The sequence below is a fragment of the Streptomyces sp. NPDC111802 genome (assembly GCF_055634335.1).
In genome coordinates, this window is sequence record NZ_JBVKCZ010000026.1 from 1 (window position 1) to 56,948 (window position 56,948).

General features: G+C 67.9%; 54 protein-coding genes, 1 tRNA gene and 2 pseudogenes (1 of these 57 running past the window's edge). 48 read left to right on the top strand and 9 right to left on the bottom strand.

Annotation, left to right across the window (positions count from 1 at the left end; genetic code table 11):
* The 7 genes and pseudogenes from ACZ7NC_RS26805 to ACZ7NC_RS26835 form a co-directional block, all read left to right on the top strand.
* Positions 1-151 (top strand): annotated as a pseudogene (locus tag ACZ7NC_RS26805) (IS30 family transposase); the annotation flags it as partial.
* 1,595 nt (positions 152-1,746) lie between these two features.
* The gene (locus ACZ7NC_RS26810) at positions 1,747-2,427 is read left to right on the top strand and encodes an esterase/lipase family protein (RefSeq protein ID WP_471491927.1); all 681 of its coding nucleotides are present in this window, start codon (positions 1,747-1,749) and stop codon (positions 2,425-2,427) included.
* Between the two features lie 1,310 nt (positions 2,428-3,737).
* Positions 3,738-3,956: pseudogene (locus ACZ7NC_RS26815) on the top strand (tyrosine-type recombinase/integrase); the annotation flags it as partial.
* Between the two features lie 366 nt (positions 3,957-4,322).
* Positions 4,323-4,718, top strand: a complete 396-nt coding sequence (locus ACZ7NC_RS26820) for a hypothetical protein (RefSeq protein WP_471491929.1) — start codon at positions 4,323-4,325, stop codon at positions 4,716-4,718.
* Positions 4,719-5,838: 1,120 nt separating this feature from the next.
* Positions 5,839-7,029, top strand: a complete 1,191-nt coding sequence (locus ACZ7NC_RS26825; protein WP_471491931.1) for a restriction endonuclease — start codon at positions 5,839-5,841, stop codon at positions 7,027-7,029.
* Between the two features lie 589 nt (positions 7,030-7,618).
* Positions 7,619-8,080 (top strand): GntR family transcriptional regulator, encoded by a 462-nt coding sequence (locus tag ACZ7NC_RS26830; RefSeq protein WP_471491933.1) that lies wholly within the window; start codon positions 7,619-7,621, stop codon positions 8,078-8,080.
* Between the two features lies 1 nt (position 8,081).
* Positions 8,082-8,648: an HD domain-containing protein gene (locus tag ACZ7NC_RS26835; RefSeq protein WP_471491935.1), complete on the top strand. Its 567-nt coding sequence runs from the start codon at positions 8,082-8,084 to the stop codon at positions 8,646-8,648.
* Here the strand turns inward: ACZ7NC_RS26835 and ACZ7NC_RS26840 are convergent.
* The gene (locus tag ACZ7NC_RS26840) at positions 8,636-9,109 is read right to left on the bottom strand and encodes an NUDIX domain-containing protein (RefSeq protein ID WP_471491937.1); all 474 of its coding nucleotides are present in this window, start codon (positions 9,107-9,109) and stop codon (positions 8,636-8,638) included. The genes ACZ7NC_RS26835 and ACZ7NC_RS26840 overlap by 13 nt on opposite strands.
* A gap of 2 nt (positions 9,110-9,111) precedes the next feature.
* Complete coding sequence (locus ACZ7NC_RS26845; RefSeq protein WP_471491939.1) at positions 9,112-9,870, bottom strand: helix-turn-helix domain-containing protein; 759 nt, start codon at positions 9,868-9,870, stop codon at positions 9,112-9,114.
* 628 nt (positions 9,871-10,498) lie between these two features.
* Here ACZ7NC_RS26845 and ACZ7NC_RS26850 point away from each other — a divergent pair.
* From ACZ7NC_RS26850 to ACZ7NC_RS26915, 14 genes are all read left to right on the top strand, one after another.
* Positions 10,499-10,786 carry a hypothetical protein gene (locus ACZ7NC_RS26850; protein WP_471491941.1) on the top strand — a complete coding sequence of 96 codons (288 nt, stop codon included), beginning with the start codon at positions 10,499-10,501 and terminating at the stop codon, positions 10,784-10,786.
* On the top strand, positions 10,783-11,436 hold the full coding sequence (locus tag ACZ7NC_RS26855; protein ID WP_471491943.1) for a GGDEF domain-containing protein: 654 nt from the start codon (positions 10,783-10,785) through the stop codon (positions 11,434-11,436). Before ACZ7NC_RS26850 ends, ACZ7NC_RS26855 begins: the two co-directional genes overlap by 4 nt.
* Positions 11,433-12,449, top strand: coding sequence for a DUF2637 domain-containing protein (locus ACZ7NC_RS26860; protein WP_471491945.1), 1,017 nt, complete (start codon positions 11,433-11,435; stop codon positions 12,447-12,449). Before ACZ7NC_RS26855 ends, ACZ7NC_RS26860 begins: the two co-directional genes overlap by 4 nt.
* Positions 12,449-12,829 carry an RRQRL motif-containing zinc-binding protein gene (locus ACZ7NC_RS26865; protein ID WP_471491947.1) on the top strand — a complete coding sequence of 127 codons (381 nt, stop codon included), beginning with the start codon at positions 12,449-12,451 and terminating at the stop codon, positions 12,827-12,829. The genes ACZ7NC_RS26860 and ACZ7NC_RS26865 overlap by 1 nt, the downstream gene beginning before the upstream one ends.
* A 22-nt stretch (positions 12,830-12,851) precedes the next feature.
* Positions 12,852-13,169: a hypothetical protein gene (locus ACZ7NC_RS26870; protein ID WP_471491948.1), complete on the top strand. Its 318-nt coding sequence runs from the start codon at positions 12,852-12,854 to the stop codon at positions 13,167-13,169.
* 127 nt (positions 13,170-13,296) lie between these two features.
* Positions 13,297-15,501, top strand: coding sequence for a cell division protein FtsK (locus ACZ7NC_RS26875; RefSeq protein ID WP_471491950.1), 2,205 nt, complete (start codon positions 13,297-13,299; stop codon positions 15,499-15,501).
* Between the two features lie 141 nt (positions 15,502-15,642).
* On the top strand, positions 15,643-15,936 hold the full coding sequence (locus ACZ7NC_RS26880; RefSeq protein ID WP_471491951.1) for a hypothetical protein: 294 nt from the start codon (positions 15,643-15,645) through the stop codon (positions 15,934-15,936).
* 4 nt (positions 15,937-15,940) lie between these two features.
* Positions 15,941-16,129 carry a hypothetical protein gene (locus ACZ7NC_RS26885; protein WP_471491953.1) on the top strand — a complete coding sequence of 63 codons (189 nt, stop codon included), beginning with the start codon at positions 15,941-15,943 and terminating at the stop codon, positions 16,127-16,129.
* A gap of 10 nt (positions 16,130-16,139) precedes the next feature.
* Positions 16,140-16,745: a hypothetical protein gene (locus tag ACZ7NC_RS26890; RefSeq protein WP_471491954.1), complete on the top strand. Its 606-nt coding sequence runs from the start codon at positions 16,140-16,142 to the stop codon at positions 16,743-16,745.
* 3 nt (positions 16,746-16,748) lie between these two features.
* On the top strand, positions 16,749-17,201 hold the full coding sequence (locus ACZ7NC_RS26895) for a hypothetical protein (protein WP_471491956.1): 453 nt from the start codon (positions 16,749-16,751) through the stop codon (positions 17,199-17,201).
* Between the two features lie 84 nt (positions 17,202-17,285).
* Positions 17,286-18,197 (top strand): bifunctional DNA primase/polymerase, encoded by a 912-nt coding sequence (locus tag ACZ7NC_RS26900; RefSeq protein ID WP_471491957.1) that lies wholly within the window; start codon positions 17,286-17,288, stop codon positions 18,195-18,197.
* Positions 18,198-18,354: 157 nt separating this feature from the next.
* Positions 18,355-19,899 (top strand): YfjI family protein, encoded by a 1,545-nt coding sequence (locus ACZ7NC_RS26905; protein ID WP_471491958.1) that lies wholly within the window; start codon positions 18,355-18,357, stop codon positions 19,897-19,899.
* A gap of 313 nt (positions 19,900-20,212) precedes the next feature.
* Positions 20,213-20,404: a helix-turn-helix transcriptional regulator gene (locus ACZ7NC_RS26910; protein WP_101400676.1), complete on the top strand. Its 192-nt coding sequence runs from the start codon at positions 20,213-20,215 to the stop codon at positions 20,402-20,404.
* Positions 20,401-21,843 (top strand): tyrosine-type recombinase/integrase, encoded by a 1,443-nt coding sequence (locus tag ACZ7NC_RS26915; RefSeq protein WP_471491960.1) that lies wholly within the window; start codon positions 20,401-20,403, stop codon positions 21,841-21,843. Before ACZ7NC_RS26910 ends, ACZ7NC_RS26915 begins: the two co-directional genes overlap by 4 nt.
* A gap of 16 nt (positions 21,844-21,859) precedes the next feature.
* On the opposite strand, the gene ACZ7NC_RS26920 is transcribed toward ACZ7NC_RS26915, so the two are convergent.
* Both ACZ7NC_RS26920 and ACZ7NC_RS26925 read right to left on the bottom strand, forming a co-directional pair.
* The gene (locus tag ACZ7NC_RS26920; RefSeq protein ID WP_471491962.1) at positions 21,860-22,942 is read right to left on the bottom strand and encodes an AlbA family DNA-binding domain-containing protein; all 1,083 of its coding nucleotides are present in this window, start codon (positions 22,940-22,942) and stop codon (positions 21,860-21,862) included.
* A 212-nt stretch (positions 22,943-23,154) separates the two neighbouring features.
* Positions 23,155-23,226 (bottom strand) — tRNA-Arg (locus tag ACZ7NC_RS26925).
* 204 nt (positions 23,227-23,430) lie between these two features.
* Between ACZ7NC_RS26925 and ACZ7NC_RS26930 the strand changes: the two genes are divergently transcribed.
* The 26 genes from ACZ7NC_RS26930 (at position 23,431) to ACZ7NC_RS27055 (ending at position 51,753) form a co-directional block, all read left to right on the top strand.
* Positions 23,431-23,928 carry a response regulator gene (locus ACZ7NC_RS26930; protein ID WP_471492133.1) on the top strand — a complete coding sequence of 166 codons (498 nt, stop codon included), beginning with the start codon at positions 23,431-23,433 and terminating at the stop codon, positions 23,926-23,928.
* Between the two features lie 303 nt (positions 23,929-24,231).
* A complete protein-coding gene (gene nrtL, locus ACZ7NC_RS26935) occupies positions 24,232-25,416 on the top strand; it encodes an ArgS-related anticodon-binding protein NrtL (RefSeq protein WP_471491963.1) in 1,185 nt (394 codons plus the stop codon).
* A 17-nt stretch (positions 25,417-25,433) separates the two neighbouring features.
* On the top strand, positions 25,434-26,825 hold the full coding sequence (gene lysA, locus ACZ7NC_RS26940; RefSeq protein ID WP_471491964.1) for a diaminopimelate decarboxylase: 1,392 nt from the start codon (positions 25,434-25,436) through the stop codon (positions 26,823-26,825).
* Between the two features lie 162 nt (positions 26,826-26,987).
* Positions 26,988-28,286, top strand: a complete 1,299-nt coding sequence (locus ACZ7NC_RS26945; RefSeq protein ID WP_471492134.1) for a homoserine dehydrogenase — start codon at positions 26,988-26,990, stop codon at positions 28,284-28,286.
* A gap of 6 nt (positions 28,287-28,292) precedes the next feature.
* Positions 28,293-29,351 (top strand): threonine synthase, encoded by a 1,059-nt coding sequence (gene thrC / locus ACZ7NC_RS26950; protein WP_471491966.1) that lies wholly within the window; start codon positions 28,293-28,295, stop codon positions 29,349-29,351.
* A gap of 350 nt (positions 29,352-29,701) precedes the next feature.
* Positions 29,702-30,631 carry a homoserine kinase gene (thrB, locus tag ACZ7NC_RS26955; RefSeq protein WP_471491967.1) on the top strand — a complete coding sequence of 310 codons (930 nt, stop codon included), beginning with the start codon at positions 29,702-29,704 and terminating at the stop codon, positions 30,629-30,631.
* A 411-nt stretch (positions 30,632-31,042) separates the two neighbouring features.
* The gene (rho, locus tag ACZ7NC_RS26960) at positions 31,043-33,049 is read left to right on the top strand and encodes a transcription termination factor Rho (RefSeq protein ID WP_471491969.1); all 2,007 of its coding nucleotides are present in this window, start codon (positions 31,043-31,045) and stop codon (positions 33,047-33,049) included.
* Positions 33,050-33,199: 150 nt separating this feature from the next.
* Complete coding sequence (locus ACZ7NC_RS26965; RefSeq protein ID WP_471491970.1) at positions 33,200-35,017, top strand: trypsin-like serine protease; 1,818 nt, start codon at positions 33,200-33,202, stop codon at positions 35,015-35,017.
* A 206-nt stretch (positions 35,018-35,223) separates the two neighbouring features.
* Positions 35,224-36,360, top strand: a complete 1,137-nt coding sequence (locus ACZ7NC_RS26970) for an LCP family protein (RefSeq protein ID WP_471491972.1) — start codon at positions 35,224-35,226, stop codon at positions 36,358-36,360.
* Positions 36,361-36,498: 138 nt separating this feature from the next.
* Complete coding sequence (gene rpmE / locus ACZ7NC_RS26975) at positions 36,499-36,720, top strand: 50S ribosomal protein L31 (RefSeq protein WP_471491974.1); 222 nt, start codon at positions 36,499-36,501, stop codon at positions 36,718-36,720.
* A gap of 107 nt (positions 36,721-36,827) precedes the next feature.
* On the top strand, positions 36,828-37,904 hold the full coding sequence (gene prfA, locus ACZ7NC_RS26980) for a peptide chain release factor 1 (protein ID WP_471491976.1): 1,077 nt from the start codon (positions 36,828-36,830) through the stop codon (positions 37,902-37,904).
* Positions 37,905-37,993: 89 nt separating this feature from the next.
* On the top strand, positions 37,994-38,833 hold the full coding sequence (prmC, locus tag ACZ7NC_RS26985) for a peptide chain release factor N(5)-glutamine methyltransferase (protein ID WP_471492135.1): 840 nt from the start codon (positions 37,994-37,996) through the stop codon (positions 38,831-38,833).
* A gap of 52 nt (positions 38,834-38,885) precedes the next feature.
* On the top strand, positions 38,886-39,533 hold the full coding sequence (locus ACZ7NC_RS26990) for an L-threonylcarbamoyladenylate synthase (protein ID WP_471491977.1): 648 nt from the start codon (positions 38,886-38,888) through the stop codon (positions 39,531-39,533).
* Complete coding sequence (locus ACZ7NC_RS26995) at positions 39,530-40,210, top strand: arsenate reductase/protein-tyrosine-phosphatase family protein (protein WP_471491978.1); 681 nt, start codon at positions 39,530-39,532, stop codon at positions 40,208-40,210. The genes ACZ7NC_RS26990 and ACZ7NC_RS26995 overlap by 4 nt, the downstream gene beginning before the upstream one ends.
* 74 nt (positions 40,211-40,284) lie before the next feature.
* Positions 40,285-41,523: a serine hydroxymethyltransferase gene (locus ACZ7NC_RS27000; protein WP_471491980.1), complete on the top strand. Its 1,239-nt coding sequence runs from the start codon at positions 40,285-40,287 to the stop codon at positions 41,521-41,523.
* A gap of 140 nt (positions 41,524-41,663) precedes the next feature.
* Complete coding sequence (locus ACZ7NC_RS27005; protein ID WP_471491982.1) at positions 41,664-43,010, top strand: MraY family glycosyltransferase; 1,347 nt, start codon at positions 41,664-41,666, stop codon at positions 43,008-43,010.
* A 333-nt stretch (positions 43,011-43,343) separates the two neighbouring features.
* A complete protein-coding gene (locus ACZ7NC_RS27010; RefSeq protein ID WP_471492137.1) occupies positions 43,344-43,790 on the top strand; it encodes a hypothetical protein in 447 nt (148 codons plus the stop codon).
* Between the two features lie 225 nt (positions 43,791-44,015).
* On the top strand, positions 44,016-44,837 hold the full coding sequence (atpB, locus tag ACZ7NC_RS27015; RefSeq protein ID WP_471491983.1) for a F0F1 ATP synthase subunit A: 822 nt from the start codon (positions 44,016-44,018) through the stop codon (positions 44,835-44,837).
* Positions 44,838-44,911: 74 nt separating this feature from the next.
* The gene (gene atpE, locus ACZ7NC_RS27020) at positions 44,912-45,142 is read left to right on the top strand and encodes an ATP synthase F0 subunit C (protein WP_024884520.1); all 231 of its coding nucleotides are present in this window, start codon (positions 44,912-44,914) and stop codon (positions 45,140-45,142) included.
* Positions 45,143-45,184: 42 nt separating this feature from the next.
* Complete coding sequence (locus ACZ7NC_RS27025; protein WP_471491986.1) at positions 45,185-45,730, top strand: F0F1 ATP synthase subunit B; 546 nt, start codon at positions 45,185-45,187, stop codon at positions 45,728-45,730.
* A complete protein-coding gene (locus ACZ7NC_RS27030; protein ID WP_471491987.1) occupies positions 45,727-46,542 on the top strand; it encodes a F0F1 ATP synthase subunit delta in 816 nt (271 codons plus the stop codon). The genes ACZ7NC_RS27025 and ACZ7NC_RS27030 overlap by 4 nt, the downstream gene beginning before the upstream one ends.
* 131 nt (positions 46,543-46,673) lie before the next feature.
* A complete protein-coding gene (gene atpA, locus ACZ7NC_RS27035; RefSeq protein ID WP_471491989.1) occupies positions 46,674-48,263 on the top strand; it encodes a F0F1 ATP synthase subunit alpha in 1,590 nt (529 codons plus the stop codon).
* A gap of 21 nt (positions 48,264-48,284) precedes the next feature.
* On the top strand, positions 48,285-49,202 hold the full coding sequence (locus ACZ7NC_RS27040) for a F0F1 ATP synthase subunit gamma (protein WP_471491990.1): 918 nt from the start codon (positions 48,285-48,287) through the stop codon (positions 49,200-49,202).
* Positions 49,202-50,638, top strand: a complete 1,437-nt coding sequence (atpD, locus tag ACZ7NC_RS27045; RefSeq protein WP_471491991.1) for a F0F1 ATP synthase subunit beta — start codon at positions 49,202-49,204, stop codon at positions 50,636-50,638. Before ACZ7NC_RS27040 ends, atpD begins: the two co-directional genes overlap by 1 nt.
* Before the next feature lie 131 nt (positions 50,639-50,769).
* On the top strand, positions 50,770-51,144 hold the full coding sequence (locus tag ACZ7NC_RS27050; RefSeq protein WP_471491993.1) for a F0F1 ATP synthase subunit epsilon: 375 nt from the start codon (positions 50,770-50,772) through the stop codon (positions 51,142-51,144).
* Positions 51,145-51,306: 162 nt separating this feature from the next.
* Positions 51,307-51,753: a DUF2550 domain-containing protein gene (locus tag ACZ7NC_RS27055; protein ID WP_471491995.1), complete on the top strand. Its 447-nt coding sequence runs from the start codon at positions 51,307-51,309 to the stop codon at positions 51,751-51,753.
* Between the two features lie 5 nt (positions 51,754-51,758).
* Here ACZ7NC_RS27055 and ACZ7NC_RS27060 read toward each other — a convergent pair whose 3' ends face one another.
* The 3 genes from ACZ7NC_RS27060 to ACZ7NC_RS27070 form a co-directional block, all read right to left on the bottom strand.
* Positions 51,759-53,585, bottom strand: a complete 1,827-nt coding sequence (locus tag ACZ7NC_RS27060; protein ID WP_471491997.1) for a glycosyl hydrolase family 18 protein — start codon at positions 53,583-53,585, stop codon at positions 51,759-51,761.
* 135 nt (positions 53,586-53,720) lie between these two features.
* Complete coding sequence (locus ACZ7NC_RS27065; RefSeq protein ID WP_471491999.1) at positions 53,721-54,362, bottom strand: response regulator; 642 nt, start codon at positions 54,360-54,362, stop codon at positions 53,721-53,723.
* Positions 54,359-55,555 carry a sensor histidine kinase gene (locus tag ACZ7NC_RS27070; protein ID WP_471492001.1) on the bottom strand — a complete coding sequence of 399 codons (1,197 nt, stop codon included), beginning with the start codon at positions 55,553-55,555 and terminating at the stop codon, positions 54,359-54,361. Before ACZ7NC_RS27070 ends, ACZ7NC_RS27065 begins: the two co-directional genes overlap by 4 nt.
* Positions 55,556-55,708: 153 nt before the next feature.
* Between ACZ7NC_RS27070 and ACZ7NC_RS27075 the strand changes: the two genes are divergently transcribed.
* Entirely contained in the window at positions 55,709-56,287 is a 579-nt protein-coding gene (locus tag ACZ7NC_RS27075) for a hypothetical protein (protein WP_471492003.1), read from the top strand.
* A gap of 15 nt (positions 56,288-56,302) precedes the next feature.
* On the opposite strand, the gene ACZ7NC_RS27080 is transcribed toward ACZ7NC_RS27075, so the two are convergent.
* Both ACZ7NC_RS27080 and ACZ7NC_RS27085 read right to left on the bottom strand, forming a co-directional pair.
* On the bottom strand, positions 56,303-56,875 hold the full coding sequence (locus ACZ7NC_RS27080; RefSeq protein WP_471492005.1) for a cob(I)yrinic acid a,c-diamide adenosyltransferase: 573 nt from the start codon (positions 56,873-56,875) through the stop codon (positions 56,303-56,305).
* Positions 56,876-56,888: 13 nt separating this feature from the next.
* Positions 56,889-56,948, bottom strand: partial view of an ABC transporter permease gene (locus ACZ7NC_RS27085; protein ID WP_471492007.1) — the 3' end only. It continues 690 nt past the right edge of the window; 60 of the gene's 750 nt are visible here — the last part of the coding sequence; its start codon lies off the right edge, out of view; it ends in the stop codon at positions 56,889-56,891.

Consider the following 56,948-nt stretch of genomic DNA (forward strand, 5'->3'; position numbering starts at 1 on the left):
TCTGTCCCGGTGGTCGTCCGAGGATCTCGAAGCCGTCGCCATGGCGATCAACAACCGGCCCCGCAAGGTCCTCGGTTGGCGGACACCAGCCGAGGTCTTCGAGGAGCAGCTACGCTCGCTGCAACAGGCCGGTGTTGCAACGACTGATTGAACTCGCCCAGTTCACGTACCGCCTCCTCGATACCTCCCGCATCCCCCGTCAGATTGGTCCGCTCCCGCAGGACCGTGGCTCGCGCCGTCCGAAGGAAGGGCGTCAGAAAATCCGGGGGACCCTGCAGCGCGTCACGGAGCAAGGCTGACGCTTCATCAAGCGCATCGAGATCGCCCCGCTTGCCTTTGCCGAGCAGCCTGGCGGAACGTGCCAGCACCATGAGGACCGGCCCCGCCCGGTAGACGGAGAAGGGAGACACCAGCGCCAGCACGGCGGCAAACGGCAGATACAGGCCGACCAAGGCCGCGAGAGTCGGTGGATCGCGCAGGATCTGCGACAACCGTCCTTGACCACCGCTGTAGAACTCGATCCCGGCGGCGATGGCCCCGACCGTCCCCAATACGACCAGCGCCGCAAGCACGGCGCAGCGCCGGCGGCCGATGCTCCTTGCCCAGTACGTCCACACGGGCAGCTCGCCCAGCAGCCAGAACCACAACACTCCCAGAATGACCGACCCGGCGATCCCGGCGCCCACATGAACACCGCCGTACTGCCCGCTCAGGACGCTCAGACCGCTACCGATCACCACCTGACCGACGCCGATCCCGAATCGCCACGAGGCCCCCACGAACCCTTCCCCCTCCAAACCCCGCACACGCCGCGGCCATCCGACGCGGAGTGTAGTGCTCACCCCCTGCACCTGATCCTTGTTCCCGCTGCCACCGCGGGGGCCGCGACGCTGAGCACCTCACCATCGCGAGCATGCTCTTCAGGAGCTGGAGGGCGCCGAGGGACGTGCGGCTTGGACGCTGCCGTGGATGGCCTGGCTGATCCGGTCGGCTGTGGGGCTGGGGGTTGCGCTGTCCGGCGTTGAGCCGCCCGATCACCGCAATGCCACGAAGCGGTTGAGGGCACTGCGCGCACTGTCTCTGCTGCGGACAACTGCCCTCGCATTGGGCGGCTGTTGCGGGCTCATGGCCAGCCGCCGGCATTGAACCAGTAGCAGCCAGACCGAAAGCTTTCCGAGCGGAAGCGACGCGCGGACCGAGGTGCGCGGCACGGTCGGGTTTGGTGGCCTGTACGGCCGGCGAGCCCTTGGCGAACGGCCTTGAACTACGGAAACGCACCGGAAGGAGGGCATGGACACGGTTTGCGTTTTGACGTGAACGCAAAAACTCCCAAACCCGCATTTCTGCAGGTCAGGAGATTTTCCCGGAGTGCCCCCGACAGGATTCGAACCTGCGCACACGGCCCCGGAGGCCCCTTGCTACCCAGGCAACACAGCAGGTCACGGTTCCTTACGTGACAGATCAGGCAAGACGAGTCCACGGATAGTCCACGGCCGACTGAGCACCGTTTTTGGGCCCAGGTGGGGCGAGTTGGAGCCTGACCTGCAGCACCCGCTGGCTGTGTCATGCGCGGTCGGAGACACGGGGCCGGTCGACGACGGTCACGCTCCCAAACGCTACGACATGGAGCGAAACTGCAGGTCATCGGCCTGGATCGATTCCCGCGCGGCTATTGACTCTGCTGGCCTACTGAGGAGTAACCTCCTCCCGGCCTCCCCCCACAGAGCCAATCACCCGAGGTACGCGTTGAAGAAGTATGTGCTTTCCGCCCTCGTGAGCACTCTGCTTGCGTTCACATCCGCGGCTCCGGTCCGCGCCGCCGATGCATCGACTTTCGGCCCGTCCAGCCACCCTGTCCTGTTCGTCCACGGATACAGCTCGTCCGGCTCCTACTGGAACACCATGGCCAACGACTTCCGAGCCGACGGCTGGCCGTCGTCCCACCTGGACCAGTGGAGCTACGACTGGCGCCAGTCCAACGCCACCACCGCCCAGCAGCTGGCCGCCGAGGTGGACCGCCTGCTCGCGGCCACCGGCGCATCCAAAGTCGACATCGTCACCCACTCCATGGGCGGGCTGTCCAGCCGCTACTACTCCAAGAACCTGGGAGGCAGCGGAAAGATCGACGCCTGGGTCTCGCTGGCCGGCCCCAACCACGGCACCGACTGGGCCAACGGATGCGGATACGCCTCCTGCTTCGAGATGCGCATCGGGTCCCCCTTCCTCACCTCGCTGAACTCTGGCGATGAGACCCCGGGCACCCCGCGCTACGGCACCTGGTGGTCGCCCTGCGACACCATCATCAACCCGGACAGCAGCGTCTCCCTGAACGGCGCGATGAACACCCAGACTTCCTGTCTCGGTCATACCGCCATCGGCTCGGATCCGACTGTCTACGGACAGGTGCGCGACTTCGTCAACGGCTGAGGCGTCGCCTCATCACCGGGCAGTGGGGCCAGCAGCGCCCGGTCGGGAGCGCGCACTCCGCCGAAGGCCGGGGCACTATCCGGTCGCTGCCGTCCGCCGTCGTTGGCGTCAGCGTTGCCGTCACTGCCGTCGGCGACGACGTCGTGTGAGCACCGCTTTGGGAGTTCGATCCGGGCCTGCTCCGGCTGCCACTGCTCACCGACACGACGGCCGGACAGGGACGCTCGGGTACGCCTCCGTCCGGCGCCGTTGATGTCAGCCGCGGATGTCGGCGACCTTCTGATCCGTAGCTCTAGCCGGATCGGTCAGCAGCGGTCATGCCGGCCGTCTCATTGCTTCTGCGGTACGCCGCTGCTGTACGTCGTACGCGAGGAGTGCTGTCCCGAGAGTCAGGGCCTCGGTGAGCAAGCCCAAGCCTGGTCGCCCACTTGGGCGGTTCCCATCGAGCGAGGGGCATACTCATCGCTGAACCTCCTAGAGGTCTCGTGCCCATCCTGCCGCTCCCGCCGGGAAGCCCGCGCGGCAGGGTGGGCTCTGCTTTCACGTCGGCATGAGTGTGCACGAAACGCTTCCGCCCTCGCTTTGCGTTTGACTACAAACCGGATATCTCACGCGCGATCCACCATGAACCGCCATCCTTTGTGGCGTCTTTTCGCCGTGAGTATTCCGGCTGTGGCGGCTGCGTGCTGCCCGTTAGGTTCGCTGCGAGTGGAGGATGGAGACATGAAGACGGCAGCGGCGAGAGGTTGGCTCCGAGACTTTGGGCAGGAGCTGCCATGGGGCAAGTGATCATGGCCCCTTGAGCTTCCGGCGAGTCGGGCAGTCTGTGGACCTGCCTGTTAAAGCACGACGTTGGGGCCGTGATCTTCGAGGCTCGTCCCATGGTGGCTGCCTAAGGTCTCGGAGCCAACCGGCCCATCGGCGTTCTCACAGTTCTCTACTCGGGCCCGCACTCGCTGCGGCCCAGGGCTTGGCCCCGGCACCGAAGCCGCAGAGGGGCCAAAGCCCAAGGGCCAGCCCGCGCTCGCGCGGGCACTTGATGAAGTAGTCCATGCCTTCTGCATTGGACACGCCCCAGGGGGCGGCGGAACTCGCCGAGTCCCTGCTTCCTCAGCTTGGGAACCGCTGGCTGCACACTCAGGCCCTGGCTGCTCGGGCAGAAGAGGCTTCCGCGTCCGTGTCCGTGGCTGACCGGGATCACCTGGTCGCCGCTGCGTGGCTTCACGACATCGGCTACGCCCCCGAGCTGAAGGAAACCGGCTTCCACCCACTCGACGGTGCCCGCCACCTGGAAGCAATCGGTGCGCCAGGCCGTTTTGGCCTCCCCGCTCGCGGCCCGGCCGTACGACCTTCGGCACTCGGCGCTGTCGACCTGGCTCAACTCCGGCGTCGACCCCACCGAGGTTGCGGAGCGGGCGGGCAACAGCGTCGAGGTGCTGCTGAGTCGGTACGCGAAGTGCCTCGACGGCCGTCAGGACGTTGCCAATCGCCGGATCGCCGAGTTGTTGGACGCTGCCGTCCCTGAATGAAGTGACGGAAGTGTCCGAGCCCAACCTACTCGCGAGAGTAGGTTGGGCTTCTTTGGATGCTGGGGCGAAGGAAGGCGTGGCAGAGGATTGCCTGTGGCAACTCGCAGCAGGTCGCAACGAGTATCTGAACTAGGCCTGCCACCTGGCCCGGAGCCCCTGAGTACGGCACTGTGTCCCCGACTGATCGAGTCAGGCTAGGGGGAATTGGCGTTGTGGGAGCAGTTGCCAGCTTTGCTGGGTGTTGTAGTTGGAGCCGCGAGTTCCTTCGTGGCGACGAACATCACGGAGCGGAGCCGGTGGCGACGAGGCAGAACCGAGCGGTGGGATGAAAAGAGGCTGGACGCGTATGCGTCCTACGCCAACACCTTGAAGCAGCAGCTGAGCGTTGCACAGCGCATGGGTGCGGCAAGAGGGTTTCCGCATGCAGTGGACCCGCTGGATCCCGAACAGGGCATGACGCAGCTCGCCGAGAATGAAGTACGGCGTGCAGCCGTGTGGGAATCCGTGCTGCTGATCGGCGACGCAGAAACGATCGGGGCGGCACGTAAGTGGCACGAAGCTGTTTGGAACGTTGAGCTGTACGCGCGCGGTCTGAAGGATGATCCTGCGGGATGGACAAGGGCCGTGCAGCAGGTGAGCCGAGCGCGTGACGCCTTCTATGCCCTTGCGCGACGTGATCTTGATATATCAGGGCCGCCTCCCCCTTCTGGTAACTGGCCGCGGGTCTGGCAGCAGGAGGACGAGCCCGGCGACGGGACCTGATCCCGGCACACCTCCGACACGCGCACCTGCGGCATGACGGCCCCTGGACTACGGTCCGGCGGCCTCGGTATTTTCCGGGCCTGACCTGCGGATACCTGGCCTTCGGCCAGTCCACGCATAGTCCACGACCCCCGACATACAGCCGCTCCGAGCGGCACACGCCTGCACATACGCGAAGACCCCGTCCTCAGCTAAAGCGCTGATGGCGGGGTCTTTGGGCACCTGAATCAAGGTGCCCCCGGCAGGATTCGAACCTGCGCACACGGCTCCGGAGGGCGTGTCTCAGAGACCACCAACAGCACTGCTGACCTGCGCATACAGTTCGGCATGGCGTCAATGCGACGGGCCCCTATCGCATACCGTGCGCGGTCGCCCTTCACTCGACGATGCGGCACTCGACTGTAGGGCGTGCTGAGGCCAACCCGGTGGAGAACGCGGAGCAGCCTGCTCTAGCTCGGTGCATGTGCGGCAGGAGCGGCCCGGGAGACATCGTTCCTTCTTCGCCTTCTCGTGCACTCCAGCCACGTCGGAGCCTAAGATTAAGGGTGCGGAAGAATGGTGCCAAATGGCTCAGAGCTAGGAGACACCTTCGCCTCCACTTGCATTGTCGCTTACTGGCTCACCACTCTAGGGGGAATTAATGGGTGATGCGGGACCCGAATATGTAGCAGTGCGCCCTTGGAGTAATCGCGCTTTTTCAATGCCGGCACTTACTGGTGGCTCGCTTGGGCAAATCCAGGTCCTTCGCATCCTCCTAGCATCCCTCAAGGATGGTATCGATCCAAACGAACCGATCGCGGTTCCGGGGGAGCCGGGAACAACGACTACTATTTCTGCAATGGGGCAGAGGCTGCAACCGGCTGGTTTGGTAGCACGAACAGGGAGAAATTCATGGATCCTTACTCCCGCTAGCGAGACTTGGCTAGACAGTGGGGACAACGGGTTCCTCATCTCGGTACTCCATTCAAACATTCGCTATGTGGGGGAACTGCTTCACGAATCACGGCAGGGTCGAACGCAAAACGAGCTACTTGAGATAGCTGCGGATAAGTATGGCTGCTCCTGGAATACCCTCGACCAGATCCACCGGCGTACTGCATGGTTGCGGTCAGGAGGATTCTTGGAGCTGGATTTCCGGCACCAGGTTACGCCGACGACTGCAGGGATCCAGCTCTGTGAAAGGCTGGAAGTGGCCCAGCCCGGAACAGTCAGTAGGCGGCCGCAAATTAGCACTGTTGTGGCCACACTGCCACCCGCGCACGACCTAGTTAGCGCCGCGCTGGAATCGACGGATCTGAGCCAGCGCAAGCCGTATATTGGATACATTCCTAGGAGTGAGGGTGACGCACTTAGGTCGCTTCGAAAATTTTCGCTAGAAATGAAGGAAGAGAAAACGCGAGAAGAGATCGATAGATTCACCTCCGTGGAGTTCGGGCTGCGGCCGTCGTCTACCGCTTCTGCCCTCAACACGCTGAAGAATGCGGGACTCGTTGAGAAAGTAGGCTTCAACGCCTTTAAATCGACCGAACTGGCAATCGCATGTGCTTCCGCCGAGCTAGATTTGGATTTCCTCCGGGTTCTGCATACGAGATTTCGATTCTTCGGTGAGGTTCTGGAAGCGCTAGACGAAGTTGACACGCCTCGCGATCTAGCGGAAATGGCGAAGGCCCGTTATGGGCTGCCACGTGAAGACATAGCGGAAGTTAGAACCCGCCTCCAGATGTTTCGTCAGTGTGGCTTGATCGAGGAAGCCACCTTTGGGCGCTATCGAGTTCTACCTCTGGGGCGAGCGCTGCTCGCTGAGATGCCTAGCGAGGTGCTTGACTCTCCGGAGGCGCAACAGGCAGCGGAGAGCAATAGCGAAGGTGATAGTGGGAGCCCTGCTGTAAATTATCAGGACTTGTCCATCGAGCTACGCGCGGCGTCTCGAGCGTCCGCCAACCCTGAACGCTTCGAGAAATCCGTGGCTGACGCATTTAGTTACCTCGGGTTTGATGAACAGCTACTGGGAGGTTCCGGCCAGACAGACGTACTGATCACGGCCAGTCTTCCCGGAGATATGCGGTTCAGTGCCATCGTAGACGCTAAATCTTCCACCTCCGGGAAGATCGGCGAGCAGCATATCAACTTCGACACCCTAAAAGAACACAAGACAGCTAACTCCGCAGAGTACATATTGGTTGTCGGTCCGAGTTTTCCTGGCGCCAGGCTAGTAGCTAGGGCGGAAACTCATGGTATTGGGCTTCTTGATGTTGAGCAGCTTAGCGAAATAATTAAGCGACACGCTGACGCACCGCTGACGCACCGCTGACGCTTTCTGACTTGCGCAACCTGTGCGATAAGACAGGTCTCGTAACTGCATCGGTGCTTGAGCGGAACTGGTCAGCCGAGAAGCGGGCGTACAGATTGTGTGACCGGGTCCTACGCCAGCTTGCAATGGAAGCTGCTAACGCAGATACCTTCACCACAGGAGCGCTTTCTGCACACGATCTCTATCTAATTTTGCGCTCTGAAGCGGCGGATCCCCCGACCCCGCCCGAGATCGAATCCGTGCTTTCGTTCCTTTCGTCAGACTTGGTTCACGCAGTCCGAAAGAACGGAACGCAGTACGTGATACTCGAAGACCCTCTTACGACAGCGCGTCGCCTGCAACGATTCGCTTCGAGCATCCTTGCGGACGCTATGGACTGATATTCAAGGCTGGAGCGGCTCCGGGGACGCCGACCCTCACGCGTATGCAGATTACGTAGGAGAAGTGCGTCTACCGCGCATTTTCTTTTGGCGCGCGAAGGCGAAGCGAGAGACTGATGGCTCAGCCAGTTCAATGCGCGACCTCCACGGAGGTTGCTTGGTCATGGGAAGCTTGAGCGAGATGACACCTGGACGGAAGGGGAGAGCGCGTGGCGCAGCAGGCCAGCCCTCGGGGAACCTTCATGCAGATCGCAGAGGTGGTGAAGGCCCAGATCAAGGCGGACCAGCAGATGACACAGCTGCCCGCTGCCGGAGACCTCATGAGGGATCACGGTGTCTCGCGCGGGGTCGTGCTTCGCGCCTTCAAGGAGCTTCAGGCGGTTGGAGTCGCCGAACCGGTGCGGGGTGGTCGGTGGCGCGTCGTACGCCAGGGCGAGCAGGTCGACCGGCGCCGGCTGGAGGAGCGCATCGCCGACATCATTGCGGCCGAAGGGTTCGAGGTGGGGGCCAAGTTCCTCAGTGCGTCCGATCTGATGGGCAGGTTCGGGGTCTCCCGACCGACCGTGAGTAAGGCGCTCGACAAGCTCGAAGCCGCCGGCGTGCTGGCGAGCGAAGGTCAGGGCAAGGTGCGGACAGTCCGTACGGTGCCGAACCGAGAGGAGCGTTCGTAGCTTGTCGAAGTTGACGGAGTGGGCCTATCCCCTCGCGGAATCCCTGCTCGCTGAGCCGCTACCGCGGCGGTGGCAGCACTGCTTGGGTGTCGCTAAGCGGGCACGATCCATCGCGCTCATCCTCGGAGAGGACGCCGAGTTGATGGAATCCGCGGCAGTCCTTCACGACATCGGCTATGCGCCCGACCTTGCCAAGACCGGCTTTCATCCTCTCGATGGCGCCCGCTATCTCCGGGACGTCGCAGACGCCGACGAACGAGTCGTGCACCTGGTGGCCCACCATTCCTGCGCATGGATGGAGGCCGAAGCCCGCGGCCTGCGCGAGGAGCTGGAGGGGGAGTTCCCCCGCGAGAGCGCGCACCTCAACGACGCGCTCTGCTACTGCGACATGAACACCACGCCCGACGGCACCCCCACGAATCCTGTGGACCGGATCAACGAGATTGCCGGGCGCTATGGGCCCGACAGCCTGATCGGGACGTTTATCCGTCGCGCTGAACCCGAGATCCTGGCGTGCACGGCGCGCGTTCTCGAAAGGGTCGCCGAGGCCAAGCGTCAGCCGATGTAGGGCGCCGTCCGGCTCCGGTCCAGCGCGTGCTCGATGCGGAGCCGCATCGTGGGGTGGATGTCCAACTCCCGCAGGTCCGTTGGGGCAACCCAGCGGACCTGCGTTGTCTCGTTGCTCGTACGCAGCTCCCCACTGACCGGGCGCGCGCGGAAGCAGATGCTGAACTGCTGGCGGACCTCCCCGTCGTCGTACTGCATTACATGACCAGGGTCGGTGTAGATCCCGGACATTTCGACGACTTCGGACTTGATGCCCGTCTCTTCCCACACCTCGCGCACCACGGTGTCGCTGATGGATTCGCCCACGTCGTGGCCGCCGCCGGGGAGTGCCCAGCGCCCGTTGTCGGATCGCTGAATCATGAGCACCTGCCCCGCGTTGTTCTGTACGAACGCGACGACCGACGGCACGACCGAGTTGGCTGGCGGGGCGTCCGGGTCGTGCAAGTAGTCGATGCGTCCCATGCTCAAACTCCCGTGATGTCGTATTCGGTTACTGGCCTGGCGCCTTCCCAGGTCTGCTGAACGCTATTGGCGAAGGTGTCGAATAGTCCGCCTCCGGGGAGCTGCCGCAAGTGGAGCACGGGTGCCATATACGCGCCGATGCCGTACACGTGCGTGTTGACCAGCATCTCGTCGTCAGCGCAGTAGATCGAGTTGTAGAGCACCGTGTCGTGCAGGCGGAAGGCAATCTCGGGGTGGCTGGAAAACAGCGGGCGGTAGTTGACCAGCGCATTACGGATCTTGCCATCCATGATGCGATGACCTTCGTCGATGCCGCGCCGGATGACGGCTTCGCACTCCGGATCGCCCATGAGCACTCGGATGCGGACGCCGCTCTCGGACTTCCCCTTCAAGGCCGAGAAGAAGAGCGGGTCTTCCGCCAGGTAGATGCCGGCGTACACAAGGATGTCGATGCGCTCCGTGGCGCGCTCGCACATCTCCCGCCAGAGGGTTGACGGCACGACATGCCGATGCGGGTAGACGGCCAGGATCTCTGCCTTGCTGAGGTCGGCTGCGGAGTCCAGCGTCCGGGAGTCCTCCCATAGCGTCGTCACGTCAACGTTGAGCACTGCTGCCGTTGCGTACTGGTGGCGCCGGTACGGCACCTTGCCCTGAGTGATCCAGCGCTCCACGGTCTTCGGGTTGACCTTGATCTCGTCCGCGAGGCTCTGAACGGTCATGCCGCGGGCTAACAGGGCTGACCGCAACCGCTCGTTGGACATCTGCACCCCTTCGAGGGACATCTAGGGAGCTCTTGACGGTAGTCAGCTGAGCGAGAGCTGTCCACGTACGGGGTAACCAACTCCCCTGACCTGGGGCGATTCTGATTGTGCGCCAAGAAGTCCCGGCGCAAAACCAAGAGGTTCCGTCGCTGTACTTGACGAACTCCCATGCAGTACCTGTAAAACAGGTACTGCAGTACAGCCGCCAGGAGAGCCCGGAAGGGCCTTACCGGCGGCGCTCGTAAGCGCTTGACCTGCAAGACCGCAAGATCAGGAGCCCCGCGTTGGACGGGGGGAGGGCACCGGACAGTCGCCTGTTTCAGGCGATCCCTTGGCAGTCCGGATGGCAGACCGAAAGGTCAGGTCTCTGCCTACAACGGGGCCCTAGCGAGCTGTTCCTTGATCCGGCAGCCGCGTCCCCGAAACGAGACCACTCAGCCACCGCAGTTACCTGCGGCCGGTTGCCTCCCCCGCTCGTCTCGTACGAGCGGGGCTGAGGGGAGCCGGAACAGCTCTTTCATCGCTCCACCACCCCCCTGCCTTCGAGGCTCGGGGTCTCTCCGGGGTGGTCGTCTCTCGCCAAAGACCGCGACCGCCCCGGCATCCCTTCGATGTCAGGAGACTTGTCATGCGTACGTACATCGGCCGCCAACAGGCCGTCTCTGCAGAGGACTTCGCCGAACTGGCGCTCGGTACCCCGGTTGAGCTGTGGCTCGGGGTCGAGGGTGAGACGGACGAAGAGCGCGCGGCCCGCGAGGACGCGGCGCGCGACATCCTCGCCGACAACCCGGACCTTCCTGATGATCTGGTCCGCATCGCTGCTCGGATCATCGAGGAGAACCCGGACCTGTTCGATGTCATCCCCCTGGTTCGCCCCGCCCGCCGGCGCACGGCGCGCAAGGGGGCTGCGGCATGAGTGAGCTGCTGTTTGCCGCTGCGGCTGGAGTGCCGATGGCGGCCGGATGGTCCCTCCATGCGCTGCGCCTTCGCCGCCGTGTCGAGGCTGCCCGCCGTGACCCGCTCACCGGCCTGCTGACCCGCGACGCGTTCACCCAGCGCGCCACGAAGGTGCTGGCGGGCGGTCGCAGCGCGGTCTACGTCATCGACCTCAACAGGTTCAAGGACATCAACGACACCCACGGGCACGCGGCCGGAGACGCGGTCATCGCGGCCACCGGCCGACGGCTGACCGAGTGGGCAGCGGTCAACCTGGGCACGGTGGCCCGCCTCGGAGGCGACGAATTCGCCGCCGTCGCCCGAGTGCTGAGCCTCGGCGATCTGTCCTGGACGCTCAGCGAGCTGACCCGCGCCATCGAGCAGCCGGTCACCGTCGACCGCCACACGCTCACGGTGGGCGCCTCCATCGGCGCAGTCGCCTACGACCCGGCCACGGACGACGTGGACCTGTCCACGCTGCTGCGCCTGGCCGATGAGCAGATGTACGCGGCCAAGCGCTCCGGCGCCGACTGGCTGACCGCTCTGGATCTCACTCCGCAGAGCGAGACGGTCAACGGTCGTCGCGCCGGTCGCCGCGGCACGTCCGGCGGAACGGAGGCCGCGGCATGACCACGAATCCGTCCACTCCCGAGGCACCCGCAGAGGGCGTGCCGCCGCTGACCCGTCCGGAAATGGGACTCGCCGGAGTCGGCGCGCTCGCCGCGGCCGGAGTCGGCGCGCTCGGTCTGATCTCCTCTTTCGGTTCGGTCTCGGAACCCGCCGCAAGGTGGGGGTTCGCCGATCCGTGGATGCTGCCGGTCGGGATCGACGTGGCCATCCCGGTGTTCACCGTGGCCAACCTGCTGCTGATCCGTATGGATATGGCGCTGGCGTGGGTGCGGTTCGTGCCCTGGGTGCTCACCCTGGTCACCTGCGGACTGAACGTCGCCGCCGGACACGGTGTGTGGGCGAAGGTCGCGCACGGCACGATGCCGCTGCTGTGGGTGGTGTTCTCCGAGATCGGCGCGCACATCTACGCCGTTCGGATCGGCGCCGCCACTGGCCGCCGGATGGAAAAGATCCGCTGGTCTAGGTGGCTGCTGGCGCCGCTGTCGACGTTCGCCCTGTGGCGGCGTATGACGCTGTGGGAGATCACCTCTTACAGCGTGGCGCTCACGTGCGAGCGGGAGCGGCTGCTGGCCCGTGCGGATCTGCACGAGCGGCACGGTTGGAAGTGGCGCTGGAAGACCCCGCGGCGTGATCGGGTGATGCTGCGCATGGGCGAACTCGCCCCGGCTGCCGAGCAGGAGACGCCCGCTGAGCCCCCGGCGGTGAATCCGCCGGCGCCCGCGGCGGAGCATAAGCCGCGTCCGCCCCGCCGGACCCCCGCCAAGCCCAAGGGCAAGGCTCAGCGAACCTTCGAGGATGCGCTGAGCGAGGCGCGCAAGGTCACCGTGGACTGGCCCGAGGCGGAGCTGACCGCGGACCGTCTGCGTACCAAGCTGCATGTCTCGCAGGCCAATGCCCGCAAGCTGCGCGACATCCTCAAGGGCGAGCGCGCCGACGGCCAGCAGCTGCACGCGGTCGACGACAACGCCGTTACCGATTCGGGTCAGGATGACGCATCGGCTGAGGCCGCCTGATGCCCGCGGCGTTCGGCAAGTGCTTCGACCCTTCCGGTAGTCGGTTCGGCATCCCTACCTATCCGTGGCGCTACGCCCCCGACGGGCTCGCCACCCGGCGGCAGTTACGGGCCCGCGGCTTACGTCCGGGCGGTCAGCCGATAGCGGCTCAGGTGCTGCGCCCGCGCTATCGGCGCGGCCCGCTGGTCGCCTACCTCTATCGCGTCGACCGTGCCAAGCCCGTGCGGCCGATGACGCCCGGCAGGTGGGCCGCGCTTGCCAAGGCGATGTGCGCCCGCCGCACCTGCCCGGCCTGCCGCACGGATGCCGGGTACGTCATCCCGGCCTCGCTCGGCACGTGCGTTCCCTGCGCCTACCCGGACACCCCCACCACGTCCTGAACACCCCGAGGAGAAGCCGACGATGCCCAAGCCCAACACATCCCGTCTGGACCGCGAGATCCGGCAGTCCACCCGCAAGCTCGACGCCGTCCGCAAGCGCGAAATGTGGCCGCTGACCGGCCGCGAGCGGCGCGCCGTCCTCGCCGGACTGGCCTCCGGCGCACGCAACGTCGTCCGCGGCAAGAGCCCCTCTCGTGCCGAACGCAAGCTGGAAGACGCCTGGGGCGGTGCCGAGAGGCGCCTGTCCGGCGAGATCTCCGCCCTGGAGACCGCGCGGCAGCGGATCGTCAACGAGGCCGCCACCGCGAAGGCCGCCAAGAAGTCCTCCAGCTGGTGGTGACCGCGCCGACCACCAGCGCCCACACCACTAGCTGACCTACCCGCATTGATCCGGCGGGGCCCGGCCGCTCACCTCCTACAGCGACGGCCGGACCCCGCCTCTCCTCCCATGGGAAGGAACTGCTCAAGTGAACCAGCCCGACGACAACGAATTCTTCAACCGACTCGAAGCCGAGATGAGCGGCGAGGTGGTCGACCTCGACAAGGCCCGATCCGCCCGCGCCGGGTGGGCCGCCCCGACTGCCGACCCGGTACCCGACTCCCGCCCGACTGAGTCCGGTGCCGAGTCGGCCGACTGGGATGAGGAGGAGTCGGCCGACTCGGTCGCCCGACCGGTCGACCGGCCCGACCTTCCGGCGCCGGGTGTCACCACCTACAAGCGTCGGCCGATCCTGCCGAGGTGGCTGACCTCCAAGCCGGGGTTCGTCTCGACCGCGCAGCGGGCCATGGGCAACGCCTTCTACGCCACCGCCTTCCACGGCATCCGCACCCCCTGGTACACGCTTCAGCTCACGCTGAACGCGCCGCGCGGTGCGGCCCGGTTCGTGAAGGACACCAACCGGTGGGTGTGGGACGCGGAGGGTGCTCCGCTGCGCGAGTACGAGGTGCGCAGGGAGAACACCGCCGAGTACCTGAAGCTGTCGCGGCAGCGCGACGGGCGGGTACGGCTGCGCGTGCTGGTGTCGACCGTGGCGGTCGTGTTCGGCGCCGCGTTCGCGCTGACCCTGTACGTGCTGGCCCCGGGATGGCTCGGGGTGATGGCGACGGCCGCGGTGCTGGTCGCCGGGTTCTGGGGCGCTCCGCAGGATCATCCCGTGATCGGGCCCGCGGTGCTCAAGACCGAGATCCAGAAGCTCACCGGGCCGATCGTGCTGCGCGCCCTGGACAACATCGGCAACCCGAAGCTGACCGCCGCCATCAAGAAGGGCGGCGACATGAACGGGATGCGCTTCACCTCCGAGATCACCCGCGACGGGCCCGGCTACCGGGCCGACCTCGACCTTCCCTGGGGTGTGACCCCGGAAGACATCATGGACGCCCGCAAGCCGCTCGCCTCGGGTCTGCGCCGCAAGGTCGGCTGCGTGTGGCCGTCGGCCGACCCGACCGAGCACGAGGGTCGGCTGATCCTGTGGGTGGGCGACAAGCCCATGAACGAGACCACCAAGCCCGCGTGGCCGCTACTGAAGTCGGGGCAGGTGGACCTGTTCAAGCCGGTCGTGTTCGGCAACAACCAGCGCATGGCCGACGTGGCCGTCACGCTCATGTTCGCGTCCGTGGTGGTCGGGTCCATCCCGCGCATGGGCAAGACGTTCCTGATGCGGCTGTTCCTGCTCATCGCCGCCCTCGACCCGCGCGCCGAGCTGTACGCGTTCGACTTCAAGGGCACCGGCGACTTCGGCGCACTCGAACCCGTCTGCCACCGCTACCGGGCCGGAGACGAGGACGAAGACATCCTCTACGTCCTCGAATCGCTGCGGGAGCTGCGCACGGAGCTGCGCCGGCGGGCGAAGGTCATCAAGTCCCTGCCCCGCTCGCGCTGCCCGGAGTCGAAGGTGACCCCGGAGCTGGCGAACGACAAGTCCCTTGGGCTGCACCCGATCGTTGCCGGGTTCGATGAGTGCCAGGTGCCGTTCGAGCACGAGAAGTACGGTGCGGAGCTCGAAGAGATCGCAACCGACCTGTGCAAGCGCGGTCCGGCGCTGGGCATGGTGACGCTGTTCGGCACGCAGCGCCCGGACGCCAAATCGCTGCCCACCGGCATCAGCGCGAACGCGGTGCTGCGGTTCTGCCTGAAGGTCATGGGTCAGCCCGCCAACGACATGGTGCTGGGCACGTCGATGTACAAGGCCGGATACCGGGCCACCATGTTCTCCCGCTCCGACCGCGGCATCTGCTGGATGGCAGGCGAGGGTGACGACCCGCGCATCGTCGCCTCGGCGTTCGTAGACGCGGTCGGCGCCGAGACGGTGGTGGCCCGCGCGCGCAAGATGCGCGAGGAGTACGGCAACGTCACCGGCCACGCCATCGGCCAGGAACCCGAGAGCGGCGAGGCCGCTTTCGACCTGCTCGCCGACATCCTCAGGGTGGTCGCGGCCGACGAGGAGAAGGTGTGGAACGAGAAAGTCGCCGCCCGCCTCGCCATGCTGCGCCCGGAGGTCTACGGCGGGTGGAAGGCCGAGACGGTGACCTCCAACCTCAGGCCGCACGGCGTGAGCGCGCAGGACGTGTGGGGCACCACCGACAAGGGCAAGGGCACCACCCGCCGCGGCATCGCCCGCGCCGACATCACAGAAGCCATCACCCAGCGTGACGGAAGGCGGTCCGGGGGATGACCGCGCAGCGGTGCTAGGTCTAGCAGCTCGCGCTGCTAGACCTAGCACCCCTACTAGCACCCCAAACCGGCTCTGATCAGCAACCTCGCACCTAGCACTTCACCTGCGAGAACGCCGGAAATCCCGCCTGGAAGGCACCCCATGACCCTCCTCCTCCTTACTAGCGCCTGCCTGCTCGCCATCACTCTCGGTTACGCGAGCCTGTGTCGGTCAAGCCCGTACGGCGACTGCCGCAAGTGCCGCGGCTTCGGCTTCGCGATGAAGACCGACCGCAAGGGCCGCATGAAGCGAGGCAAGGACTGCCGCCGCTGCAAGGGCCTCGGCAAGCGCATACGCGTCGGCCGCCACCTCTACAACCTCTGGCTGCACGTCTACCGCGACGGCACCAACACCCACACTCCGATCGCTGCTAAGCGGCCTACCCCGAAGGGATAGCCCGATGGCCGTCACCATCTCCCTGGTCGCCCTGTTCGGCCTGGTCCTGTTCTTCCTGCTGCGCTCCAACACCCTCGGCTACGGCTCCGCGTTCGTCGCCGTGATGTTCGGCTTCTACCTCGCCTCCACGGGCGCCTCCGAGCCAGTGACCGAGCTGACCGCCGCCGTCGTCAACGCCCTCGGCAAGTTCTAGGAGACCGGCCATGAACGAACAGACTGTGGCGCGCCACTGGCTCGCCGCCGCGCTGCCCAAGGCAGCGCCCGCCATCGCCACGACGACCGTGCTCGCACTCGCCCGGATTTGGAACGTCAATGGCGCCGAACACTCGGTCGGCAACGCCGTGCTGATGACCGTGCTCTCGCTGGGCGCTGCTGCCGCGGGTGTGGTCGCGGGCAACGCCACGGGTGACTCCGTGCTTACCGGGACCGCGTTCGCCGCCTCCGGCGCGCTCGCCTTCGCCGGGGTGGCCGGATACTCCGACGGGCTCTCGCTGCCCCTGCTGCTGTGGTCCCTGGCAACCGCCGGCGCCTACGGGCTCGCTGCCCGCTACTGGCGCCACGACCGCCGCGAAACGGTCGCGTACGAGCGGCAGACGAGCGAGCGGCGCGAGGAGTACGCCCACATCGAGCGCGTCGAAACCGTGCGCTCTACGACGCAGATCGAGGTGGCCCGCAGCGGCGCCGCCTACGCCGAACAGCTCGCGCAGGCACTCGTCACCCGCGCCGCGCTGCCCGGCTTCGACCCCACCGCCCTGGAACGCGCGGGCCTGCCCGCCCTACCCGCCGTCGACACCGGCAAGGAGCACTGAGCCATGTTCGAGATCCGCGTCATCTGCGACCCGGCCGACACCGACCGCGTCAGCGACGCCCTGTCGCAGGCCTTCACCGTCGACTCCGTGCGTCAGTACCCGACCCGCGGCGGCGAGCGGATGCGGCTGTACGTCACGGCCGACCACCACAGCAACACCGTCCCGTGGCCCTCCCCGGGAGAGGCGTACGCGCTCGCGCCGGGCATCGTCAGCGAGATGGGATGGACCGCCTGGCAAGCGGCCAACCAGCCGTTTGACACCCGGCTGCCGCGTGAGTTCTGGCTCCGCAAAGCGGCGTTGCTGGACCGCCTCGCCCTGCAAGACGTCGCCGACGACGCGGCCGAGGCAGCGGACGAGGCGGCCGAGCGGCTGATGAGCCTGGACGAGGCGGCCGTCATCTGCGACCCGCGCTACTACGTACGACAGCAGTACGCCCACTGGATCACCCACCAGTAGCTATGGCTGGGGCGGTCGCCTCTCGCCAAAGACCGCGACCGCCCCGGTTCTCCGTCCCTTCGACAGAAACAGGAGACCTCCAGCATGACACCTGACCGTGCCACCGCGCTGCCTCGCAGCTCGGCCCCGGCCGGACACCACTTGCGCACCGCCTTAACACTGGCCGCCGCGGGGCTGCCGGTCCTGCCGCTGCGCGGGAAAGTCCCTTTCGGGAATTGCCCCACGTGTTCGGACGGGGCTTGCGGCGGACGCCCGCACATGAAGAGCGCAGGCACCTGCCAATGCCCGAACGTCTGCCACGCGTGGGCCGCCGCCACTACCGACCCCGGTGTCATCACCTGTGCGATCTGGGCTCCCGCGTGGCGTCAGGCCGCGGCCGTCGCCTACCACCCCGCAGGTGCCGGGCTGACTGTCGTGGACCTCGACAGCGCGGCGGCCGTCGCGTGGGCGCGCCAGACCCTGCCCGCCACTCGCACCGTGTTGACGACGCGTGGGGAGCACTGGCTCTACCGGGGGGTCATGCAGTCGCATAACGCGGTCCGGCCCGGTGTGGACGTCAAGTCGCGCATGGTCTACGCCCGGTGGCTCGGTCCCGGCACCGGGCGCATGGCGGACCTACCGGCGGCCGTCCGTGCCCTGGTCGTGAAGGAAGAGACCACCCCCGCCGGGGGGAGGGTGGTTTCTTCTGTCTCCGAGCGCGCCGCCTGGGACCGGACCGTCGCCACCGGATGTAGGCACACCGAGCGGTACGTCCGCACCGGCCTGGAACGTGGCCTCGCCCTGATCCGCAGCCGCGCCGAATCCGGCGCCGGATCACAGGCCTTCGGGGTGGCTCGCTTCCTGGCAGCCCAGCACACGAACTGCCCCGGACCGTGTGGGCTCGACGCCCTTGGCTCTCTGATCGTTGACGCGGCCGTCTCCGTCGGCGTCCCCGAGCCCTACGCCCGCCGCGCGGTCACCAACGGCCTCAGCGCTACCGAGAGGGGCGCCGGATGACTTACAAGCCCCGCAATCCCCTGAAACAGCGTCAGAACGCCACACAGGGCGCGCGACGGGCCACCGTAGGCGGACGAAAGAACGTCGCCGAAGGCGTCCGCATTGCCCTTGGCTCTGACCCGCAGGCCAACGATTCCACCGAAGGGAGGGCAGCCTCATGACCACACAGCCTGTGGACAGCCCCGACCTATGGGCCGGACTGCCCACCCTCGACGAGCCGCCCGCGCCCGTGTGGGAGGAGCCCGTTCCCCTCGCCGGACCCCGCAAGCTCGCCGACTTCCCCGTCGGCGCGCTGCCGGACTGGCTGCGTGAGTTCGTGGCCGCGGTCGCCGAGGAGACCCAAACCCCCGTCGACCTCGCCGGATGCATCGCCCTGTCCGTCCTCGCCACGGCGGCCGGCGGCCGGTCGGTCGTGCACGTGCGCGGGAACTGGCGCGAGCCCACCAACCTCTACGTCGTCGTCTCCCTGCCACCCGCCAACCGCAAGTCCGCCGTGTTCGGCCTGCTCACCGACCCGCTGTACGAGGCCGAACAACAACTGCGCACGCTGACCCAACCGGCCATCGTGGAAGCAGAGATGACCGCCCGCCTCGCCAAGGAGGCAGCCGACAAGGCCACCGCCAAGGCGGCGTCCGCGAGCGCGGACGAGCGGGATGAGCTGGTCTCCACTGCGATCGCGTTGGCGCAGACCGCGGAGAGTGTCAGCGTGCCGGCCAAACCGCAGTTGCTCGCCGACGACACCACCGCCGAGACGGTCACGTCCCGCATGGCAGAGCAGGGCGGCCGGATCGCTGTCATGTCCGCTGAGGGCGACATCTTCGACATCATCGCCGGACGCTACTCCGGCAAGCCCAACATGGGTGTCTTCCTCAAAGGCCACGCTGGCGACCGCCTCAAGGTCGACCGGCAGACCCGCGAGGAATACATCGAACACCCCGCCCTCACCATGGGCCTGTGCGTGCAGCCGCAGGTCTTGGACGACATCGGGCGGCAGGACGGATTCAAGGGCCGCGGCCTGCTCGGCAGGTTCCTCTACTCGGTACCTGAGTCGCTGGTCGGCCGTCGCAAGATCGAGCCGGACCCCATCCCCGAACCGGTGATGGAGTCCTACCGGCGCCACGTCCTCGACCTGACGCTGTTCCTCGCCGAGTGGACCGACCCCGCCGTCATCCAGCTCACCCCCGAGGCCGCCGCCACCCTCACCGCCTTTCAGGCCCGGGTGGAACCGATGCTGGAAGCCCGTGGCGGCATCATGGGGCAGATCGGCGATTGGGGCGGCAAGTTGGTCGGCGCCACAGCGCGCATGGCAGCCCTGCTTCACCTCGCCGAACACCTCACCAAAGGGCACACCGTGCCCATGGCGGAAGCGACAATGCGCGACGCGATCGCGCTGGCTGAGTACTTCATCAGCCACAGCCTCGCCGCATTCGACTCCATGGGCGCCGACCGCATCGCCGAGCGCGCCCGCACCGTGCTGGAAGCACTCCACACCCACGGGTGGCGCGAGGTCAGCAAGCGGGACCTGATGGTCAAGCTCTCCCGATCCGAGTTCCGCACCGCCAACGACCTTGACCCCGTGTTGGCCCTGCTAGAAGACCACGGCTACGTGCGCGCCCAAGCCGTCCAGCGCACCGGAGGACGCGGCCGGCCACCCTCTCCCCGCTACCTGGTCCATCCCCGCCTGACCGACCCGACCGCCTGACCCCGCCACAGAAACCACAGAATCACAGAAATACCCCCGGCAAGCCTCTGACCAGCGCAGACAGTCATGTCAGGGGCTTGCCGAGCGCTGCCACAGAAACGAACCGAGAAGCCACAGAAATAACCCCGCACCGGCCCGCCGGTCCGGCCGCCTATTTCTGTGGAACTTTCCGCGATTTCTGTGTCAGCCCCCACCGCGTGGCATCACCGCAGGTCAGCCCACCAATCCAGGGTTTCTGTGGTTTTCGTGGTTTCTGTGGCGGCTCTCGGCTGGTCCCACCACCTTCCCTTGATCTCTCGCCCAAGGAGGAGTCGTGGCCAAGCCCCGCGACGAGATGCTGACCATCCCCGAAGTGATCGAAGAGATAGGCGTACCGCGAGCGACGTTCTACCGCTGGCGGCAGTACAAGAAGGGTCCGAAGTCCATCAAGCTCCCGAACGGCGCGGTGCGAATCCGCCGGTCCGAACTGAGTCGGTGGCTCCAGACGCTGGAGGAGAGCGCGTGACGAAAGACATCGACAACGGGGCCGAGCAGAACAACCGCCCGGCCACGGACGGGTTTTCGCTCGATGTGCGCCTATGGAAGGTGACCAAGGCCCAGAGCAAGACCCGTCCCCACCAACTTCGTTGGAAAGTCGGAGGCAAGGTCAGTAGCGCCACCTTCGCCACGGTGGCTCTTGCGGAGAGCCGTAGATCTGAACTGTGGCAGGCAATGCGCCGTGGCGAGGCATTCCGCATCACCGACGGACTGCCTGAATCCGAGGTACGGGCCGAGGCCGCTGCGGAGCAAGCCCGTGAGGAGCTTCCCTGGTTCGCGTTCTGCCGCGAGTACATGGCGATGCGTTGGCCAACCGCCGCGGCCAAGACCCGTGAGGGCATCGCCGACGGGCTCGCCGCGGTGACACTGGCCCTGGTGGAGCAGGAACAGAAGATGCCGTCACCCGAAGAACTGCGCCTCGCCTTCCGGTGGGCGGTCATTCCCAAGAACGCCGAACTTGATCCGCCGGAGGAACTTGAAGACGCCTACGGTTGGATCTCTAAGAAATCGCTTCTCGTCTCCTCGCTGGAAGACCCGAAGATTCTCCGCGATGTTCAGTATCGGATCTCCTTCAAGCTGGACGGCACCGCCGCGGCGGGGGAGACCTCCCGTCGTCGTCGGCGCGCGCTCAACACGGCGGTTGAATACGCCATCGAGCGCAAACTCCTGACGGTGAACCCACTCACCGCCATCAAGAAGGTGAGGAGTTCTTCATCGGACCGTGTGGACCCCCGTGTTCTCGTGAACAAGACGCAGGCTGCTCAACTCCTCGCCGGGGTCTCCTACGTCGGGACATGGGACCGCAGGAAGGGCCGGCGCCTGGTGGGCTTCTACGCGGTCATGTACTTCGCGGGGCTCCGCCCGAGTGAGGCTGTGGGCCTCAGGAAGGCTGATTGCTTCCTACCGGAGAAGGGGTGGGGCGTTCTGACACTCCACGACACGCACCCTGTGTCGGGCAAGCAATGGACAGACAGCGGAGAGCGCCACGACAAGCGCGGCCTGAAGTCGCGGGAGGCCAAGGAAGACCGGCCGGTCCCGATCCCCCCGCCGCTCGTGGCCATGCTTCTCGCCCACCTGAGGGAGTTCGGCACGGCCAAGGACGGACGGCTCTTCACGAACGAGCGTGGCGGTCTCGTGGGGAGCAGCACCTATTGGCGCGTGTGGCGGGACGCTCGGGAGTACGCGCTCTCGCCGGACCTTCAGGCGTCCATCCTCGGGGGGCGGCCGTACGACCTACGGCACACCTGCATCACGACGTGGCTGAACGCCGGCGTGCCTGTGGCTGAGGTCGCCCGTCGGGTCGGCAACTCGCCCGAGGTGATCCATCGGGTCTACGAGGGGTGCATCTACGGCCAGGAAGAAGCGATGAACAGGAAGATCGAAGAAGAGTTGGACTGGCCGGTCTGAGTGCCTGCTCTGCCACCTATTCCGGAATCTGGCCGCGCCTCAGCAGGGCGCGGCCAGCCGCCAGTGTGGAGTGAATGGCGGGAGCGGTGATAGGAATGGATCCCTCACCTCGGCGGCGCACAATGCTGATGAAAGCGCCCTCCACTTGGTCGTCCACTACGGCGCCGTGTACCAAGAAAGGCTTCAGTTCCTCAGGCTGCGGAGGGACATGGACGAAAACGATGCCCTTTCCGTCAGCTTCATGGCACTCAATATCCAAGAGGTCAGGTGGCGGGTAGAGGTGGTGCTCTAGGGCGCTCTGATAACGTCGTAATGTCCTACCGTCGACGGGGACAGGGTGAATACTATGAATAAGCTCTCCACCCGGAACTTTCTTTCCCTTCATGCCGACCACAACAATCCCACCGTGCTCGGCGTTAGCAAATCTTGAGATGGACTGCGCGAGGGAAATCTTTCCTTGCGTCGAGTCAAGGTCATAGTGGCTGCTCTTCACGTCGAGCCAAGCCCCCTCAGGCTGTCCCACCAGGACATCTGCATGTCCGGCCCTGAGGAGGTCCAGTGTGGTCTCACGCGTGAGGTGGCCGCTTGCGAGGGCATCGAGTAGAGCAATGGCTCCACGGCCGATCTCGTACAGGTCTTCTGCGGTTCTCATGCGCAGGCTGCATTCGATGTAAAAGTCCCACACCCAGGGAGAAGCCGCTTGGTCGCCGACCATTTCTACTTTCTGCAGCGCGGCCCTGTGGCGGTTGAGATAGGGGTAGAGGGCGGATCGGTAGAGCCCCTCTGGTGAACCTTCGTCGTCGTCCTCGTGCGCCTTCGTGACTATCTGGGCGCATACGAACAGTCTGCCCTGATGCTCACCAAAGCTCACTGGGCCGGGCGTACTGTATTCGTCGTCGAATTCGTCGTAGTCGCCTTCTACGACGTAGACCTCTTCACGGTGGCCCAGGCCGCTCGCCAGGGCTGTCCGAAAGTCAGTTGCCTTGATGGATGCCAGCTCTGCTACATGGAGAGTGAAACCCACGTCGCGGTAGACCCTCTCTGTCTCTCCGAAGATGAGGCTCTCGTTCTGCCTGTCGTAGCGGATGGTCCTCTGCAACGAAACCCCTCCCAGCGGCGGTTGGCTGGCGGCAGTCGCACGCTGAGCCGTCAGGTCGCGCGTACGGCAGCTTCCCCACTGACCTCTATCGCAGGTCTATCGCAACCGGTGCGTACCAACGACAAAGAGCGGGACCCAGTGAGACTGGTTCCCGCTCTTTCCTGTCGGCATCCGCCCTAGTCAGCGTGTTATTTCTACTGATCCTCGGCGAGTGCCCCCGGCAGGATTCGAACCTGCGCACACGGCTCCGGAGGCCGTTGCTCTATCCCCTGAGCTACGGGGGCGTGTCGGGCGCCTTGGTTGGCGGCGACGGGTAGAACCCTACCAGCTCTGGTGGGGTGTTCATGAACGGGTTTACGGGGCCGTGGCACCCGGTGCGACCTGCGGTGGCTCGCTCGCAGGGGGTGGAAGTCGGGAAAACCCGGACGCGGTGGCCGGTCCGGACCTACTCTCGAGTTGTGCCAGGCGCTTCCGGCCGGGTCCTTGTCGTGGACGACAACAAGGTCATCCGGCAGCTGATCAGGGTCAATCTCGAGCTGGAGGGGCTCGAGGTGGTGACCGCGGCCGATGGTGCCGAGTGTCTGGATGTCGTCCATCAGGTGCGGCCCGATGTGATCACCCTGGATGTGGTCATGCCGCGGCTGGACGGCCTGCGCACCGCCGCACGCCTGCGTGCCGATCCCCGTACCCGTGATCTTCCCCTCGCCATTGTCAGCGCCTGCACCCAGTACGAGGTCGACGGCGGCCTCGACATCGGCGTTGACGCCTTCCTCGCCAAGCCCTTCGAGCCCGCCGAACTCGTCAGTCTCGTACGGCGGTTGATCGAGCGGAAGCAGAGCGGGGAGGGAGGGGAGGGCGGGAACCCCGGGGAACATGAAGGGGGGACCGAGGGCAGGGGTGCGGATGCGTCCGCCGTCCTCGGGAGTGTCGCCGGCGCTGGTGCCGGTGCGGGAGCCGGCGAGGCCGCCGGGCGGACCGGCGGCTGATACCCAGGCGCAGGCAGGCCCACGCAGGCGCAGGCCAGACTCGCAGCGTCGGCTGAGGCTGTGGTGCTTCTCCGACGGCGGCCCCGCCCCGGCATCTGATGCCGCGTGGCCAACGTGACCGCAGCGCCCGGCACGCGTGTTGCCGATGGCCGGACCGACCCCCGGCGCCCCCATGTGGCACACCTCCCGGGACAGCACACCCAGGCCCAGCCCGACGCCGCCCCCACCCCCTCCCGTCCACATCCCGGACCCTCACCCAAACCCATTCGCATACCCACCCCCCTCCTCCCATACGCTTGTCCCGTGACCCCCGTCGAGCTCTCCCGCACCGTGCTGCGCGCGGTGCGTCGTGCTGTCGACGAGGGGGAGCTGTGCGTGGCCCTGCCGGAGCGTGTCGTGGTGACGGTTCCCGGGGGTGGGGGCTGTGGTGATTACGCCACCAACGTCGCTCTGCAGCTCGCCCGGCCGGCCGGGCAGCCGTCCTTGCGTGTCGCCGAGATCCTGCGGCCGTACCTCGCCGGTGCGGACGGTGTCGCCGATGTCGTCGTCACCGGGCCCGGCTTCCTCAACATCAGCCTGGGCGGCAGCGCGCCCGCAGCGCTCGTCGAGGAGATCCTGCGGGACGGCCCTCGGTATGGGTACGCCCACGGCCCCTCCGGGGAATGCGTGCAGTTGTCGTGCCCCCGGGAGGTGCGGGCCGTCGTCGTGATGGACGCCGTCGCGCGGATCCTGCGGTCCCAGGGCGCCGTCGTCCGTACCCGGTGCGAGGGCGAGATCGTGCCGCAGTGGGCCAACATTCTCGGCGTACGAATCGGCGTACGAATCGATGCGCGGCCCGCGCAGCAGCACGCCGCGCCTCCCCACCAGGCCGCGCCTCCCCACCAGGCCGCGCCTCCCCACCACGCCAGGCACCCCCACCCCACCTCACCTCCCCACCAGGCCGCGCCTCCCCACCACGCCAGGCACCCCCACCCCACCCCACCTCCCCACCACACCATGCGTCCCGTCCCCGCGCCCGCCGATCCCCTTCCCCTGGGCCGCGACGCCGCCCGCTGGGCCCTGCTCCACCCCGCCGGACATGACCGGCCGCGTATCACCGACGAGCACCTCGTGCAGCGCGAGAGCAACCCTCTCTTCCATGTCCGTTACGCCCACGCCCGCACCCGGGCCCTCAGCCGTAACGCCGCCGACCTGGGATTCGGCGCCGAACCCGGAGTCGTAGCAGGCACCCGCGAGCTCGACATCGCCCTCGCCGACCACCCCCGTGTGCTCGCCCGAGCGGCAGCTCACCGTGCCCCCGACCGTCTCGCCCGGCACCTCGTCACCGTCGCCGATGCCGTGCTTCCGCTGCTGCCCGCCGTTCTCCCGCGTGGTGCGGAGAAACCCTCGGCCGCCCACCGTGCCCGGCTCGCTCTCGCCGAAGCCGCCGGGACGGTGCTGGCCGGTGGCCTGTCCCTGCTCGGCATCGACGCACCCGATCACCTCTGAGGAAGCCCACGACAGTCATGAGCCGTTCCGCACATCCCGCCGGGCCCCGTCACGCCGACGTCCTCCCCGAGGGCCACTACTCCGCCCCGCCGGCCGACCTCAACGTCCTCGACCCGAAGGTGTGGGCCCAGACCGTCACCCGTGACGGCGACGGCGTGGCCACCGTCGGCGGTGTCGACGTGAAGACCCTCGCCGAACAGCACGGCACCCCCGCCTACATCGTCGACGAGGCGGACTTCCGGTCCCGCGCCCGGGCCTGGCGCGGAGCCTTCGGAGCCGACGCCGACGTCTTCTACGCGGGCAAGGCGTTCCTCTCCCGCGCCATCGTGCGGTGGCTGCACGAGGAGGGGCTCAACCTCGACGTCTGCTCCGGCGGCGAACTCGCCACCGCCCTCTCCGCCGGGATGCCCGCCGACCGCATCGCCTTCCACGGCAACAACAAGTCCGTCGCGGAGATCCGCAGGGCCATCGGTGCCGGCGTCGGACGTATCGTCCTCGACTCCTTCCAGGAGATCGTCCGCGTCGCCCACATCGCCCAGGAGCTCGGCACGCGGCAGCGGGTTCAGATCCGTATCACCGTGGGCGTCGAAGCGCATACGCACGAGTTCATCGCCACCGCCCACGAGGACCAGAAGTTCGGGATTCCGCTCGCCGGCGGGCAGGCCGCAGAGGCCGTACGGCGGGCGCTTCGGCTCGACGGGCTCGAGCTCATCGGGATCCACTCCCACATCGGGTCGCAGATCTTCGACATGTCGGGCTTCGAAGTCGCCGCCCACCGGGTCGTCGGGCTGCTCAAGGACATCCGTGACGAGCACGGCGTCGAGCTTCCCGAGATCGACCTCGGAGGCGGCCTCGGGATCGCCTACACCAGCGACGACGATCCCCGCGAGCCGCACGAGATCGCCAAGGCCCTCACCGAGATCGTCACCCGCGAGTGCGAGGCCGCCAAGCTGCGCACGCCCCGCATCTCGGTCGAGCCGGGGCGCGCCATCGTCGGGCCGACCGCCTTCACGCTCTACGAGGTCGGCACCGTCAAGCCCCTCGACGGGCTGCGGACGTACGTCTCCGTCGACGGCGGCATGTCCGACAACATCCGTACGGCGCTGTACGACGCTGAGTACAGCGTCGCCCTCGTGTCCCGGACCAGCGACGCCGAACCCATGCTCGCGCGGGTCGTCGGCAAGCACTGCGAGAGCGGGGACATCGTCGTGAAGGACGCGTTCCTGCCCGCCGACCTGGCGCCGGGCGACCTCATCGCCGTACCGGCGACGGGCGCCTACTGCCGGTCCATGGCCAGCAACTACAACCATGTGCTCCGGCCGCCCGTCGTCGCCGTGCACGAGGGCGAGAGCCGGGTGATCGTCCGCCGGGAGACGGAGGAGGACCTCCTGCGTCTCGACGTCGGCTGACCCGGAGAAGGACCCGGGGGCGGAAGATCGCGGAAGATCTCCTGTCTGCCACCCCTGTACAAATGAAATCGATGTCTCACGATCCGGACTATGGGAAGAAACTCCGGTCCGGTGAGTGAGACTGGTGCAACCGTAGACGGTAAGAGGAAACGAGGTCGGATGATGCGTACGCGTCCGCTGAAGGTGGCGCTGCTGGGCTGTGGGGTTGTCGGCTCAGAGGTGGCGCGCATCATGACGACGCACGCCGACGACCTCGCGGCCAGGATCGGCGCCCCCGTGGAGCTCGCGGGCGTGGCCGTACGGCGGCCGTCAAAGGTCCGTGAGGGCATCGACCCCGCGCTCATCACCACCGACGCCACCGCCCTCGTCAAACGCGGCGACATCGACGTCGTGGTCGAGGTCATCGGCGGCATCGAGCCTGCCCGTGCCCTCATCACCACCGCCTTCGAGCACGGCGCCTCCGTCGTCTCCGCCAACAAGGCCCTCCTCGCCCAGGACGGCGCCGCCCTGCACGCGGTGGCGGAGCAGCACGGCAAGGACCTCTACTACGAGGCCGCCGTCGCCGGTGCCATCCCGCTGATCCGCCCGCTGCGCGAGTCCCTCGCCGGCGACAAGGTCAACCGGGTGCTCGGCATCGTCAACGGGACGACCAACTTCATCCTCGACAAGATGGATTCGACCGGGGCCGGCTACCAGGAAGCCCTCGACGAGGCCACCGCCCTGGGGTATGCCGAGGCCGACCCGACCGCCGACGTCGAAGGGTTCGACGCCGCCGCCAAGGCGGCCATCCTCGCCGGTATCGCCTTCCACACGCGTGTGCGTCTCGACGACGTCTACCGCGAGGGCATGACCGAGGTCACCGCCGCCGACTTCGCCTCCGCCAGGGAGATGGGCTGCACCATCAAGCTGCTCGCCATCTGCGAGCGGGCCCGGGACGGGGCTTCCGTCACCGCGCGCGTGCACCCCGCCATGATCCCGCTGACCCACCCGCTCGCCTCCGTGCGCGGCGCGTACAACGCCGTGTTCGTGGAGTCGGATGCCTCGGGTCAGCTCATGTTCTACGGTCCGGGCGCGGGCGGTTCGCCGACCGCCTCGGCCGTCCTCGGCGACCTCGTCGCCGTCTGCCGTAACCGGCTCAGCGGGGCAACGGGGCCCGGCGAGTCGGCGTACGCTGCCCTGCCCGTGTCGGGGATGGGTGACGTCGTCACCCGCTATCACATCAGCCTCGACGTGGCGGACAAACCGGGTGTTCTCGCCCAGGTGGCGACCGTGTTCGCCGAGCACGGAGTGTCCATCGATACGGTGCGGCAGCAAGGACGACAAGACGGCGTCGGTGAGGCCTCCCTCGTCGTCGTCACCCACCGTGCGTCCGACGCGGCCCTCGGCGGGACCGTGGAGGCGTTGCGCAAGCTCGACACCGTGCGGGGTGTCGCCAGCATCATGCGGGTTGAAGGAGAGTAACCAGCAATGACCCACCAGTGGCGCGGAATCATCGAGGAGTACCGGGACCGGCTGCCCGTCTCCGACACCACGCCGGTCGTGACGCTCCGTGAGGGCGGCACGCCCCTCGTGCCCGCGCAGGTGCTCTCCGAGCGCACGGGCTGCGAGGTCCACCTCAAGGTGGAAGGCGCCAACCCCACCGGGTCCTTCAAGGACCGCGGCATGACCATGGCCATCAGCAAGGCCAAGGAGGAGGGGGCGAAGGCCGTCATCTGCGCCTCCACCGGCAACACCTCCGCCTCCGCCGCCGCCTACGCCGTGCGCGCGGGCATGGTGTCGGCCGTGCTCGTCCCGCAGGGCAAGATCGCGCTCGGCAAGATGGGCCAGGCGCTCGTCCACGGCGCGAAGATCCTCCAGGTCGACGGCAACTTCGACGACTGCCTCACGCTCGCCCGCGACCTCAGCGACAACTACCCCGTGGCGCTGGTCAATTCGGTCAACCCGGTGCGGATCGAGGGGCAGAAGACGGCCGCCTTCGAGATCGTGGACATGCTGGGCGACGCCCCCGACATCCATGTCCTTCCGGTGGGCAACGCGGGCAACATCACCGCGTACTGGAGGGGGTACAAGGAGTACGCCGCCGACGGCGTCTCCCGGCAGACCCCGCGCATGTGGGGCTTCCAGGCCTCCGGCTCGGCGCCCATCGTGCGCGGCGAGGTCGTCAAGGACCCGTCGACCATCGCCACCGCGATCCGCATCGGCAACCCGGCCTCCTGGCAGTACGCCATCGACGCGCGGGACGAGTCGGGCGGGTTCATCGACGAGGTGACGGACCGTGAAATCCTGCGCGCCTACCGGCTGTTGGCCGCGCAGGAGGGCGTCTTCGTGGAGCCCGCGTCCGCCGCGTCCGTCGCCGGTCTGCTGAAGGCCGCCGAGCAGGGCAAGGTCGACCCGGGCCAGCGCATCGTGTGCACCGTCACCGGCAACGGCCTCAAGGACCCCGACTGGGCCGTCGCAGGCGCGCCGCAGCCCGTCACCGTCCCGGTCGACGCGGCGACGGCGGCCGAGCGGCTCGGGCTGGCGTAGGCCCCCCACGCCCGTCGCGTCGGCGCCCCACCCCGTCGTACGGGGCTCGCGTCAGCGGGTATGAGGGCGCTTACCCGGGGAACCTCCCTAACGGGGGTGCACAGGGGGCATACGACACGCATCGTGCGCCTCCTGTGCGCCCTATGTCGCCACAGAACCTACCTTCGATAGGCTGTACCGAACCCGCCCGCCGCATATGCCTCCGCATGGGGCACGGTGCCGCGCCGTCTCCGCGGCCCGGAAGCGGCAGGGGCACGCCGCCGGCCTCGCGGCCGGACGCGGCCCCAGGGTCCGTCGTACGTCATCGAATGTCTTCGACAATCACGCAGCTCAAGGAGAGTCATCGAGCGATGGCCGGTCCAGCGTTCCGCGCCGCCGCCGTGAGGGTGCGCGTCCCCGCCACCAGCGCCAACCTCGGCCCGGGCTTCGATGCCCTCGGCCTGTCGCTGGGGCTCTACGACGACGTGGTCGTCCGGGTGGCCGACTCCGGGCTGCACATCGACATCGCGGGCGAGGGCAGCGAGACGCTGCCACGTGACGAGAGCCACCTTCTCGTACGCTCCCTGCGCACCGCCTTCGATCTGCTGGGCGGGCAGCCGCGCGGTCTGGAGATCGTCTGCGCCAACCGCATCCCGCACGGCCGCGGCCTCGGCTCGTCCTCGGCCGCCATCTGCGCCGGCATCGTCGCCGCGCGCGCCGTGACCATAGGCGGCGAGGCCAGGCTCGACGACGCCGCCCTGCTCGAACTCGCCACCGAGATCGAGGGCCACCCCGACAATGTCGCGGCCTGTCTGCTCGGCGGATTCACTCTGTCCTGGATGGAGGCCGGTGCCGCGCGCGCCATCAGGATGGAGCCTGCCGATTCCATCGTTCCGGTGGTTTTCGTCCCCGGTAAGCCGGTGCTGACGGAGACCGCGCGCGGACTGCTCCCGCGCACCGTCCCGCACGTCGACGCGGCCACCAACGCGGGCCGTGCGGCCCTGCTCGTCGAGGCCCTGACCAGGCGCCCCGAGCTGCTGCTGCCCGCCACCGAGGACCGTCTCCACCAGGAGTACCGCGCACCGGCCATGCCGGAGAGCGCCGCGCTGGTGGAGCGACTGCGGGCCGACGGGGTCCCGGCAGTCATTTCAGGAGCGGGACCCACCGTGCTCGCGCTGGCCGACACCGACAGCGCCGACAAGGTGGCCCATCTGGCAGGCGAGGGCTGGGCCGCGAACCGGCTGGACCTCGACGCGCAGGGAGCGAGCGTGTTGCCGCTTGCGGCCGCCAGTGACATTTAAAAGCCGGCGCTTGCCGGATTTCGAGAGGGGGAATGTTTGTTGGATCCGGTAGTGTTAACCTCAAGTCTGCACCCGACCCCACCATGGCGAGGTGCATGTTGTCCCCGTCCGGGACAGACATTCTTCCGGGAGCCTCCCAAGCCGCACTGTGTTCCGTACGACGTACGCGGGCAGTACCTCGTACGCGGGCGCTGAGCGACTTGCCGGGCACGCTCCGGAACCGGCGCGACCGAGCCGAGTGACACCGACACTCAGTGCCACGGCTCTGGGAACCGCCATCACCAGATATCTCTCCGCCGTTTTGGGCGGACCACCGCCCCGGCGCGGTCCACACACCAAGGACCTAAGCCGGACAGCACAACCGGTCGCCGAGCCAGACAGGCCGACGTCCGCTCCAGGGAAGGACCCTTCGTGAGCGACACCACCGATCTGATGGGCGCACGTGTCGAGGAGACCGCTGCCGCGCCCGCCACGGACGCCTCCGCGCCTGCCACCGGTGCCGGCTCCCGGCGGCGCCGCGGTACCGGCCTCGAGGGCATGGTGCTGGCCGAGCTTCAGCAGGTCGCATCCGGCCTCGGTATCAGGGGCACGGCGCGCATGCGCAAGAGCCAGCTGATCGAGGTCATCAAGGAGGCGCAGGCCGGGGGAGGTGCCGCGGCTCCCAAGACGGAGGCCGCCACCGAGTCCAAGCCCAAGCGCCGCGCCACCTCCAAGGCTCGTACCGGCGAGGACGCCGAGAAGAAGGCGGACAAGGCGGCTGAGGCCCCCGAGAAGGCCGTGGCCCAGCAGCAGATCGAGATTCCCGGCCAGCCGGCCGGGGGCCCGTCCCGCGCGAGCGCGGCCGAGCATGGGGGAGATGACGCGCCGGCCGAGCGCCGCCGTCGTCGCGCCACCGCCGACGCGGGCAGCCCCGCCGCCGTGCCCGAGACGGTCGCCGCCGAGGCCAAGAGCGAGCCCAAGGCCGAGACGCCGGCGCAGTCGCAGGGCGACGCCAAGAGCGACGCCGACGGCGGCGAGGGCCGTCGTCGTGACCGCCGTGAGCGCGGCCGCGACCGTGACCGCGGAGACCGTGGTGACCGTCGCAAGGGCGACGACCAGCAGGGTGGCCAGCGCGGTCAGCAGCAGAACCAGCAGCAGGGCGGCGGCCGTCAGGACCGTGGCCAGCAGGACGACGACGACTTCGACGGTGGCCGTCGTGGCCGTCGGGGGCGCTACCGCGACCGTCGTGGCCGTCGCGGCCGTGACGAGATCGCCTCGGAGCCGCAGATCAACGAGGACGACGTCCTGATCCCGGTCGCGGGCATCCTGGACATCCTCGACAACTACGCCTTCATCCGTACGTCGGGCTACCTGCCGGGCCCCAACGACGTGTACGTCTCCCTCGCCCAGGTCCGCAAGAACGGCCTGCGCAAGGGTGACCACATCACCGGCGCGGTCCGTCAGCCCAAGGAAGGCGAGCGGCGCGAGAAGTTCAACGCGCTGGTCCGGCTGGACTCCGTCAACGGCATGGCGCCCGAACACGGCCGCGGCCGCCCGGAGTTCAACAAGCTCACCCCGCTCTACCCGCAGGACCGCCTCCGTCTGGAGACGGACCCGGGCGTCCTCACCACGCGCATCATCGACCTGGTGTCGCCGATCGGTAAGGGTCAGCGCGGTCTGATCGTGGCCCCGCCGAAGACCGGCAAGACCATGATCATGCAGGCGATCGCCAACGCGATCACGCACAACAACCCCGAGTGCCACCTGATGGTCGTCCTGGTCGACGAGCGTCCGGAAGAGGTCACCGACATGCAGCGGTCGGTGAAGGGCGAGGTCATCTCCTCGACCTTCGACCGCCCGGCCGAGGACCACACCACGGTCGCCGAACTCGCCATCGAGCGCGCCAAGCGTCTGGTGGAGCTGGGTCACGACGTCGTCGTGCTGCTCGACTCCATCACGCGTCTGGGCCGTGCGTACAACCTCGCGGCGCCCGCCTCCGGCCGCATCCTGTCCGGTGGTGTCGACTCGACCGCGCTCTACCCGCCGAAGCGCTTCTTCGGTGCCGCGCGCAACATCGAGGACGGCGGCTCGCTCACGATCCTGGCGACTGCTCTTGTCGACACCGGGTCCCGCATGGACGAGGTGATCTTCGAGGAGTTCAAGGGCACGGGCAACGCCGAACTCAAGCTGGACCGGAAGCTCGCCGACAAGCGCATCTTCCCGGCGGTGGACGTCGACGCCTCCGGTACCCGTAAGGAAGAGATCCTGCTCGCCCCCGACGAGCTCGCCATCGTCTGGAAGCTGCGCCGGGTGCTGCACGCCCTCGACCAGCAGCAGGCGGTCGAGCTGCTTCTCGACAAGATGAAGCAGACAAAGTCGAACGCGGAGTTCCTGATGCAGATTCAGAAGACGACTCCGACGCCGGGCAACGGCGACTGAGATCACGCCTTTTGAAGGGCCGCTCCCGTTAAGGGAGCGGCCCTTCGCGGTTTGTGTGACGGGTGTACGATCTCGCTCTTCGGGCTCGCTTTCGATCGCGATCCGAATCTCGAATCTTTCGTCCCGAGGGGGGACTTAGTGGGCACATCCATGCCTGGGGCCGGCCGTCACAGACGTCGCATACGCCTCGCACTGCCGTTGGCCGCCGCCGGTGTCGCCGCGGCCGTCGCCGCCACGCTGCTGACCTCGTCCGCGGGCGCCGCGACCGCCCTGCCCCAGCCCACCGTGAAGCCCGCCACCAGTTCGGCCTCGCTCGCCGAGCTGGAGCGGCGCGTCGCGGGCGCCGTCGCCGGTGACGACACCGCGGGGGAGACGGCGAAGAAGTCGTCGTACAGCGCGAGCACCGACACCAGCGGCTCCTCCGGTGACTCCACCACGGGCGCCATGGTCATCGGCGGCACCACGACCAGCATCACCTCGGCGCCCTGGATGGCGCAGCTGTGGTACTACGACGACCAGGGCACCGCCGACGAGGCCGACGACCTCGGCTTCTTCTGCGGCGGCGCCGTCGTCGCGCCCACGAAGATCCTCACCGCCGCGCACTGCGTCAAGGGCTACGACTGGTACAACTACGGCGCCGTCATCACCGGCACCGCCCAGCTGCCGACCACCGACGACGCCGGCAACACCGACCTGCACGGCGGCACCGTCACGCTGCCGCAGCGGCAGTGGAACCACCCCTCGTACAACGCGACGACGATCGACAACGACATCGCCGTCATCACGCTGGCGGGCCCGGTCAAGGCGACGCCGATCCGTATGACGACGTCCGGTGACACCGCCTCGTACGCGGCCGGGACGAGCGCCAAGGTCTACGGCTGGGGCCGGACCAGCTCCACCAGCCAGGACATCTCCGAGACGCTGAAGACGGCCACGCTGCCCGTCCAGTCCGACACCACCTGCGCGGGCTACTACGGCAGCGAGTTCATCAAGGGCCACATGGTCTGCGCGGGCCCGCCGGCGAGTGGCAGCGACAGCGGGACCACGTCGGCCTGCAACGGTGACTCCGGCGGGCCGCTCGTCGTGAACGGCCGGATCGTCGGTGTCGTCTCCTGGGGCGTGCAGGACTGTGTCGCCAAGGGGGCGTACAGCGTCTTCACCAAGGTCAGCACCTTTGTCGGTGCCGCCTACCCGCGTGTCGACGACACCAACATCAGCGGTGACCACCGGGCCGACATGTGGCTGCGCAACGCCTCCACCAAGATCGGCTACTCCAAGGACTCCAACGGCACCTCGTTCGCCGCGCGTGAGTCCTGGGGCGACTGGAGCGGCGTCAACCTCGTCCTGCAGACCGACCTGGACCGGGACGGCTACCAGGACCTGGTGTTCCGGCGCAGCTCCGACGGGGCGATGTTCTGGGCGCACTACGTGCCGGCCAGCGGCTCCTGGGCGACCAAGACCATCTTCAGCAACTGGAAGACCCGGACCCGCATCGTGGCACCCGGTGACGTCACCGGCGACTACCGGCCCGACCTGCTCTCGGTCGACTCGGCCGGCGCCCTGTGGATCTACCCGGGCGCGGGCAACGGCACCTTCGCCACCCCGGTCAAGGTCGGCACGGGCTGGAACCAGTACAACTCCCTGCGCGGCCACGGCGACTTCACCGGCGACGGCAAGACCGACCTGATCGCGCGCAGCTCGTCCGGCGGGTACATCTACCTGTTCAAGGGCACCGGCAAGGCAGGCACGGGCGCCTTCTCCACCCGGATCAAGGTGCGCACCTGGTCGACCTACACCGGCTTCGACGCCGTCGGTGACGTCACCGGCGACGGCAAGGCCGACTTCCTGGCCCGCAACTCCTCCGGCACGCTCTATCTGTACCCGGGCACCGGAAAGGCCACGAGCGAGATCTTTGCCACACCGAAGTCCGTCGGCACCGATTACAAGCAGTACGACATCTTCGGCTGAAATCGCAGGTGAGACCGGCACGCCCGGTAGCACCGACTACGGACCGTGCCCATCGCCGCCCGGCGGTGGGCACGGCCCGTTGTGCAACCCTTCTCCGAGTTTCCCCGTCTGACCGGACGGGGTGACGATGGTGCGGTAAGGGCCTTTTGGCCATGCCTGACCCTGAAAACAGGGGGTAACCGACCGGACGAGAACCGAGGAGCACAGTGTCCGCCGAGAGCACGCCGGAGCCCGGCATACCGGGCTCGACCGGCACCAACGGTCCGCGCCACCGCGCCAAGGGCCGCCGCCGCAAGCCCCGCGAAAGGCACAAGGGCCTGCGCATCCTGGCCTGGACGGCCGCAGGGATCGTGGTCCTGGGCGGCACCGGAGCCGGGTATCTGTACTTCAAGCTCAACGGCAACCTCAAGAGCGTCGACATCGACCAGGCCCTCGGCACCGACCGCCCGGAGAAGATCGACAACGGCTCGGAGAACATCCTCGTCCTCGGCTCGGACACCCGCTCCGGCAGCAACAAGAAGCTCGGCGGCGGTGCCGACGACGGCAGCGCCCGCTCGGACACGGCGATGATCCTGCACGTCTACGAGGGCCACAAGAAGGCCAGTGTGGTCTCCGTCCCGCGGGACACGCTGATCGACCGCCCCCAGTGCGTCGACACCAAGGGCAAGACGTATCCGGCGGCGGCCGGCGTGATGTTCAACTCGGCGTACACGACGGGCGGAGCGGCCTGTGCGGTCAAGACGGTGGAGTCGGTCACCGGTATCCGCATGGATCACTACCTGGAGGTCGACTTCTCGGGCTTCCAGAAGCTGGTCGACGAGCTGGGCGGCGTGGAGGTCACGACGACGAAGGACATCGACGACCCCGACAGCCACCTCGACCTGAAGGCCGGCACCCACCAGCTCACCGGCAAGCAGGCGCTCGGCCTGGTCCGTACCCGCCACGGCGTCGGCGACGGCTCCGACCTCGGCCGCATCCAGCTCCAGCAGGCCTTCATCAAGGCGCTGCTGGAGCAGGTGAAGGACGTCAACCTGTTCGGCAACCCCAAGCGGCTGTACGACCTGGCCAACACCGCCACCAAGACGGTGACGACCGACTCCGACCTGGGCTCGGTCAACAAGCTCATGTCCTTCACCAATGGCCTCAAGGGCATCAGCTCCAAGAACATGAACATGGTCACGATGCCGGTCCAGTACGACCCGGCGGACCCGAACCGCGTGATCGTGGCCGAGGCCAAGGCCAAGCAGGTGTGGACGGCCCTGAAGAACGACAAGCCGATCCCGAAGGCGGCGACGGAGGGCACGGCCAAGGGCGACGCCAACGGTGTGGTCACGGGGTCCTGAGCGCTCCCGGGAATACACAACACCGGCCCCCGGTTTTGGGGGATGGCCCCAGTCCTGGCAGACTGGTACGTCGGCCCCGGTTCACGCTCCCGCATCCCGCGGCGGCGACCCGGCGCCCTCCCGAAACTAGGAGACACCTTGAAGCGCGACATCCACCCCGAGTACGTCGAGACGCAGGTCAGCTGCACCTGTGGCGCGTCGTTCACCACCCGTAGCACGATCTCCAGCGGCAACATCCGTGCCGAGGTCTGCTCCGAGTGCCACCCGTTCTACACGGGCAAGCAGAAGATCCTCGACACCGGTGGCCGTGTGGCCCGCTTCGAGGCCCGCTTCGGCAAGGCTGGTGCCGGCAAGAAGTAGCGAGCTCCAATCCGCCGGTCCACGGCCGCGCCCCACTCAGGCGCGCCGGGACCGGCGTTTTTGGTCGCCCGCCCACTTCACCCCGTACGCACCAACAGGAGCCAGAGATGTTCGAGGCCGTCGAGGAACTGGTCGCAGAGCACGCCGACCTGGAGAAGAAGCTCGCCGACCCGTCGGTCCACGCCGACCAGGCGAACGCGCGCAAGCTGAACAAGCGCTACGCCGAGCTCACCCCGATCGTCGCCACGTACCGCTCCTGGAAGCAGCTGGGCGACGACATCGAGACGGCCCGTGAACTCGGCGCCGACGACCCGGAGTTCGCCGCCGAGGTCAAGGAGCTGGAGAAGCAGCGCGAGGAGCTGACCGAGAAGCTGCGCCTGCTGCTCGTCCCGCGCGACCCGAGTGACGACAAGGACGTCATTCTGGAGATCAAGGCGGGTGCGGGCGGCGATGAGTCCGCGCTGTTCGCCGGGGACCTGCTGCGCATGTATCTGCGGTACGCCGAGCGCGTCGGCTGGAAGACCGAGATCATCGACGCCACCGAGTCCGAGCTGGGCGGCTACAAGGACGTCCAGGTCGCCGTGAAGACCAAGGGCGGGAACGGCGCCACCGAGCCCGGGCAGGGTGTCTGGGCCCGGCTGAAGTACGAGGGCGGTGTGCACCGCGTGCAGCGCGTGCCGGCGACCGAGTCGCAGGGCCGTATCCACACCTCCGCGGCCGGTGTGCTCGTCACCCCCGAGGCCGAAGAGGTCGACGTCGAGATCAACCCCAACGACCTGCGCATCGACGTCTACCGGTCCTCCGGACCCGGCGGGCAGTCGGTCAACACCACCGACTCCGCCGTGCGCATCACGCACATTCCGACCGGAGTCGTCGCCTCCTGCCAGAACGAGAAGAGCCAGCTTCAGAACAAGGAGCAGGCACTGCGTATCCTGCGCTCCAGGCTGCTCGCAGCCGCGCAGGAGGAGGCCGAGAGGGAAGCCGCCGACGCCCGCCGCAGCCAGGTCCGCACCGTCGACCGCTCCGAGAAGATCCGCACCTACAACTTCCCGGAGAATCGCCTCTCGGACCACCGCGTCGGCTTCAAGGCGTACAACCTGGACCAGGTCCTGGACGGCGACCTCGACGCGGTGATCCAGGCCTGCGTCGACGCGGACTCGGCGGCGAAGCTGGCGGCTGCGTAACGCCGTAAGGGACGTACGCACGTACGAGTACGACACGGAGGACTTGCGTGCAGCAATACACCGGGGGGCGAACCCCGAGCCCCCGCAGCGTGCTGCTCGCGGAGGTGGCACAGGCCACCCAGCGGCTGGCGGACGCCGGCGTGCCCTCGCCGCGCAACGACGCGGAGGAGCTCGCCGCGTTCGTGCACGGCGTGAAGCGGGGCGAACTGCACTCCGTGAAGGACTCGGACTTCGACGCCCGTTACTGGGAGGTCATCGCCCGCCGTGAGCAGCGCGAGCCGCTCCAGCACATCACCGGGCGGGCGTACTTCCGCTATCTCGAACTCCAAGTCGGGCCGGGCGTGTTCGTGCCCCGCCCCGAGACCGAGTCGGTGGTCGGCTGGGCCATAGACGCGGTGCGCGCGATGGACGTCGTAGAGCCCTGCATCGTCGACCTGTGCACCGGCTCCGGCGCCATCGCGCTCGCCCTCGCCCAGGAGGTCCCGCGCTCGCGCGTACACGCCGTGGAGCTGTCCGAGGACGCCCTGCACTGGACGCGCAAGAACGTCGAGGGGTCCAGGGTCGACCTGCGTCAGGGCAACGCCCTGGACGCCTTCCGCGACCTCGACGGCCAGGTCGACCTGGTCATCTCCAACCCGCCCTACATCCCGCTCACCGAGTGGGAGTACGTCGCTCCCGAGGCGCGGGACTACGATCCCGAACTCGCCCTGTTCTCGGGGGAGGACGGCCTCGACCTCATCCGCGGCCTGGAACGGACGGCACACCGTCTCCTGCGCCCCGGCGGCGTCGTTGTCATCGAGCACGCCGACACCCAGGGCGGCCAGGTGCCGTGGATCTTCACCGAGGAGCGGGGCTGGGCCGACGCGGCCGACCACCCCGACCTCAACAACCGCCCCCGGTTCGCGACCGCCCGCAAGGCGATGCCGTGACCGTCCCGAAGACTCTTTCCCGGAAGTACGTGTACGAGGAGGCCCGCTAGATATGGCACGGCGATACGACACCAATGACGCGACCGACCGCACGACCGGTCTGCGTGAGGCCGCGTCCGCCGTCCGCCGTGGCGAGCTCGTGGTCCTTCCGACCGACACGGTGTACGGCATCGGCGCCGACGCGTTCTCCAAGGAGGCCGTGGGCGATCTGCTGGAGGCCAAGGGCCGGGGCCGCAATATGCCGACCCCTGTCCTGATCGGCTCCCCGAACACGCTCCATGGTCTCGTCACCGACTTCTCCGAGCTGGCCTGGGAGCTGGTCGACGCGTTCTGGCCGGGCGCGCTGACGCTGGTCGCCAAGCACCAGCCGTCGCTCCAGTGGGACCTGGGTGACACCCGGGGCACGGTTGCCGTGCGCATGCCACTGCACCCGGTCGCCATCGAGCTGCTCACCGAGGTCGGCCCGATGGCCGTGTCCTCGGCGAACCTCACCGGTCACCCGGCGCCGGAGGACTGCGACGCCGCGCAGGAGATGCTCGGCGACTCGGTCTCCGTATATCTGGACGGCGGCCCGACCCCGGGCAACGTCCCGTCGTCGATCGTCGACGTCACGCGAGAGGTGCCGCTGCTGCTCCGCGCGGGTGCCCTCACGGCGGAGGACCTGCGGAAGGTCGTACCCGACCTCGAGGTGGCGAATTGACAGCCCCTGACGCGGGGCGTGGCATAGGCAACGGGGAAAGCGCGGCGGAGATCACGACCACATTCGTCGGACTGCCGCGCGACAGCTTCCGCATCCTCCACGTCAGCACCGGCAACGTGTGCCGCTCGCCGATCACCGAGCGGCTGACCCGTCATTTCGTGACGCAGCGGCTCGGTGTGCTGGGCGGCTCGCTGATCGTGGAGAGCGCGGGCACCTGGGGCCATGAGGGCGCGCCCATGGAATCCAACGCGGAGACGGTCCTCGCCGACTTCGGCGCGGACGCCTCCGGCTTCGTCGGGCGCGAGCTCCTCGACGAGCACGTCATCATGGCCGACCTCGTCCTCACGGCCACCCGCGACCACCGCGCCCAGGTCATCTCCATGGGCCATTCGGCGGGCCTGCGCACCTTCACCCTGAAGGAGTTCACCCGCCTGGTCCGCGCGATAGACCCCGCGACGCTCCCTCCCCTGGAGGAAGGCGTCGTCCTGCGCGCACGCGCCCTGGTCCGCGCGGCGGCGGCTCTACGCGGGTGGCTTCTCGCGCCGACGGCGGAGGCGGACGAGGTGTACGACCCGTACGGGGCACCGCTGACGTTCTTCCGTTCGGTGGGCGACGAGATACACGAGGCGCTGGATCCGGTGGTGACGGCCCTCACGGGTGTCCCCGCGAGGACGTAACAACACAGGGCGTCCCTGACGTCCCCGGCCTACATTGGACGTACGTCACCGCCGACGCACGTCCGGAGCCCACCATGTCGGTCACCCACACCCTCGAGGCCGATGTCCTGCGCCGGCAGGACCCCCAGCTCGCCGACATCCTGCTCGGCGAGCTCGACCGGCAGTCGACGACGCTCCAGCTCGTCGCCGCGGAGAACTTCACCTCACCGGCCGTGCTGGCGGCCCTCGGGTCGCAGCTCGCGAACAAGTACGCGGAGGGGTATCCGGGCGCCCGGTACCACGGCGGATGCGAGATGGCCGACGTCGCCGAGCGGCTCGCCGTGGAGCGGGCCAGGGCGCTGTTCGGCGCCGAGCACGCCAATGTCCAGTCCCACTCGGGCTCTTCGGCCGTCCTCGCCGCGTACGCCGCGCTGCTGCGTCCCGGCGACACCGTCCTCGCGCTCGGACTGGCATACGGCGGACACCTCACGCACGGCTCGCCCGCCAACTTCTCGGGCCGCTGGTTCGACTTCATCGGCTACGGGGTGGACGCCGAGACCGGGCTCATCGACTACGACCAGGTGCGCACGCTGGCCCGCAACCACCGGCCCAAGGCCGTCGTGTGCGGGTCCATCGCCTACCCGCGCCATATCGACTACGCCGCTTTCCGCGACATCGCCGACGAGGTGGGCGCCTATCTCATCGCCGACGCCGCCCACCCCATGGGGCTCATCGCCGGGGGAGCGGCGCCCAGTCCGGTGCCGTACGCCGATGTGGTGTGCGCCACCACCCACAAGGTGCTGCGCGGCCCGCGCGGCGGAATGATCCTGTGCGGCTCGGACCTCGCCGAGCGCGTCGATCGCGCCGTTTTCCCGTTCACCCAGGGCGGCGCCCAGATGCACACCATCGCCGCCAAGGCCGTCGCCTTCGGGGAGGCGGCCACGCCGGCGTTCGCCGTGTACGCCCATCAGGTGGTCGCCAACGCGCGGACCCTGGCGGCCGCCCTGGAGGCGCAGGGGTTCGTCGTCACCACCGGCGGCACCGACACCCACCTGATCACCGCCGACCCGGCGCCGCTGGGCGCCGACGGCCGTGAGGCGCGTGGGCGGCTCGCCGCGGCCGGGATCGTGCTGGACTGCTGCGCGCTCCCGCACGGCGACGCCCGCGGCCTGCGCCTGGGCACGGCGGCCGTGACGACCCAGGGCATGGGGGAGGAGGAGATGGAGTGGCTCGCCGCGTTGCTGTCGAGCGTGCTGCGAGGCGGGACCGAAAGTCAGAAGGCGCGTGAAGAAGTGCGGGAGCTGACCGGTAGATTTCCGCCGTATCCCGGCTGAGGCGGGGTACACGCACCTGCGCACACAGCCACGCGTGCAACCATCGTCGCTACCCGGCAGTCCCCACACATATGCGTCGCGTACGAGTACATCGCTAGGGTGTGGGGCTGAGATGGCCAGCGAGACCTGTGGGGAAGCCCGTGCGTGAATACCTCCTGACGCTCTGCGTCACGGCCGCGGTGACGTATCTGCTGACAGGGCCGGTGCGTAAGTTCGCGATCGTGGCCGGAGCGATGCCGGAGATCCGGGCACGTGACGTGCACCGCGAGCCCACTCCGCGGCTGGGCGGTATCGCGATGTTCTTCGGCCTGTGCGCGGGCCTGCTGGTCGCGGACCACCTCACCAACCTCAGTACGGTCTTCGAGAAGTCCAACGAACCGCGGGCGCTGCTCTCCGGAGCGGCGCTCATCTGGCTTATCGGGGTCCTGGACGACAAGTTCGAGATCGACGCCCTGATCAAGCTGGGCGGCCAGATGATCGCCGCCGGCGTCATGGTCATGCAAGGTCTGACGATCCTGTGGCTGCCCATCCCGGGCTTCGGCTCGGTCGCCCTGACCCAGTGGCAGGGCACCCTGCTGACGGTCGCGCTCGTCGTCATCACCATCAACGCGGTCAACTTCGTCGACGGCCTGGACGGCCTCGCGGCGGGCATGGTGTGCATCGCGTCGGCCGCGTTCTTCCTCTACGCCTACCGCGTCTGGGTGTCGTACGGCATCGAGGCCGCCGCCCCGGCCACGCTGTTCGCGGCGATCCTGATGGGCATGTGCCTGGGCTTCCTGCCGCACAACATGCATCCGGCGCGGATCTTCATGGGCGACTCCGGCTCGATGCTGATCGGCCTGGTGCTCGCCGCGGGCGCCATCTCCATCACGGGACAGGTCGACCCGGACGCGCTGAAGCTGTTCGCCGGCTCCGAGAAGGCGGCCGTGCACCAGACGGTGCCCGTCTACATCCCGCTGCTGCTGCCGCTGACGATCATCGCGATCCCGGCCGCCGACCTGGTGCTGGCGATCGTGCGCCGCACCTGGCGCGGCCAGTCGCCGTTCGCGGCGGACCGGGGTCATCTGCACCACCGCCTGCTGGAGATCGGCCACTCGCACAGCCGCGCGGTGATGATCATGTACTTCTGGTCGGCGCTGATCGCCTTCGGCGCGCTCGCCTACTCGGTGAACTCGGCGTCCATGTGGATCGTGCTGAGCGTGGTGTTCCTGAGCGCCATCGGCCTCGTGCTGCTACTGCTGCCGCGCTTCACGCCGCGCACCCCGATGTGGGCGCAGGCCTTTGTGCCGCCGCGGTACCGACGGCACGGTGCCGTCGCCGAACCGGGCGCCGCCACACCGCAGACCGCGGGCGCCGAGGCGGGTTCCGAGGGCGGCGAAGAGCCGCGCACGCCGGTCGCGGTCGGTGTCTCGCGCGTCAACGGGGCCACCGCGATCGGCGCTCGTTCGCGGACGCTGGACAGGCGTAAAGCCGGAACCTCGCGCTGACCGTCAAGGTAGCTGACCGTCAAGGTAAGAGAGCTCTCAAGGTAAGAATCTGACTAGAGCATTGCCAAGTCATGGGGGAGCGAAGCACCCCAATACCAGACAAGTCGGCTGCCTTCCTGCACAGACGCGCACTGTCACTCTCATGTGTGACACCAAGCACATCCCTCAGGTAAAGACCTCATCAAATAGTTTGTGATACGGTTCACGAGAACCCCGGGACAGAGCCGAAGGACCGAAGTGCGACGGTCCACCGGCGTGAGGTTCTCTCTCCGCCCGGGACTACGCTCGTCCATGACGACACCCTGCCCCCACCGTGAAAGCGGAGTTGCCGCCATGCCGTCCAATGACGCCCGGATCCTGCTTCAGGCAGCCGTGCCCACAGTCGCCGCCGGAGCTGTCGCGGCCGTCGTCAGTGGGGTGGTCGCCGGTGGCAAGGGGGCGATCGGGGCGGTGGTCGCGACGGTGGTCGTGATCCTTTTCATGGGACTCGGTCTCTACGTTCTTCAGCGCACTGCCAAATCGCTTCCGCATCTGTTCCAGGCAATGGGTCTGATGCTGTACGCGGCGCAGATCCTGCTGCTGTTCATCTTCATGGCCGCGTTCAAGAACACGACGCTGTTCAACCCGCGGGCCTTCGCGTTCACGCTGCTCGGGACCACCCTGGTGTGGATCGCCATGCAGACGCGTGCCCACATGAAGGCCAAGATCCTCTACGTAGAACCCGATTCGGACGCCTCCTCGAAGGACGGCAGGTCCGAAAAGACGGGGCACTCGTCGTGAGGGGTAGGGGCGGGATAAAGGCGCTCGAGAAGTCCTGCTATCGTCCGGTGCCAACTGCGGCATCGCGGGCGCGGGCATCTGAGCTGACGCCTGCTCAATCGCGAGGCGAGATGCCCCACAGCCGCCCCCATATCCGTATCACCAGTCCCGTGCCGAACCGCGGCTGTGCGCCGCGCCGACACAACGAGGTTGCCGTACCTATGCGCCACGCTGAAGGAGCCCGCGGTGAGTGCTGACCCGACGCAGGTGCTCGCCTTCGAGACCGACTGCCACATCTTCGACGGGTGTGGCTTCCCGGCTCCGGGCCTGCACTCGTTCCTCTTCGAGCCGCTCTGGGGCGACGGCACCAGCAACGTGTACTTCGACAAGACGATGTTGCTGGCGCTGCTCGGCTCGGTCATCATCGTCGGCTTCTTCTGGGCCGCTTTCCGTAAGCCGAAGGTCGTCCCCGGCAAGCTTCAAATGGTCGCGGAGGCCGGTTACGACTTCGTTCGGCGCGGCATCGTCTACGAGACGATCGGTAAGAAGGAAGGCGAGAAGTACGTTCCGCTGGTCGTCTCGCTCTTCTTCTTCGTCTGGATGATGAACCTCTGGTCGATCGTCCCGGTCGCTCAGTTTCCGGTCACGGCGATCATCTCGTACCCCGTGGTCCTGGCGCTGATCGTCTACGTCCTGTGGGTCTCGCTGACCTTTAAGCGCCACGGATTCGTCGGTGCGTTCAAGAACTTCACGGGCTACGACAAGTCGCTCGGCCCGGTCCTCCCGCTGGCCATGCTCATCGAGTTCTTCTCGAACCTGCTCGTACGGCCGTTCACGCACGCCGTGCGACTCTTCGCGAACATGTTCGCCGGCCACACCCTGCTGCTGCTCTTCACGATCGCCAGCTGGTACTTGCTGAACGGCATCGGCATCGCCTACGCCGGCGTCTCGTTCATCATGGTCATCGTCATGACGGCCTTCGAGCTGTTCATTCAGGCCCTGCAGGCGTATGTCTTCGTACTGCTGACCTGCACCTTCATCCAGGGCGCGCTCGCCGAGCACCACTGAGCGACCCGCACCCCGACCTCACAGTCGTCCGGTGGCCAACCCCCACCGGTCCGTACAGAAAAGGAAGAACTGGCATGTCCCAGACCCTTGCCGCTGTTTCCGGCTCGCTCGGCTCCATCGGCTACGGCCTCGCTGCCATCGGCCCCGGCGTCGGCGTCGGCATCATCTTCGGTAACGGTACCCAGGCCCTGGCCCGTCAGCCCGAAGCTGCCGGCCTGATCCGCGCCAACCAGATCCTCGGCTTCGCCTTCTGTGAGGCGCTCGCCCTCATCGGTCTGGTCATGCCGTTCGTCTACGGCAAGTGATCTGCGGATCCACGACCAGCCGACTAGACGAAAGGCACTAATATGAGCCAGCTGCTCGTTCTGGCGGTCGAGGAGTCGGAGAACCCCCTCGTCCCGCCGATCCCCGAGCTCGTCATCGGCCTGATCGCCTTCGTCATCGTCTTCGGCTTCCTCGCCAAGAAGCTCCTCCCGAACATCAACAAGGTTCTGGAAGAGCGCCGCGAGGCCATCGAGGGCGGTATCGAGAAGGCCGAGGCCGCCCAGACCGAGGCCCAGAGCGTCCTGGAGCAGTACAAGGCCCAGCTCGCCGAGGCCCGGCACGAGGCCGCGCGTCTGCGCCAGGAGGCGCAGGAGCAGGGCGCCACGCTCATCGCCGAGATGCGCGCGGAAGGCCAGCGGCAGCGCGAGGAGATCGTCGCCGCCGGTCACGCCCAGATCGAGGCCGACCGCAAGGCCGCCGCGTCCGCGCTGCGCCAGGACGTCGGCGCGCTCGCCACCGACCTGGCCGGCAAGCTCGTCGGCGAGTCCCTCGAGGACCACGCCCGGCAGAGCCGTGTCATCGACCGCTTCCTCGACGAACTCGAGGAGAAGGCCGAGGCCGGACGATGAACGGAGCGAGCCGCGAGGCCCTGGCAGCCGCACGCGAGCGACTCGACGCGCTGACGGACAACACGTCCGTGGACGCCGGACGGCTCGCCGACGAGCTGGCCGCCGTCACCGCGCTGCTCGACCGCGAGGTGTCGCTGCGTCGGGTCCTCACCGACCCGGCGCAGGGCGGAGAGGCGAAGGCCGAGCTGGCCCAGCGCCTGCTCGGCGGCCAGGTCGGCGGCGAGGCCACCGACCTGCTGGCCGGCATGGTGCGCTCCCGCTGGTCGCAGTCCCGCGACCTGGTGGACGCGCTGGAGGAACTGGCGAACACCGCCGACCTCACCGCCGCGCAGAAGGCGGGCACGCTCGACGACGTCGAGGACGAGCTGTTCCGGTTCGGCCGGATCGTCTCCTCCAGCACCGAGCTGCGGGCCGCGCTGACCGACCGCGCCGCCACCACCTCGGCCAAGAGCGAGCTGCTGCGCAGCCTGCTCGGCGGCCGGGCGAGGGCGACCACCGAGCGTCTGGTGACGCGTCTTGTGACCGTGCCGCGTGGACGTAGCCTGGAGTCGGGACTGGAGTCCCTGTCCAAGCTCGCCGCAGAGCGCCGGGACCGCATGGTGGCAGTCGTCACCTCGGCGGTGCCGCTGAGCGACGGGCAGAGGCAGCGCCTGGGCGCCGCGCTCGCCAAGCTCTACGGCCGCCAGATGCACCTCAACCTCGACGTGGACCCCGAGGTCGTCGGTGGCATCCGGGTGCAGGTCGGCGACGAGGTCATCAACGGCTCGATCGCGGACCGTATCGAGGACGCCGGCCGCCGACTGGCGAGCTGACAGCAACTTCATAGCAGTACGTACTTACGACGGCCCATGTTGGGCCGTGCAGAGGATTCACCTCGTTCAGGGGGGAGTCCCCATCCCCCCAAGTGAAACTTCGGGCCCAACAAGGAGAGCAGGGAACCCAGATGGCGGAGCTCACGATCCGGCCGGAGGAGATCCGGGACGCGCTGGAGAACTTTGTCCAGTCGTACAAGCCGGACGCGGCCTCGCGCGAGGAGGTCGGTACGGTCACCCTTGCCGGCGACGGCATCGCGAAGGTCGAGGGTCTGCCCTCGGCCATGGCCAACGAACTGCTGAAGTTCGAGGACGGCACCCTCGGCCTCGCCCTCAACCTCGAGGAGCGCGAGATCGGTGCCATCGTCCTCGGTGAGTTCAGCGGCATCGAGGAGGGTCAGCCGGTGCAGCGCACCGGTGAGGTGCTCTCCGTGGCCGTCGGCGAGGGTTACCTCGGCCGCGTCGTCGACCCGCTCGGCAACCCGATCGACGGCCTCGGCGAGATCGAGACGTCCGGCCGACGCGCCTTGGAGCTGCAGGCCCCGGGCGTCATGGCCCGTAAGTCGGTGCACGAGCCGATGGAGACCGGCTACAAGGCCGTCGACGCGATGACCCCGATCGGCCGTGGCCAGCGTCAGCTGATCATCGGTGACCGCCAGACCGGCAAGACCGCCCTGGCCGTCGACACGATCATCAACCAGCGCGACAACTGGCGCACCGGCGACCCGAACAAGCAGGTCCGCTGCATCTACGTCGCCATCGGCCAGAAGGGCTCCACGATCGCGTCGGTCCGCCGCGCGCTGGAGGAGAACGGCGCGCTGGAGTACACGACCATCGTCGCCGCCCCGGCGTCCGACCCGGCCGGCTTCAAGTACCTGGCGCCGTACACCGGTTCGGCCATCGGTCAGCAGTGGATGTACGAGGGCAAGCACGTCCTCATCATCTTCGACGACCTCTCGAAGCAGGCCGACGCCTACCGTGCCGTGTCCCTGCTGCTGCGCCGCCCGCCGGGCCGTGAGGCCTACCCGGGTGACGTCTTCTACCTGCACTCCCGTCTGCTGGAGCGCTGCGCGAAGCTCTCCGACGCCATGGGCGCCGGTTCGATGACGGGTCTGCCGATCGTCGAGACCAAGGCCAACGACGTCTCGGCGTTCATCCCGACCAACGTCATCTCCATCACCGACGGCCAGTGCTTCCTGGAGTCGGACCTGTTCAACGCCGGTCAGCGCCCCGCGCTGAACGTCGGTATCTCCGTCTCCCGAGTCGGTGGTTCCGCGCAGCACAAGGCGATGAAGCAGGTCTCCGGTCGTCTCCGCGTGGACCTCGCCCAGTTCCGTGAGCTGGAGGCGTTCGCCGCCTTCGGTTCCGACCTGGACGCCGCGTCGAAGGCGCAGCTGGAGCGCGGGCAGCGCATGGTCGAGCTGCTGAAGCAGGCTCAGTACGAGCCGATGTCCACCGAGGACCAGGTCGTCTCCGTGTGGGCCGGCACCACCGGCAAGATGGACGACGTCCCGGTCGGCGACATCCGCCGCTTCGAGAAGGAGCTCCTGGAGTACCTGCACCGCAAGGAGCAGGGCCTCATGACCTCCATCAAGGAGGGCGGCAAGATGTCGGACGACACCCTCACCGCCGTCGCCGACGCCATCGCCGAGTTCAAGAAGCAGTTCGAGACCGCGGACGGCAGGCTGCTCGGCGAGGACGCTCCGGCCGCCGCCAAGTGACGTAAGGAAGGGACCTGACTCATGGGAGCCCAGCTCCGGGTCTACAAGCGTCGCATCCGATCCGTCACCGCGACCAAGAAGATCACGAAGGCGATGGAGATGATCGCCGCCTCGCGCGTCGTCAAGGCGCAGCGCAAGGTGGCGGCCTCCACGCCCTACGCGACCGAGCTCACCCGCGCGGTCACGGCGGTCGGTACCGGCTCGAACACCAAGCACCCGCTGACCACGCAGGCCGAGACGGTCACGCGGTCCGCGGTGCTGCTCCTGACGAGCGACCGTGGCCTCGCCGGCGCCTTCAACTCCAACGCCATCAAGGCGGCGGAGCAGCTGACCGAGCGCCTGGAGCGCGAGGGCAAGGAGGTCGACATCTACATCGTCGGCCGCCGCGGTGTGGCGCACTACAACTTCCGTGAGCGCAAGATCGCGGAGTCGTGGAGCGGTTTCACCGACGAGCCCACGTACGCGGACGCCAAGAAGGTCGCGGCCCCGCTGATCGAGGCCATCGAGAAGGAGACGGCGGAGGGCGGCGTGGACGAGCTCCACATCGTCTACACCGAGTTCGTCTCGATGATGACGCAGCAGGCGCTGGACGCCCAGCTGCTGCCGCTCAGCCTCGAAGAGGTCGCGCAGGAGGCTCCGTCCAAGGGCGAGATCCTTCCGCTGTACGACTTCGAGCCCTCGGCGGAGGACGTCCTCGACGCCCTGCTGCCGCGGTACGTCGAGAGCCGTATCTACAACGCGCTGCTCCAGTCGGCCGCCTCGAAGCACGCCGCCACGCGGCGCGCGATGAAGTCGGCCACCGACAACGCGGGCGAGCTGATCAACACGCTCTCCCGTCTTGCCAACGCGGCCCGCCAGGCCGAAATCACCCAGGAAATCAGCGAGATCGTCGGTGGCGCTAGCGCCCTGGCCGACGCGACCGCGGGGAGTGACCGATAATGACCACCACTGTTGAGACCGCGACGGCTACGGGCCGCGTCGCCCGGGTCATCGGCCCGGTCGTCGACGTGGAGTTCCCCGTCGACGCGATGCCGGAGATCTACAACGCCCTCCACGTCGAGGTCGCCGACCCGGCGAACGCGGGCGAGAAGAAGATCCTGACCCTGGAGGTCGCCCAGCACCTGGGTGACGGCCTGGTCCGCACCATCTCCATGCAGCCCACCGACGGTCTGGTCCGCCAGGCCGCGGTCACCGACACCGGCGACGGCATCACCGTCCCGGTCGGCGACTTCACCAAGGGCAAGGTGTTCAACACCCTCGGTGAGGTGCTGAACGTCGACGAGAAGTACGACGGCGAGCGCTGGTCCATCCACCGCAAGGCCCCGAACTTCGACGAGCTCGAGTCGAAGACCGAGATGTTCGAGACCGGCGTCAAGGTCATCGACCTGCTGACCCCGTACGTCAAGGGCGGCAAGATCGGTCTGTTCGGCGGTGCCGGTGTCGGCAAGACGGTGCTCATCCAGGAGATGATCTACCGCGTCGCCAACAACCACGACGGTGTGTCGGTGTTCGCCGGTGTCGGTGAGCGCACCCGTGAGGGCAACGACCTCATCGACGAGATGAGCGAGTCCGGCGTCATCGACAAGACCGCGCTGGTCTTCGGTCAGATGGACGAGCCCCCGGGCACCCGTCTGCGCGTCGCGCTGGCCGGCCTCACCATGGCCGAGTACTTCCGTGACGTCCAGAAGCAGGACGTGCTGTTCTTCATCGACAACATCTTCCGCTTCACACAGGCCGGTTCCGAGGTGTCGACCCTGCTCGGCCGTATGCCCTCCGCGGTGGGCTACCAGCCGAACCTGGCCGACGAGATGGGTCTCCTCCAGGAGCGCATCACCTCGACCCGTGGTCACTCGATCACCTCGATGCAGGCGATCTACGTCCCCGCGGACGACCTGACCGACCCGGCCCCGGCCACCACGTTCGCCCACCTCGACGCGACGACGGTTCTGTCCCGTCCGATCTCCGAGAAGGGCATCTACCCGGCCGTGGACCCGCTGGACTCCACGTCCCGGATCCTGGACCCGCGCTACATCGCGCAGGACCACTACCAGACCGCCATGCGTGTCAAGGGGATCCTGCAGAAGTACAAGGACCTCCAGGACATCATCGCGATCCTCGGTATCGACGAGCTCAGCGAGGAGGACAAGCTGGTCGTCCAGCGTGCCCGCCGCGTCGAGCGCTTCCTGTCCCAGAACACCCACGTCGCCAAGCAGTTCACCGGTGTGGACGGCTCCGACGTGCCGCTGGACGAGTCGATCACCGCGTTCAACGCGATCTGCGACGGTGAGTTCGACCACTTCCCGGAGCAGGCGTTCTTCATGTGCGGTGGTCTCGAGGACCTGAAGAAGAACGCGAAGGAGCTGGGCGTCTCCTGACGCACCGGTTCTCTTGAGCCACTGAGCTCTTGACGGAGGGGGCGGGGGTTCGTCCCGCCCCCTCTCTCACGCCTACTAGACTTGTAACCAACACCCGGCAGAACCGCCGGGTGGTGACCCGAGGAGCCACCTTGGCTGCTGAGCTGCACGTCGCGCTGGTCGCCGCCGACCGTGAGGTCTGGTCCGGCCAGGCCACCCTGGTCGTCGCGCGCACCACGTCCGGCGACATCGGCGTCATGCCCGGTCACCAGCCGCTGCTCGGTGTGCTGGAGTCGGGCCCGGTGACCATCCGTACGAGTGAAGGTGGAACCGTCATCGCCGCGGTCCACGGCGGTTTCATCTCGTTCGCGGACGACAAGCTGTCGCTGCTGGCCGAGATCGCCGAGCTGTCGGACGAGATCGACGTCCAGCGCGCGGAGCGGGAACTCGAGCGCGCGAAGGCGGAGGGCGACAACGTCGCCGAGCGCCGCGCGGAGGTCCGCCTGCGGGCGGCGACGGCGCGCTGACCCCTGGGGGTACCGCCCGGGGCCTTTAGGCTCTGGGACAGTGCACGCGATGACGTCACTCAGCCGCGGCTGGGACCGGAGCAATCCGGTGCCGGTCGCGGCTGAGGCAGATATGGAAGTTTTTTCCGTTCCGTTACCTAGGAGACGAGGAGGTCGGTGTCGATGGTCCTCGCTCTGACTGTGTGCGGAATCGTCGTCGCCCTTGTGGTGCTGGGGCTGTTCGTCTTCGGCTTGCGCCGCAGGCTGATCCAGCGCTCGGGCGGCACCTTCGACTGTTCCCTACGATGGGACGTGCCGGAGAAACCCGACACCAGCGGCAAGGGCTGGAGCTACGGCGTCGCCCGCTACAACGGCGACCGTATCGAGTGGTACCGCGTCTTCTCCTACGCCTACCGCCCGCGCCGCGTCCTGGAGCGCTCCGCGATCGAGGTGGCCGGCCGCCGTGTACCCGACGGCGAGGAGGAGCTGGCGCTGCTCTCCGACGCGGTGATCCTCACCTGTCTGCACCGGGGCACGCGCCTGGAACTCGCCATGAGCGAAGACGCGCTGACCGGTTTCCTCGCGTGGCTTGAGGCAGCCCCGCCCGGTCAGCGCGTCAATGTCGCTTAGCCCGCTTACTGATTGAGCCCGTTGTTGATTGCGGTCACCAGCTCACCGTTGCTGCTGTCGCCGCTGAACTCCCAGAAGAACGCGCCGCCGAGGCCCTGGTTCTTGGCCCAGGTCATCTTCCCGGCGATCGTCGACGGGGTGTCGTACGACCACCAGTTGCTGCCGCAGTGCGCGTACGCCGTGCCGGCGATGGTGCCGTTCGCAGGGCAGGAGTTCTTCAGGACCTTGTAGTCCTCGATGCCCGCCTCGTAGGTGCCGGTCGCCGGGCCGGTGGCCGTGCCGCCGGGGGCGGACTGGGTGACGCCTGTCCAGCCGCGGCCGTAGAAGCCGATGCCGAGCAGCAGCTTGCTCGCCGGGACGCCCTTGGCCTTGAGCTTGGCTATGGCGGCGGCGGAGTTGAAGCCCTCCTTCGGGATGCCGGAGTACGACGTGAGCGGCGATTGCGGGGCCGTCGGGCCGGTCTTGTCCCAGGCACCGAAGTAGTCGTACGTCATCACGTTGTACCAGTCGAGGTACTGGGCGGCGCCGCCGTAGTCGGCCGCGTCGATCTTGCCGCCGGACGAGGCGTCGGCCGTGATGGCGGCGGTGATCAGATAGTTCGAGCCGAACTCGGTACGCAGCGCCTGCGTGAGGTTCTTGAAGGCGGCGGCGCCGGAGGTGTCGCAGGTCAGACCGCAGGCGTTGGGGTACTCCCAGTCGATGTCGATGCCGTCGAAGACATCGGCCCAGCGCGGGTCCTCGACCACGGCCTTGCAGGACTTGGCGAACGCGGCCGCGTTGGCGGCGGCCTGCCCGAAGCCGCCGGAGTAGGTCCAGCCGCCGAACGAGTACAGCACCTTGATGTGCGGGTACTTGGCCTTCAGCTGGCGCAGCTGGTTGAAGTTGCCGCGCAGCGGCTGGTCCCACGTGTCGGCGGTGCCGCTGACGGACTGGTCGGCGGTGTACGCCTTGTCGTAGGCGGCGTAGGTGTCGTCGACGGTGCACTGACCGTTCTTGACGTTGCCGAACGCGTAGTTGATGTGGGTGATCTTCGAGGCGGAGCCGGAGGTCACCAGGTTCTTCACGTGGTAGTTGCGGCCGTAGACGCCCCACTCGGTGAAGTAGCCGAGCTTGACCTTGTCGCCGGTGGGCGGCGGGTCGGTGGTGCCGCCGGTGGTGCGCACCGCGCGGGCGCCGCTGACCGGGCCCGTCTGGTCGGCGGTGTCGCGGGCCTGGACGGTGTAGGAGTAGTCGGTGCCGGCGGTCAGGCCGGTGTCGGAGTACGACGTGGTCGTCACGGTGGCGACCTTGGCGCCGTCGCGCAGGACGTCGTAGTTCTTGACGCCGTTGTCGTCGGTGGCGGCCGACCAGCTGAGCTTCACCGAGGTGTTGGTGATGTCGGAGGCGGTGGGCGTGCCGGGGGCGGACGGCGGGTTGTCGCCGGGGACGCTGCCGCCGTCGCAGCTGCCGCCGTTCAGCTTGCAGTTGGCGGGAGAGCCGGAGCCGGTGCCGTTGAAGCCGAAGGAGACGGAGGCGCCGGGGGCGAGGGTGCCGTTCCAGGACTTGTTCTTGGCGGTCCAGTGGGTGCCGGAGGAGGTGACGTCGGCGTCCCAGGCGGAGGTGACGGAGGTGCCGGAGGGGAAGTCCCACTCCACGGTCCAGGAGCTGAGGGAGGCGGTGCCGGTGTTCTTCACCGTCCACTTGCCCTCGAAGCCGGTGCCCCAGTCCTGGGTCTTGGCATAGGTGGCGGTGGCGGATGTCGCGGCTTCGGCCGGGCTCGCGAGGCCGACCAGACCGGCCAGCGGGAGCAGCAGGGTCGCGAACCCCGCCATGGCTCTGTGTCTGAAGCGCATGCTGCGCCTCCTTGTCGGGGAGTCAGGGGGGCATGACTGAGCCTCACGCCCATTCATGGTGCGGCGAGAATAGAAAGGTCTGGACCACACGTCAATAGGTCTGGACCAGTTGGCCTTTCGCTCCGAAGCGTCCCGCTAGATCCCCAACTCCTGTGCCAGTACGGCCGCTTGAACCCGACTGCGCAGCTCCAGCTTCCCCAGCAACCGGCTGACATGGGTCTTCACGGTCGCCTCGGCCATGTTCAGCCGGGTCGCGATGGCGGCGTTGGACAGGCCTTCACCCAGGCAGGACAGCACCTCGCGTTCGCGGCGGGTGAGGCTGTCCAGGACGGACGGGTCGGCCGTCGACTCCCGCACCGGCTTCGCGGCGAACTCGGCGATCAGCCGCCGGGTGACGGCCGGGGCGATGAGGCCCTCGCCGCGCGCCACGGTACGGACCGCCGCCAGCAGGTCCTTGGCCTCGGCGTTCTTGAGCAGGAATCCGGACGCGCCCGCCCGCAGCGCCCCGAACACATACTCGTCGAGGTCGAAGGTGGTCAGCACGAGCACATCCGCGAGCCGCTCCTCGACGACCCGGCGGGTGGCCGACACCCCGTCCAGGCGCGGCATCTGAATGTCCATCAGGACCAGGTCGGGCCGCAGCTCCCGGGCCAGCTCCACCGCCTGCTCACCGTCCGCCGCCTCGCCGACCACCTCGATGTCGGGCGCGCTGCGCAGGATGAGGACCAGTCCGGCGCGGACGGCGGACTGGTCCTCGGCGACGAGCACGCGGATCATGCGGGGTCTCCTTCGGTCAGCGGAAGCGTGGCGCGTACGACCCAGATCTTGCCGTCCGCGGAGTCCGGGTCGTCGACGGGCCCCGCCTCGAACTCGCCGCCCAGCAGCGCGATCCGCTCCCGCATGCCGACGAGCCCGGCGCCGGAGCCGGGCGCGCGCGGCCCCTCGCGGTCGCCGAAGGGGCTCGTCACGGCGACGGTGAGCGCGCCGTCCGGCTGCCGGAGCGCCACCGTCACGTGGCCGGGGGAGGCGTGCTTGAGGGCATTGGTCAGCGACTCCTGCACGATCCGGTACGCGGCGAGCCCCACCGGCGCGGGCAGGCTGTCGTCGTGGACGGCGTCGAGCGTGACGTCGAGGCCGTTGGTGCGGGCGGTGTCGACCAGGGCGGTGAGGCCGTCCAGGGTGGGCGCGGCGGTCGGCTCCTTGTCACCGCTGTCGTCCCGCAGGATCCCGATCAGCCGTCGCATCTCCGCGAGCCCTTCGACGCTGTTCTCCCGGATGACTGTGAGGGCCCCTTTCGCGGTCGCCGCGTCATCGAGGGAGAGGGCGGCCGTGGAGTGGATGGCGATCGCCGAGAGGTGGTTGGCGACCATGTCGTGCAGTTCGCGGGCCATGCGGGCGCGCTCGGCGGTGACGGCCTGCGTACGGTCCATCTCGGCGAGCAGCGCGGTCTGCTCGGCGCGCAGCCGGGCGGCATCGGCGGCCTCGCGGTGATTGCGCACGATCAGGCCGGTGGCCGCGGGCCCGAACGAGACGACGCCCGTGGCCACACCGATCAGCAGGGCCTCGGGCACCCGCCACAGCGCGAACGGCACCACGGTCGCGATCACCGTGAGCATCCCGGTGACCCACGGAATGCGGCGGGCCGCGGCGGGTGTGCCGTACAGCACCGCTGCGTACATGACGTCGGTGAACATCAGGACGGTGACCAGGTTGCCCTGCGTGAGCAGGTCCACGACGATCGCGACCGTGGCCACCGGCAGTGCCACGTGCGGAGCGGTCCGGCGCAGCAGCTCGCAGCCGGCCACCACGAGGAGCGGCAGCAGGATCGGCCAGCGGCCGGACCACAACACGTTCGGCTCGTCGGACGGCCGCATGGCCAGCCCGATGCCCCACAGCAGCAGCCCGCCCAGGAGCCCGGCGACTGCGACACGCATGTCGAACGGGTGCGGGCGGGGGAGTCGTACGACCATGCCACCATCCAACACGGCGCGACGGCCGGACACCTGATTCCGGGGAAGGGTCCTGGACTGCATCTTTCGATGTACCGCGACTTCGTCACCGCCGACGACGAAAGCGGCGGATCGCGACGGGAGCCTTGAGGAGGTGAGCGAAGGGAGTACGCCGTGATCGTCACGCTGATCATCGTCTGCGAGGTCGGCTTCTGGGTGCTGCTGGCCGGGGGCCTGTTCTTCCGCTACGTGCTGGGGATGCGCCGGACCGGGCTGGCCCTGCTGCTGGTCGAGCCGCTGCTGGAGGTGGTGCTGCTGGTCGCCACGGCGATCGACCTGAAGAACGGCGCCGACCCGAGCTGGGAGCACGGCCTCGCCGCCGTCTACATCGGCTACACCGTCGGTCACGGCCATCGCACCGTGAAGTGGCTGGACGGACATGCCGCGCACCGCTTCGGCGGCGCCGCGCCGCCCGCCGGGCCCCCGCGCTACGGCATGGCCCGTGCCCGGCACGAGGGCAGGGTGTGGCTGGGTACGGTCACGGGCGCCGCGGTCGCGTCGGTGCTGCTGCTGATCGCCAAGTGGTACATCGACGACCCGAGCCGCACCGGCTCCCTGGACAGCTGGATCTTCGTCGCCTGGCGAGCCGCCGGCATCCACGGCCTGATCGCCCTGAGTTACGCGATCTGGCCGAAGAAGGGCCCGGCGGGGACGGGGCAGGAGACGCCGGAGAGGGAGCGGGTCCGGCGCTGAACCGTCCCCGCGGTCTCAGCGCTCCCCGCCCGGCACCCACAGCACGTCCCCGACCTCCTTGTTCGCCGTCCGCGCCAGGATGAACAGGAGGTCGGACAGGCGGTTGAGGTAGGTCGCCGTCAGCGGGTTCATCGCCTCGCCGTGCACCTCCAGCGCCGCCCACGTGGAGCGCTCGGCCCGCCGTACGACCGTGCAGGCCTGGTGGAGCAGGGCCGCGCCCGGGGTTCCGCCCGGCAGGATGAAGGAGCGGAGCTTCTCCAACTGCTCGTTGAAGCGGTCGCAGTCCGCCTCCAGCTTGTCGATGTAGAACTGCTCGACCCGCAGGGGCGGGAACTCCGGCTTCTCGACCACCGGTGTCGACAGGTCCGCACCCACGTCGAACAGGTCGTTCTGCACCCGGGTGAGGACCTTGACGACCTCCTCCTCCAGCCCGCCCAGCGCGATCGCCGTGCCGATCACCGCGTTCGCCTCGTTGGCGTCGGCGTACGCCGAGATCCGCAGATCGGTCTTGGCGACCCGGCTCATGTCGCCGAGGGCGGTCGTGCCCTGGTCGCCGGTCCTGGTGTAGATGCGCGTCAGATTGACCATGTGGCCAGCGTAGTTACGCTCCGGCGGTTCGGAACACGCGTGTGCCGACTGTCACGGTCAGTGCGGTGAAGGC

What these genes read in the sequence shown, in the direction of transcription:
- thrC (WP_471491966.1), top strand. Translation starts at nt 28,293, where the DNA reads ATGACCCACCAGTGGCGCGGAATCATCGAGGAGTACCGGGACCGGCTG.
- ACZ7NC_RS27080 (WP_471492005.1), bottom strand. Translation starts at nt 56,875, where the DNA reads ATGGTCAATCTGACGCGCATCTACACCAGGACCGGCGACCAGGGCACG.
- ACZ7NC_RS27060 (WP_471491997.1), bottom strand. Translation starts at nt 53,585, where the DNA reads ATGCGCTTCAGACACAGAGCCATGGCGGGGTTCGCGACCCTGCTGCTC.
- atpD (WP_471491991.1), top strand. Translation starts at nt 49,202, where the DNA reads ATGACCACCACTGTTGAGACCGCGACGGCTACGGGCCGCGTCGCCCGG.
- ACZ7NC_RS26860 (WP_471491945.1), top strand. Translation starts at nt 11,433, where the DNA reads ATGACCACGAATCCGTCCACTCCCGAGGCACCCGCAGAGGGCGTGCCG.
- prfA (WP_471491976.1), top strand. Translation starts at nt 36,828, where the DNA reads ATGTTCGAGGCCGTCGAGGAACTGGTCGCAGAGCACGCCGACCTGGAG.
- atpA (WP_471491989.1), top strand. Translation starts at nt 46,674, where the DNA reads ATGGCGGAGCTCACGATCCGGCCGGAGGAGATCCGGGACGCGCTGGAG.
- ACZ7NC_RS26880 (WP_471491951.1), top strand. Translation starts at nt 15,643, where the DNA reads ATGACCCTCCTCCTCCTTACTAGCGCCTGCCTGCTCGCCATCACTCTC.
- ACZ7NC_RS26990 (WP_471491977.1), top strand. Translation starts at nt 38,886, where the DNA reads ATGGCACGGCGATACGACACCAATGACGCGACCGACCGCACGACCGGT.
- lysA (WP_471491964.1), top strand. Translation starts at nt 25,434, where the DNA reads ATGAGCCGTTCCGCACATCCCGCCGGGCCCCGTCACGCCGACGTCCTC.
- ACZ7NC_RS26900 (WP_471491957.1), top strand. Translation starts at nt 17,286, where the DNA reads ATGACACCTGACCGTGCCACCGCGCTGCCTCGCAGCTCGGCCCCGGCC.
- ACZ7NC_RS26840 (WP_471491937.1), bottom strand. Translation starts at nt 9,109, where the DNA reads ATGGGACGCATCGACTACTTGCACGACCCGGACGCCCCGCCAGCCAAC.
- ACZ7NC_RS26845 (WP_471491939.1), bottom strand. Translation starts at nt 9,870, where the DNA reads ATGTCCAACGAGCGGTTGCGGTCAGCCCTGTTAGCCCGCGGCATGACC.
- atpE (WP_024884520.1), top strand. Translation starts at nt 44,912, where the DNA reads ATGTCCCAGACCCTTGCCGCTGTTTCCGGCTCGCTCGGCTCCATCGGC.
- ACZ7NC_RS27040 (WP_471491990.1), top strand. Translation starts at nt 48,285, where the DNA reads ATGGGAGCCCAGCTCCGGGTCTACAAGCGTCGCATCCGATCCGTCACC.
- ACZ7NC_RS26870 (WP_471491948.1), top strand. Translation starts at nt 12,852, where the DNA reads ATGCCCAAGCCCAACACATCCCGTCTGGACCGCGAGATCCGGCAGTCC.
- ACZ7NC_RS27000 (WP_471491980.1), top strand. Translation starts at nt 40,285, where the DNA reads ATGTCGGTCACCCACACCCTCGAGGCCGATGTCCTGCGCCGGCAGGAC.
- ACZ7NC_RS27065 (WP_471491999.1), bottom strand. Translation starts at nt 54,362, where the DNA reads ATGATCCGCGTGCTCGTCGCCGAGGACCAGTCCGCCGTCCGCGCCGGA.
- ACZ7NC_RS26890 (WP_471491954.1), top strand. Translation starts at nt 16,140, where the DNA reads ATGAACGAACAGACTGTGGCGCGCCACTGGCTCGCCGCCGCGCTGCCC.
- thrB (WP_471491967.1), top strand. Translation starts at nt 29,702, where the DNA reads ATGGCCGGTCCAGCGTTCCGCGCCGCCGCCGTGAGGGTGCGCGTCCCC.
- ACZ7NC_RS26965 (WP_471491970.1), top strand. Translation starts at nt 33,200, where the DNA reads ATGCCTGGGGCCGGCCGTCACAGACGTCGCATACGCCTCGCACTGCCG.
- ACZ7NC_RS27025 (WP_471491986.1), top strand. Translation starts at nt 45,185, where the DNA reads ATGAGCCAGCTGCTCGTTCTGGCGGTCGAGGAGTCGGAGAACCCCCTC.
- ACZ7NC_RS27055 (WP_471491995.1), top strand. Translation starts at nt 51,307, where the DNA reads ATGGTCCTCGCTCTGACTGTGTGCGGAATCGTCGTCGCCCTTGTGGTG.
- ACZ7NC_RS27010 (WP_471492137.1), top strand. Translation starts at nt 43,344, where the DNA reads ATGCCGTCCAATGACGCCCGGATCCTGCTTCAGGCAGCCGTGCCCACA.
- ACZ7NC_RS27070 (WP_471492001.1), bottom strand. Translation starts at nt 55,555, where the DNA reads ATGGTCGTACGACTCCCCCGCCCGCACCCGTTCGACATGCGTGTCGCA.
- ACZ7NC_RS26865 (WP_471491947.1), top strand. Translation starts at nt 12,449, where the DNA reads ATGCCCGCGGCGTTCGGCAAGTGCTTCGACCCTTCCGGTAGTCGGTTC.
- ACZ7NC_RS26855 (WP_471491943.1), top strand. Translation starts at nt 10,783, where the DNA reads ATGAGTGAGCTGCTGTTTGCCGCTGCGGCTGGAGTGCCGATGGCGGCC.
- ACZ7NC_RS26885 (WP_471491953.1), top strand. Translation starts at nt 15,941, where the DNA reads ATGGCCGTCACCATCTCCCTGGTCGCCCTGTTCGGCCTGGTCCTGTTC.
- ACZ7NC_RS26850 (WP_471491941.1), top strand. Translation starts at nt 10,499, where the DNA reads ATGCGTACGTACATCGGCCGCCAACAGGCCGTCTCTGCAGAGGACTTC.
- ACZ7NC_RS26905 (WP_471491958.1), top strand. Translation starts at nt 18,355, where the DNA reads ATGACCACACAGCCTGTGGACAGCCCCGACCTATGGGCCGGACTGCCC.
- ACZ7NC_RS26945 (WP_471492134.1), top strand. Translation starts at nt 26,988, where the DNA reads ATGCGTACGCGTCCGCTGAAGGTGGCGCTGCTGGGCTGTGGGGTTGTC.
- ACZ7NC_RS26895 (WP_471491956.1), top strand. Translation starts at nt 16,749, where the DNA reads ATGTTCGAGATCCGCGTCATCTGCGACCCGGCCGACACCGACCGCGTC.
- ACZ7NC_RS27030 (WP_471491987.1), top strand. Translation starts at nt 45,727, where the DNA reads ATGAACGGAGCGAGCCGCGAGGCCCTGGCAGCCGCACGCGAGCGACTC.